Genomic DNA, 56976 nt, shown 5'->3' with positions numbered 1-56976 from the left:
AATATTTACCAGAGCTTAAGTCTCACCAAGAGCAGCGCCGCCGAGACTTGAAGCGCCAGACATCTGGCCTTGCCGTTGTCTGAAAAAGGGGTCGGGATCGGAGTCCGGTGTCCTTGCGATTCGCTTCCGGGTTCGCGGTGAAACATCACCGGATCCTGCCTTCGCGGACCGCGGGCAGACGATTGCGTGACGCTTTGTCGCAATTCAGACAGCAGTTGTCGCGAGCGACGAAGCTCAAGGCCGCTCATTCCATGGAAATATGCAAGGAGACGCGCTTCTTTGAGGCGCGTAAGAGAAGGCCTTTGTTTCACGGCACCGCAGTCCTGATAAAGGCGGGTGTAAGCAAAGGTTTGAGAGCAGACGCGATTAAGGATGAACGCCATGTCCGATGAAGACGATCTCGACCTCAGCACGCTTGATGACGACGAGCTCGTCAAGCAGATGCACGACGATCTCTACGATGGCCTGAAGGAAGAGATCGAAGAGGGCGTAAACATCCTCCTGGAGCGCGGCTGGACGCCTTACGACGTGCTGACTCAGGCCCTGGTCGAGGGCATGCGGATCGTCGGCATCGACTTCCGCGACGGTATCCTCTTCGTGCCGGAGGTCCTGTTGGCCGCCAACGCCATGAAAGGCGGCATGGCCATCCTGCGCCCCCTGCTGGCCGAGACCGGCGCGCCCAAACTGGGCAAGATGGTCATCGGCACGGTCAAGGGCGACATCCACGACATCGGCAAGAACCTGGTCTCCATGATGATGGAAGGCGCCGGGTTCGATGTGATCGATATCGGGATCAACAATCCGGTGGAGAACTATCTTGCCGCCATCGAAGAGCATGAGCCCGACATCCTCGGCATGTCCGCGCTTTTGACCACGACCATGCCTTACATGAAGGTCGTCATCGACACCCTCAAGGAAAAGGGCATGCGCGACGACTATATCGTGCTGGTCGGCGGCGCGCCGCTGAACGAGGCCTTTGGCGAAGCCATCGGCGCGGATGCCTATTGCCGCGATGCCGCTGTCGCGGTGGAAACGGCCAAAGAGTTCATGGCGCGCAAGCACAACCAGCTCTAACCAGGAATTCCGGGCGCCGGCTTGGCGCCCCGCTGCAGTCCCGGCCCACGACGAACTTGAGGGGATCCAGTGCAGAACGGAGCGAGAGAGGATACGGCACACCGCACCCTGCTGATCGCCTGTGGCGCTTTGGCCCGGGAAGTCGTGGACCTCATCCGCCTGAACCACTGGACCCATCTGGGCGTCACCTGTCTGCCGGCGATCTGGCACAACACGCCCCAGAAGATACCCGAGGGCGTGCGCCGGAAAATCCGCGAAAACCGGGAGCGCTACCAGAAGATCATGGTGCTCTACGGCGATTGCGGAACCGGTGGCGCGCTGGACCGGGTGCTGGAAGAAGAAGGCGCGGAGCGGATCGACGGCCCGCACTGCTATGCCTTTTACAGTGGCGTCGAAGGGTTCAACGCGCAGGCGGACGAAGACCCGACCTGCTTTTACCTGACTGACTACCTGGTCCGGCACTTCGACAGACTGATCATCCAGGGCATGGGGATCGACCGTCACCCGGAACTGCTGCCGATGTATTTCGGCAACTACACCAAGCTGGTCTACCTGGCGCAGACCGAGGACGAAGAACTTCAAGCCGAGGCAGCGGCCGCGGCGGAAAAGATTGAACTGGATTACGAATACCGCTTTACCGGCTACGGCGAATTGGAAAGTTTCATCCGGCAGGCGCACTAAAACTGAACAACGAGCGGACGCGGCAAGCGACCGCAGGACGAAAGAACAGAGCATGGCAAAGTTGACAGTGGTTTATTGGCGCGACATCCCCGCCCAGGTCATCGTGAAGGCCGGGCGCAAGAACGCCAAGCGGCAGCTCGACGAGCGTTTCGAGAAGGCCATCGACCGGGCCGCCATGCGTGCCAAGCTGCGCGACAGCGACTCCTATCTGGAGCACTGGCGCCGGGCCGCGCCCAGCGATGTCGGCGACGACCTGGAAATGGAGGCCGCGACCGCGGCTGAAGCTCTGGAAACCGCCTACCCGGAAGAACGCCTGAAAGAACTGGTCGCCAACGGTGGCCTGGAGTCCGACAGCACCCTCGAATCAACCTCAGCAGACGCCTAAACGGCGCGACGCCAGAGCCCACGGGCTCCTGAGCCAAGGATAGCGATATGAACGTTTTCAGCAGCGCAGCCCCAGCCGCCACCTTCTCCAGCCTGAGCGAGGCCGACCCCATGAAGCAGCAGATCATCGATTTCATGCGGGACTTCTCCATCGAGACCACGCCGGGCTCCGCGCTCAAGATTCCCGACTACCGCGAGCACCTGCGGCCGGGCGCCAAGGTTGCCGTGACCTTCCTGCCGGGGTCGGATTTCGCCGACACCATCGCCACGGCCAAACGCCTGAAGGAAGAGGGCTTTCAGCCCCTGCCCCACTTCGCCGCCCGCTCCATCGTCAGCGCCGCGGTCATGGAAGAGAACCTGAAGAAGCTGCAGGCCGAGGTCGGGATCGATGAGGTCGTTGCCCTGGGCGGTGCGGTGGATACACCTCTGGGTGAGTTCGAATCCTCCATGGATCTGCTCGAAACCGGCCTCTTCGATAAGTACGGCATCCGTGAAATCGGCGTCGCCGGCCATCCGGAAGGCAGCCCCGATATCTCCCCACAGGGCCTGAAGGACGCCATCACTTGGAAGAACGCCTTCGCCGAGCGCACCGGCGCGAAGCTCTACATCGCGACCCAGTTCTGTTTCGAGGCCGCCCCGATCATTGCCTGGGACCGCGCGATCCAGGCCGAGGGCAACAAGCTGCCGATCCACATCGGCGCACCGGGTCTGGCCACCATCAAGACGCTTATCAACCATGCCAAGGCCTGCGGTGTCGGTCCTTCCATGCGCTTCCTGACCCGCCAGGCCATGAACGTCGCCAAGCTGATGACCGTCAACGCGCCGGACAAACTGATCATGGATCTGGCCCAGTACCGGGCCGAGGACCCGAACTGCGGCATCGCCAAGGTTCATATGTATCCGCTGGGCGGTCTGAAGAAGTCCGCGGCCTGGAGCTACGCGGTGGTCGATGGCGACTTCACGATGGATCCCAAGGGCAAGGGCTTCAAGGTCACGCGGGACATCGGCTGAAACACGCGCCTGGGCCGGTAGGCCGCAGGCCTGCGCGACCGCCGCGAACAGCCTCGGCACCGCTAAGACGGGTCAGGGCGCGTACAGCTGTTCGCCGTAGCTTGCCAGCCTTTCGGCAGGCGTTCCGGAATGGCCCAGCACTGTGTCTTTCCAGGCCGCGATTTCGAAACTGACCAAGTCCATTTCCCAGACACAGCCAACGACTTCACTTTCGCCGTCCCCGAAGGAGGTCGGCTGATCCCACGGTGCCCGCATCTGTCCGATATTGGCCAGGACGCTGCCCCACTGCCAATAGAACACAGGCGATACCACAGCGACCTCGGCGAAGTGGATAATCTGAAACCCGACGCCGTGATTGCCGGCTTCATCCCCGATCTGGCCTGCCTTCGGTAAGCGGGCGAGCGCTTCAGCCAGAGCCGATGACGCGATCCCGTTATCGAAATCTCTGCCCTCGGACAGGATGGCATAGCGCTTTAACTGCCATCCCTTCTCGTTCGCCAATGGCAAGGCCCGCACATCACGGGATTGGAAGGCCTGGAGGTGTCTCATATGGATTTCCCTGTTGTAGAGACTGAAAGATATAGAAAAGCAAAGCAGACGCCACCCATCCAAACCGGTCTTTTTTAGCTGTAACGCTTCCCGGGACCGCAGCTGTACGCTTTTAAGATATCGGATGTCGCCAGTGTGACAGCCGGCGGGTTCAGGATCGCAGCTAATCGCAGGGGATCGACGTCAGCGGCTCCGCCAGCTTCCTGACGCTCGAAATCAGAATAAAAAGACAGCCGGCGCGCGGATGACACAGGGGCACCGCCGCCCTTTGCCAGGAGTACCAGGACCATGTCACGCACCGTTGTCAGCTCGCACTCGAAAGAACTGGTGATCGGCTTCGATCAGCCTTTCTGCATCATCGGCGAGCGCATCAACCCAACGGGTCGCAAGGCGCTGGCCGCCGAGATGGCCGCGGGCGACTACAGCCGGGTCGAATCCGACTGCCTGGCCCAGGTCGCCGCAGGCGCCCACATGCTGGACGTCAACGCGGGGATCCCCCTGGCCGACGAGCCCGCGATCCTGGCCGAGACCGTCAAGCTGGTGCAGTCCCTGACCGACCTGCCCCTCTCCATCGACTCCTCCATTGTCGAGGCCCTGGAAAACGGCCTGAGCGTCTATCAGGGCAAGGCCCTGGTGAACTCGGTGACCGGCGAAGACGAGCAGATGGAACGGGTGCTGCCGCTGGTCAAGAAGTACGGCGCGGCGGTGGTCGCGATCTCCAACGACGAGACCGGCATCTCCATGGATCCGGAGGTGCGTTTCGCCGTCGCCAAGAAGATCGTCGAGCGCGCCGCCGACTACGGCATCCCCAAGGAAGATGTAGTGGTCGATCCTCTGGTCATGCCGATCGGCGCCATGGGCACGGCGGGCCAGCAGGCCTTCGCCATCGTCCGCAAGCTGCGCGAGGAGCTGGGCGTCAACACCACCTGCGGCGCGTCGAACATCTCCTTTGGCCTGCCCAACCGCCACGCCATGAACGCCTTCTTCTTGGCCATGGCCGCTGGCGCCGGCATGACCTCCGCGATCATGAACCCGCTGCACGAAGAAGAGTTGACCGGGATCAAGGCTTCCGACGTTCTGCTGGGTCACGATAAGGACTGCCGCGCCTGGATCAAAAAGTACCGCGCGCCAGCGCCCGAAGGCGCCGAGGGCGAAGGTGCCGGCCGCCGCGAGCGGCGGCGCCGGAGAGGGTAACGCCGCGAACGGCGGCGCAGAAGAGGGTAAAACTTTGCTGCGGACACCAGTTCCGGCGAGGTTAAAGCTGAAAAAGGATCAGGCTCAAAAAGCGCAGTTCATGCCGTCAGCAGACAAGTCTGGTCACGAGCTGCGGAGTTAGGCTATCGGGGGGCGGGAATAGGTTTTGAGTCGAGACAGGCATGTCTGAAACACTGAAAGAAATCGGCGAACCGGCGACCAAAGAAGCAAAGCAGGCCCTGGTCGTCTTCACGCCCTCGGGACGGCGCGGCCGTTTCCCCGTCGGCACCCCGGTCCTGAAGGCCGCCCGCAGCCTGGGCGTGGACATCGATTCGGTCTGCGGCGGGCGCGGCATCTGCGGCCGCTGCCAGATCCAGCCGGAGATCGGCGACTTCGCCAAGCACGGTATCTCCAGCCGCGCCGAGAACGTTTCCCCGGGCAACGAGGTCGAGGCGCGCTACGCCAAGAAGCGCGGCATGAAGGCCGATCGGCGTTTGTCCTGCCAGAGCCTGGTCCAGGGCGACCTGGTGGTCGACGTCCCCGCCGACAGCCAGGTCCACAAGCAGGTGGTGCGCAAGCGCGCCGAGGTCCGCGATATCGAGCTCGACCCGGCCATGCGGCTGCACTACGTCGAGGTCGAAGAGCCCGACATGCACAATCCCACCGGCGATCTGGAGCGCCTGATCGCCGCCCTGAAATCCCAGTGGAGCCTGACCGATCTGGAGTGCGACCTGCGCACGCTCCAGGGTCTGCAGCAGGCCCTGCGCAAGGGCGAATGGAAGGTCACCGTCGCCGTGCACCGCGGTCAGGTCATCACCGCCATCTGGCCGGGCTTCCAGGGGAACGCCTACGGCATGGCCGTGGATGTGGGCTCCACCACCATCGCCGCGCACCTTTGTGATCTGCAGACCGGCGAGGTTCTGGCCTCGTCGGGCGTCATGAACCCGCAGATCCGCTTCGGCGAAGATCTCATGAGCCGGGTCTCCTATGTCATGATGAACCCGGGCGGCGACCGGGCCATGACCGCCGCCGTACGCGATGCCCTCAACACGCTGACCGAGGCCGTGGCGGAAGAAGCCGGGATCGACCGCACGCTGATCCTGAACGCTACCTTTGTCGGCAACCCCATCATGCACCACCTGCTTCTGGGCATGGACCCGACCGAGCTGGGTGGCGCGCCCTTCGCGCTGGCCGCCAACTCCGGCATGACCCTCTGGGCCACCGAGCTGGAGCTGAACATCAACCAGGACGGCCGGGTCTACGTGCTGCCCTGTATTGCCGGGCATGTGGGCGCCGATACAGCGGGCGTGATCCTCTCCGAGCAGCCGCATCTGGCCGAGGACATCACCCTGGTCGTGGACGTGGGTACCAACGCCGAGATCGTGCTGGGCAACAAGCAGCGCCTGCTCGCCTGCTCCTCCCCCACCGGTCCGGCCTTCGAGGGTGCGCAGATCTCCTGTGGCCAGCGCGCCGCCCCCGGCGCCATCGAGCGCGTGCGCATCGACCCGGAAACGCTCGAGCCAAGATTCAAGGTGATCGGCAGCGACCTCTGGTCCGACGAGCCGGGCTTCGCCGCCGAGACCAAGAAAACCGGCGTCACCGGCGTCTGCGGCTCCGGCATCATCGAGGTTCTGGCCGAGATGTTCTTGGCCGGGCTCCTGCTGACCGACGGCACCATCAACGGCGAGATGGCCGCCAAGACCCCGCGCATCCAGCCGGACGGCCGCACCTTCTCCTACCTGCTGCATGAGGGTGACGGAAAGGGGGACGGAGAACCGGAACTGCGCATCACCCAGAACGACGTCCGCGCCATCCAGCTCGGCAAGGCCGCGCTTTACGCCGGTATCCGCCTGCTGATGGACCGCCTGGGCGTGGAGCAGGTCGAGCGCATCATGCTGGCCGGCGCCTTCGGCAGCCACATCGACGTGAAGTACGCCATGATCCTGGGCATGATCCCCGACTGCCCCCTGGAGAAGGTCCACTCCGCGGGCAACGCGGCGGGCACCGGCGCGCGCATCGCCCTGCTGAACCAGAAAACCCGCGACGACATCGAAAGCGTGGTCAAAAAGGTCGAGAAGATCGAAACCGCCGTGGAAGCCAAGTTCCAGGAGCACTTTGTGCAAGCCATGGGCATTCCGCATACGACCGCGGTGTTCCCGCATTTGGCCGAAGCGGTGGAACTCCCCGCCCCGAGCGTGAAAGCAGCCCCGGAGGGGGACGAAGACGGCGGCGGGCGGCGAAGGCGGCGGCGACGGAGTTAGGTCCGGATTTGAGCCCGCTCCGCGGGTTTGCGACGATACTGCGTTCGTCAGCTTTACGATACGCGCAGCAGCGCAAAGCCTCTCAAAACAGGTGAAATTTTGAACCGGCGCTTTGATGCCGATTGTCCTGGCGCGCCGTTATTGACCGTCGTTGACATCGGTAGCATGGCTTGTCGTACTGAGCATATATAGTATAGTCCCCTATACTATATTGAGCATCGGGAGTGGAGCGTGTCCCATCTGAGCCTGGATAATACGAAGCTGATCTCCCGACTCCGGCGGATCAAGGGTCAGATGGAGGGTGTGGAACGCGCCTTAGAGTCCGAAGCGGATTGTGGCGAGGTCATGCGCCAGCTTGCTTCGATTCGTGGCGCTATGACGGGTCTCACGCGCGAAGTGATGGAGGTTCATATGCGTGAGCATGTCGTCGCAGGCCCAACTGAAGCCGACCGCAAGAGTGGCGCGGAAGAAATGATCCAGATCCTGAAATCATACATGAAATAAGCAGCTCAGTTGAGCTGAAGGGGATTGCTTTGAAGAAGCGGGATTTATCCGAAATTACGCACGATCATGACTTTCTTGGCGCAAACCAAGACCGCAACGAGCGCAAGGTCTGGTTGGTCATCGCCCTGACGGCCACAATGATGGTTGTCGAGATCGTCGCGGGTCATTGGTTCGGCTCGATGGCTCTCATCGCGGATGGCTGGCACATGTCGACCCATGCCGGCGCTATGTTGATAGCGGTTTTGGCCTATCGCTATGCAAGACGGAACCTGGCAAATCCAAATTTCAGCTTCGGCACGGGCAAGGTCGGCGACTTGGCGGGTTTTGCGAGCGCCGTGGTATTGGTTCTGGTCGCTTTACTTATCGGCTGGGAAAGCTTGCTGCGTTTGGTTGAGCCAGTTCCGATCAGCTTTGAACAGGCCATCATGGTGGCCGTCATCGGACTGGCCGTGAACCTGCTCAGTGCGTGGCTGCTTCGGGACGACCACCATCACCACCACGGTCATGCTCAGCAGCATCATGGGCACCATCATCATGGACCTGATCATCCCCATGGCCACGGACAGGACAACAATCTGCGCGCTGCATATCTGCACGTTCTGGCAGACGCTTTAACATCGGTCCTCGCGATTGTGGCCTTGTTGCTGGGGCGTGCGTACGGATGGTACTGGGCCGACCCCATCATGGGTGTGGTCGGCGCAATCGTCATATCGCGCTGGTCGTTCGGGCTGATCCGGGACACCGGAAGCGTTTTGCTGGATCGCGTTCCGCAAGACATGAACCTGGAGAGCAAAGTCCGCGAAACCATTGAGGACAACGGCGACACCATCACCGACCTTCATATTTGGCAGGTCGGTCCGGGTCATTACTCAGTCATCGTCTCAATCGCCTCGACGGCACCCGACAGCCCAAGCCACTACAAGGCGCAGCTTGAAGGGATTGATCATCTGGCTCATACCACGATAGAGGTTCACAAAGTCGACGCGGCAGCCTAGTCTGTCGCGACCAAACAGTACGCAGGGCCGATGAGACAGGCATACGAACACATTCGGAAGACAGGCATCGCCTTTCTATGCCTCTCACTGATCGTGTGGTCTGTAATGCCATCCTTTACGCATGCGCCTTCGGTTTTTGAGACGATCCAAGATCACATGACAATGGTCGAAGAGCACGGCCATTCGCACGGGTTTGAGGAAGACTTATACTGGGCCTTGCACGGTCACAGCCATGATGTTGTCGATCACGACCACAATCAGGTATTGCTTTTGACCGGCACAAGTTCTGTTCTGAAAGTCGACTTCAGAGAGGACTGGCAAGGCTTGATATCGACACTCAGCCCCTCCCGACAGTTTCTCATAGAACGACCTCCGCGCGCCTGATCGAACCGATGCGCCGCTTGCGCATATTCGATCAATCTACAAATTTGCGGAGTTACCCATGAAAGCTCTCACTGGGGTTGCCAGGCGCGACTTATCGCGTCTCCAGCTTCTCGTTTTATCCATGCTGTTGCTGACTGCGAGCTCAGCCATGGCGCATGACGTCACGCCCGGCGATGCCGGCTACATCCAGGAAATCTGGGGCGTGCACATCATCCCCTTCATGTACCTCGGCGCCAAGCATATGGTGACGGGTTACGATCACATCCTGTTCCTGCTGGGTGTCGTCTTTTTCCTCTACAAGATGAAGGACGTCGCGATCTATGTCAGCCTCTTTGCAGTCGGACACTCGATCACGATGCTCGCCGGTGTCTGGTTCGGCTGGGGGATTAGTTCCTACATCGTCGATGCGATCATCGGCTTCTCTGTCGTGTACAAGGCTCTCGACAACTTAGGCGCCTTTCAGCGCTGGTTTGGCTATCAACCTGATACCAAGGCGGCAACGCTGACCTTCGGCCTGATTCACGGCACGGGCCTTGCGACTAAGATCCTTGAATACGAGATCGCAAAAGACGGACTTCTGGCCAACCTTCTGTCCTTTAATGTCGGTGTCGAGATTGGCCAATTGCTGGCGCTTGCCGTCATTCTCATCGTAATGGGCTACTGGCGAAAATCGGAAAGGTTTTTCCGCCAAGCCTACAGCGTCAATGTCATCATGATGTCCCTCGGCTTTATCCTGATGGGACTACAGATTACCGGCTACGTCGTAGCGGCATAAGGAAATCGAACCATGTTCAATTCAGAAAAACCGAGCCTCGAAGAGCTGCCCAGTTCGGCCCAGCTTCTGCGTTCCACCGTCGCTGCAGCCATCGGAGCTGCGGTCATCCTTGTCGCTGTGGTTCTGCCTGCGGAATACGGCATCGACCCCACAGGCGCGGGCCGCGTGCTTGGTCTGACCGAGATGGGTGAGATCAAGCAGGAGCTTGAAGAAGAGGCCGAACAGGATCGGCAGCTTCATGGGAACGAGCAGTCGTCGAACTTGCTGGACGGCATCTTCGGTTTCGTTGTTGGCACCGCTCAAGCTCAGGAAACTTGGCGCGACTCAATAGTCTTCACACTTGAGCCGGGCGCCTTCACCGAGATCAAACTGAAGATGGCGGCGGGAGACCAAGCCCAATACGCCTGGGTTGCGGAAGGTGGTCGCATCAATTTCGACCTCCACGCCCACGGTGGCGGCCAGTCTCACACTTACGAAAAGGGTCGCGGTGCCACGGAAGGCACTGGCGAGATGCTTGCGCCTTTTCCGGGCGAACATGGCTGGTTCTGGCGTAACCGTGACAAGGCGCCAGTTACCATCTCGCTCCAGCTAAAAGGTGTCTACTCAGAGATACTAAGAAGCGAATAGGTTGCGGAGCCGCGTATCCGAGTGTCGGGTGCGCGGCTCTATAGCCACCATCGAATAGAGCAACCCCAACAGCCGCGCCAAAAACGCCGCGTATTCGGCGTGGCTCATTTGCCCCGAAAAACGCTGGCGGCGTTTGAAGGTCGCGGTGATGGCCGGACGCTCGTTGTCGTAGAGGCGCAGAGGGACGGCCAGGGCTTCGGACAGCCCGCCCAGGACCGTCAGGGCCGGGGCCGCGCGGCCGCATTCCGGCACAGAGAGCGTCTCGACGGAGCCGGCCTTTTGCAGGCATGCACTTGACACCCCGTCTTTAGAGTGAGACTCGAAAAAGCTGCCTCGCCCCGCCTTTAGCATTGGGCGGTAAGCATTGAGCGGCAGGCATTGGAAGGGGGCGATCCGCCGTGTACTCAGATCTGGACGATTTCAATCGGAAACCCGAGCCCTTTTCCCGTTATACGACCGATGTGCTCTGGACCGATCCCTGGATCGCACAGCAAATGCTGAAAGTGCATCTGGACGACAGCACTGACCTGGCCTCGCGCAAGAGCCGGACCATCGACAGTATCGTGGAATGGTTTGACCGAAAGATCGGCCTGCAGGGCAGGAAGGTCTGCGATCTGGGCTGTGGGCCGGGACTCTATGCCCGGCGCATGGCGGCAAGAGGCGCCAGCGTGATTGGCGTCGACTTCTCCGCCGTTTCGCTCGACTACGCAAGGTCCGAAGCCGCCGCCGACGATCTGGACATCGACTACCGAAACGCAGACTATCTGATCGACGACCTGCCAGACGCACAGGACGTCGTCAGCCTGATATGGTGCGATTTCTGCACACTCTCCCCCGAGAAACGGCGCAGACTTCTGGAGCGGGTCAAAGACATGCTGAAGCCCGGCGGGACATTCGTGTTCGATGTGTCGACGACGCGGCAGTTCGAGAGCCGGCGCGAGATCATGACCTACGGCCGCCGCCCCATGGGAGACTTTTGGTCGCCGGATGACCACTTCTGTTTCCAGACCACCTTTCTCTACGATCGAGATAAGATCGCGCTGGACCGTTATCTGATCGTTGCGCCGGAACGCCGCTTCGAGATTTTTAATTGGATGCAGTACTTCGATCCCGAGACGGTCGCGCGCGAAGTCCAGGATGCCGGGCTGGCCGTGGAAGACATCCTCGATGTCGTGACCGGAGCCCCTTGGACCACTGAAGCGGGAGAGATCGCCGTCGTCTCGCGTCTGTGAATTCAGGTCCGATCGTCACGTAACCGGGATCAGGTCCGGATTTGTGCGTCGATGTCTCCTGATTTGCAGCCCTTCGCTCTCCGTACCCCCTCACCTACCCCACAACAGTTTCAGCAGCCGCGCCAGGAATGCCGCGTCTTGGGCGTCTCGCCACTTTCGCGCCTTCGTACCGGCAAGACTGCCGGATCAGGAGCGGAAAATCCGCCTGACTCATCTGCCAGGGTTTTAGTCCCCGACTTAAGCAAGAATTGACATTTCATGAACACTGTATTTTGGGCGAGTTATTAAAACACCCCAGTGAAATTAGAGAGATTGCAAATAGATATGCCGATAGCTCTAACAACTTTTTTTCATACTAATTTTTCTGCTCGGGATAGTTATCGTATCGCATAACGTCGTGAAGGAAAAAAAACGCAGGACCCAGTTCATGCGGGTTGCCGAAGAACTCGGCCTGTCCTTCTCCAAAAAATCTGACAGAGCGCTCCGCAAGCGGCTCAAAGAATTCAGCCGCTTTGCGACACGAAGTGGAAAGCACCGTTACCACGCAAACATAATCAACGTCTTACGCGACAACAGGTTTGCCGGAGAGATGGTATTTTTTGAATGCTGGCAAAGGTGGGGGAATTCCGGGACGATGGATGGTGTTTTCTATTTCAGGTCGCCGGGGATGAACTGGCCCCAATTCTCTTTGCGTGAGATGCTCGCAGCCAAGCAACTTTTCCTTGGTGCGATGACAGGTAACTCCGGACTAAAAGTAGAGAAACATACCAAATTTTCAGAAAGGTATTATCTCACGAGCAACGATGAAAAAGCCGCGCTGGAATTGTTTGACGGCAAGCTCGTTACTTCCCTCGAAAGTCAGGAGGGATTTCATATCGAAGCGCACCGTGACGAGGTTATCATTTACACGGCAAATACTGAGTATCGAACCGTTAATTATCGCCCCTACAAACGCATCGAACCTGACGAATTAGAGCAGCTTAGATCAAAGGCAATTGATATCTTCGAACGTTTCAGATCATAAAAGACCCGGGCTATAGCTGTACGGCTCGAACTGAGTTCTGAAAAAGGCAGGAGCCCGCATCCGCGACTGGCTACCGCGCGCCAGCTCGGTGACTTGATCCTCATCCTTTGACAGCCCGGCACCTTGCCACCGGGTGCCGCCGTTTGCCGCCGACTTCAATTCCTGACGCAGCGAAGGACGGCTTTCTTATGGGCGGCGTGAGTTGCATACTCGCCCTTGGGGTGGCGCTTGCCACCTCATCCGCAGACAGGAGACAGCACGAGATATGAAGACCAGGGACGCCACTCTTGAAGACGTGAAGCAGATGAGCGCCTTTCTCAAGGAACTGACGGCCGCGGGAAAACGAAGCAGTCCGGATGACGAGGCATTCGTGCAGCGCTACTACATCGAGGATCCGGCAAAGATCCGCTGTACTGTCGCTGAGGAAGACGGCGTTGTTCTGGGTTTCCAGTCGCTCAAGCGCGCCGACACCGGTAATGAATGGGGGGTCGAACCGGGATGGGGCATCATCGGAACCCATATCAGGCCCTCGGCGGCCCGGCGCGGCGTGGGCCGGGCGCTCTTCGCCGTCAGTTCCGCCGCAGCGGAGAAAGCAGGGCTGGCCAAGATCGATGCGACGATCGCGGCCACGAACGCCGAAGGGCTGGCTTACTACGAGGCCATGGGCCTTCGAACCTACCGGACGCCGGAGGGAAGAATCTGCAAGTCATTCGACGTGGCCGGGCCGGGCAAATGAAGTCTCTGCCTCCCGCGTCTTCAAGGCTTGCGTCCCCTGTAAATCGTCCGGTCTCATCGGGACAGAGATAAAGAGCGCAGAGTCCATTTTCTCTGACGATCATCTGCCGGTTAAAACCCGATCAGGCGGGCACCTGGTTCAGCGCGATCCGGTTGCCTTCGCTGTCCTCGATCTCCGCGACGAAGCCCCCCGCTCCGATGTCCTTCTTCGGGTAGAGCACCTTCGCCCCCTCGGCTTCGGACAGCCGCAACACCGCGTCGATATCCTCCACGTCGAAATAGAGAATGCAGCCGCTATGGGACGGCGTGTAGACGTGGCCCTTCGCCAGCGCCCCGCTCGCCCCCGGACGATCCTCCGTCCTGGGAAAGAAAGCCATCTCGTATCCATCGACGGTCTGGCGGTCGAGCTGGAAGCCGAAAACACGCTGATAGAAGGCGACGGCGCGCTCCATGTCCGTGACCGGTATCTCGAAATGATAGACTGGGTTCGTCACGCGTCATGCTCCCGGCTGAAGAAGCTGCAGGCTAGCTTCATCGCCCGAGGCTGTCACGCGAAGGGGTTATCGCCAGGCCACACACCCGCCGGGTGAGGCATGCGCGGTTATGGGACGGCCCCGACCCTCGGCGCGTCGCATGACCGCTGTTGGCCCAAAGCTGCAATGGCATTCCATGAATCCAGAGTCAGCTTTCGAAACCTTCATTATGAGTTGACCCTTGGGACAGAGATGCGTATCTCCACAGGATACGGAGGCATTTTGCCTCGACATGGAGATTTTATGCGAGAGTCCCGGGCATAACGCCCTTTCCTGGCGAGTCGTAACAGGAACCTTAACAGTCGGAACACTTGAGCTGAACGCTGAGTGAACCTTTTTCTGTGCTCTCATAAAATCGAGAAAACCCCTTGAATATTTCAAAGCACGAGCAGCGTGTTTTGCATGAACTCGCTCTTGGTGGGTCGATCCATCATGAACGACTTCCGAACGGCAAAATACAAAATGTCATCTGCTACACGCGCGACGGTCATGTGCTGACTGATTGCACTCTTGGCGTTTTTCAACGCCTTCTGACACGACGCCTGATCCACTCCAGAAATGGACTCCCCTACCGGGCATCAAGGCTGGGGATCAAATCCGTTCGCGCCCAACTGAACCAAAGATAGGACATGCAATGAAACATGAAGATATTGACGCCATTGCCAAAGTCCACCGGCTGGCGTTTGGTCCAGACGAGGGCGATGAAATCGCTCAGCTTGCCAAGGACCTCTTTGATCTTCCCGGGACGATCTCGATCAGCGCGATGCGAGATGGGCAGGTTGCGGGCAACGTGATGTTCACGCCCTTCGCGTTCGCGGAGCACCCGGACATAAACTGCTATATGCTCTCACCCTGTGGGGTGCTGCCGGAGTATCAAGGTCAAGGCGTTGGCAAAGAGATCATGGAGGCAAGCACCGAGCATCTTAGATCCATCGGTGTCGACGCGGTGCTCGTATTGGGCGTTCCAACCTTCTATCCGCGCTATGGATATGTTCCGACGGACAAGCAAACGCCGTACCCTGACCTTCAGGCCCCAACTGATGCTTGGATGGTGCTTGAGCTGACACCAGGAACCCTTGCCAAGCTTAGCGGCCCCACAAAAGCAGCCCCACCCTTCATGCGCGAGGATTGGTGGGACATTCTGAACTACGGTCAAAAGTAGCTCCGAAAAGGAAAGGCATTCGGCGTCCCTGCCGAAGGTCTGCAAAATCCGCCCTGCGGTGGTCTTCATATCGCGAGCAGCAAATGGGCAGTGTCTTACATCTACGCCAGTTACTCTTCATAGCGCCTAAATTTGCAGGTTTGGCCCAGCTGGACCTCTATCAGGTCCAGCTGGGCTCCTGAGGGATGCGCGTCAGCGCATCCCAATCTGAAACTTAAGAGTTAATCTCAGCAAGGATCTCATCATAAGCCTCGCAGGTTTTGTCAAGGCTACCTTCCTGGCTCGAGAGGTTCGAGGCGGCACTGGAGAGTTTCTGCGACACAGTTTGCATCTTTTCCGGATTGCTTGTTGCTAACGCCTGCATCTTTTCCGAAATCTCAAGCGCCTTGGCCTGCGCCTCCTCGGGCGTACAGGCGGCATAGGAGACGGAGCTGATCAGCACTGCGCCGAGGAAGGTGCTGAGAAAAACATTCGCTTTCATAGGGTACTCTCTTTATTGGGATACTAAATCGCCCACTCACCTACCGATTGGTGACGGGAACCAAATAATACCACAGAAAAAAGTTAATGAATGATTACTTTTTTTGTTCTTTTAGTAACATTTTTAGATTTATCATTTTGATAGTACAGAATTTGAACTGATTATTACTTTACATATTTGCAAGTTTTGTATAATTCGAAAGAATACTCGCCCATTTATGTGCAATATATGGACTTCCGGCAGCACTCAGCGGATGTCTCTGGGCCGCGTGCGTCCGCACCTGAGATTTTATGAGCGGAGCCCGGGCTTAACGCCCGTTCCCGACGTTGTCAGCTTCCCGTCTCTCCGCATCTGTCGAGCGGGTAGTGTCGTTCGACGCCGGCCTCGTCCCCTGGCAAAGCGCATGACCGCCTTGAGGCTAGAGTACCTATGCCGTGTTTCTCGTGAATGACCGCAGTTGAACAAATGCGAAAACGAACTATCGAACGCGAGCGCTTTGATCCAAGACGACCCTGCGCTCCTCGCCTTTTACGTCGCGCAGGGCGTAGAGTGTAATTTTACTGCTCACACCTTTTCTCCGCAGGTCGATAACATATTGTAATATTTCTTCTTTGTGCCAACGCATAAGATCTCTCAGGCACCACCCGACACCGGTTTGAACCAGGTGTTCCGGGTCGTTTATCAAGCTATTGCAATTCGCAAGCGCCACATCTTTGTACAGTCTCGACTTGGCGACTTTGCGCGTGAATATGACGACACTTGCACGGCGAAGCCAAAGGTCTGCATCAGCATTCCAAGACTTTAGCAGATCGATTAACTCCGCCTCGTAGGCTTCCAGAATTTGTCTCAGGAACAATTTGGTAAAGCCGTCAATTTTGCTCCAGCCATGAAGACCCCTCATCAAGGACTCAAGGCAGTCAAATCGCTCTGGCGTAAAATATTCAGGCACCTGCTCCAAGAGCGCGAGCGCTACGCTCTTCTGCTCTCCATATCCTGAAGCGATGAGCCTTATGGCCAACTCGACCTTCTGCTCCGTCTGCAAAGAGACAAATTCTGATTTGAGGTCAGAGATCACGCGCCTCATTTCCGGAGCCCTTACGCCGTAGCCCAGATAACGCGGGTCAGGCTCGTTTGCGTCGGCAACATAGGGTGTAAATTCACCCAACGCGCTGAGTTCCAAGGCAATTGCCCGATGCAGCCGACCAATTTCAAGGTCGCGATGTCCCATGGGACAAGCCTATCCCGGACAGTCCCGGCTAACAAGCGGACGGCAAGGTTGTCCGCCATACCGGCTTCGATTTCTGTCGCGGCGAACGCCCGCTTTGAACCCGGCCTGCTCACTCATCAGGTCACGGCGAACGTCCAGCGTTGGAGAGACTCTTGAAGGAGCAGACTGGACCGACGGCCGACCCGCAGTTTAGTTTGCGCGGCAAGTCCTCAATCCTGCATTTCTATGCTTTGCCAATCGACAGCGGGCGGCTTGTTGCAGCGCCAGCCGCATTTAAAGGGATTAGTATGATTGATACTAACCGTCAGAGCGAACTCGTCCTGGTCGAGCCGGGCGATCGTCTCGTCATGCTCGCCAGAACACTTCAGGCAACAGACCCGACAGCTGAAACCCTGCTCAAGAAGCAGGCCGAGAGCATTGAGCGCGGCGCGGAAACCTGGATCGGCCATGCCCTCTATCGACACGGTTCAGTCTTTCAATCTGCTTCGGATGCGCCGGTATGGAGCCATTTTGAGCTGATGTATTTCCGCGGCTTCGTTCCAGCCGACACAATCCGTCAGCTCGCCGTCAATCCGCATGGAGACCGAGTTGAGCTGCTGCGTGCGGAGATACTCCTTTCCACGCCGTCGTCCTTTGTCTTACCGCGCGGCTGGGAAGGCTCGGCAGACCATCCCGAACGCACATCGTCGCTGGAGTTTCTTCAGGTCGAGCCGAAGCATCTGGATGAATACAGAAAAGCCATGCGTGTGTATTGCGGCCCTGCGGCCCAGACGCTCGTGCAGACCGGCCGGTTCGGTACGTTCAGAGCGATGGAGACGGCAGCGGTTCTCTACCACGACCCGAAGTTCGAAACCGATTGGAATCAGGTGCATTTATGCGAGCTGAACCCCGATGGTTTTGAAGGCTTCGGAAAAGAGTTTGAGGCAGTCCATCGGCAAAACATCTCGGAAGATGCCGAATTCTCCGATACCTTCGCGTCCCTCGGCCGCTTGCGTACAATTCCCCGCTGGACTTTCAATGATCCGGTCATAGAGGCCGACGCGGCACTCGCTCGGTAAAGCACAGCGGACCCTAAAGCGGTCATTGTCGATGAAGGAACCACGCTAACCCCGCCCTTTTAATGCTCCGGGAGAAGCCGATTGTGCTCGCCAGGCGTCAAACCTATTCTCCAAGGCCCGGACGGACCAAAAGCAAGTGGCGAGAAACCAGCATGTTAACCGGCCAATGCAATTGTGGCGCAGTCGTATTTGAGATCAGCAAGCCTGTTTCGGAGATCTACGTTTGTCACTGCTCGATCTGCCGCAGGTACACCGGCGGCAATGGCATTCCCGTCGTTGTCGTCGAGAATGAGGCCTTCACGTGGCTTAAGGGCCGCAGCAGCGTCAGAACCTGGAGAAAGCCGGGCGCTGATTGGGAGTCCAGTTTCTGCGGTGTCTGTGGCTCTTCCTTGCCTGGCAAAAATGACGAAGCACGCATGTTCGTTCCGGCAGGGCTCCTGCCCGGCGACCTCGAAACCTTGAAAGTCGCGCATCACATCTTTGTCGGCTCGAAGGCAAATTGGGATGAAATCGGAAATGCGGGAAATCAACACGACGGTCCGCTCGCCGGTTAGCTGAGCTTGGCATCTGCGTTCAGAGTAATCCTCGCCGTACAAGATCACGCCCTGCCGTATCACCAGGCGATTTCATCGAAACGAGGCGGGCCCCGACCCCCAAATCGGAACCCGCCCGCATTTCTCTTGCCGCTACGCCTGCTGCGACTTCCCGAGGATCGTCTTCATCGGCGACTTGAACAAAGCATCCAGCCGGAACGCCCTTCCGCCCTGATAGGCATAAAGAACCCATCCCGCCGCCAGGAAGGCGAACTCGCGTTTGATGGCGTTCAGGTTGTTCCACAGGGTCGCATCGAAGCTGAGCTTACCCACGCTGTACCAGGCGATCACCGCGAAGGCGGCGATGGCCGCGAGGCGGGTGGCGTGGCCGCTGGCGAGGACCAGGCCGATGGCGACCAGCAGGACCGGGATGTCGACGAAGCTCTTGATGTGGCCGTAGCCCGCGAAGAAGCCGCCGACTATAAAGACCGCCGCCACCGAGAGGCGCAGCAGCAGGCCGTAGTGGTTCCAGTTAACCTGCTCCGGCGCCATGCCCCGCTTCAGGAAGCGCTGATCGACCGAGTAGGATCCCGAGCCCAGGGCGAAGAGGATAAAGCACATCCCCGATAGGCCGATATCGCGGATCTGCACCAACAGAGCGGGTGAGAAGTGAGAGCTGACCTCGCTCTCCAGTCCGGAGACCGTGACCACCGGCAGGGCGATCACGAAGCTCCAGAGCAGGAAGGCATAGATGAAACTCAGGGCCCGCACGAAGACGCCCGCCAGCAGCGCGATGCCCGACAGCAACTCAAATGCCGAGAGCAACGTCAGGAAAGCAAGGGGCGTCAGGAAGGGATCCGGTCCGGAAAAGAGGTACTCGTCGAAGAAGGAATTGATGTAGCCGTTGGCGGCCATGTATTTGGTCACCAGGGCCTCGGACTGGGCGGCGTCGATGGCGCGCGACAGCTTCCACCAGCCGCCGACCAGGAAAACCGAGCCGAGGCCGAGCCGCAGCAGAAGGGCGATTTTGTTCGCGGACGCAGCTTTCACGTCCGTGGGGACTTCGCCCCAGAAATTGAAAGTCATGGGGTAACTCCAAGATTTGATTTTTTGTCTGTCGTCTTCGCCCGCACAGCAACGTCCACGGCGTAAAAGGCCATGTCTTTAAAGACCGCGTCTGTCGCTGCAGGGGCTTTGACGAAACCGGGGCGCCGAAACCAGGGCGCTTAACGGCGGCTGCTAAACGGGGCCGCCGTCGTCAGGCCGACAATCTTGGAGGGCTGTGCTCCGGCTCCTTTGCGATGCCGCTCAGGTCATCGCGCAGGATCGGATTCGGTGTCACCGCAAGCGTGCGGTTCGCGGGTACCGCGTTCTGAATGATCCCCGCACTGCAGAGATCGAGATTACACTCCACCTCTTCGCGTTCCGGGGGACAGGGGCAGTCCTGAGAAGCGGCCAGGGTAACCTGCAAATCATCGGCAGCCCGAAAGTCGTAGGCAGGCTTTTGGTCAGGGGCAGGCTCTTGGTCAGGGAAAGGCTCTTGGTCGTGCAAAGCCAGCTGGATGGATCTGGAAGCCGGCGCATCAAGCGCTTTACCTGGAGCCGGAACATCTGCCATGGAAAGGATGGCAAAAAACAGCGCCGTCATGGCAATCACCAGAGCGGCTAAAAAGGGTTGAAGATTCTTCACGGCAAGACTCATACACTGCTCATGTAGTCAGTCAAATCCTAACACAAACCCTTCATAAGTCACAATAATTTGACTCGACCACAGAAAGTCGCCGCACAACCGGGATGGATCGCGGCTCCGAAGGGATATCGGTGCTTCCAGCCTCAGGGAATGCGCCGGGATGCCCCAGGGACGCACCAGGAACGCGCCAGGGGCACGCCGGGATGCGACGAAATGTCCGCCGGCTCGCCACCTGCCCGGAACAGGCCGGTGGCAAGTCACGACAGCGGATTCGGGACCGGTACGCAGCCCTGCGAAACAGCTCTCGCGGCCTCGGCACTGAACGGCGGTCACTTGACTCAAATCATGGTCACCCCCCGGCACGCCCCTCAAAATCATCACCAGCAGTTACAGGAATAATCCGGCGAAGGGAGGCAAAGCCAATGCTGGAAATCAATCCAGGCACCGTCTGTTTCTTGATTCAAAAAGCCCACCAGTACGATGTGAAGCTGGCGCCTGAGGTTTCCGATTCTGACGGCACGCCCCCTCCGATCGATGAGGACGCGCTTGACGCACTGGAGGAGCATGAAGACGATCCCGTGGCGGATGATCCCGTCTATGAGGAGATGAAAAGCTTCATCGACGACATGAACGACGACGCGCAGGTCGACCTGGTCGCCCTGATGTGGCTCGGCCGCGACTCTGCCGGCCCCGACGACTGGCAGCAGATCCGCAGCGACGCAGCAGAGGCCCATAACGACCACAGCGCGGAGTACCTGCTGGGCACCCCCCTGCTGGCCGACTATCTCTCCGAGGGCTTGGCCGCCCTGGGCTACAGCTGCGAAGACTACGAAAACTGAGCCCAAGCGGGCGGGCCTCTCAGGGCCTGCCCGCACGCGGCTGCCCTCGAATCTATCCGTGAGTCTGCTCGCCCTCCAGAGATCAAACAATCACGGAGTTACCCCGAGAGGGACACCTCCGCGCCCCATCCGTGCCACAAACCGGCGCGAGAACGGCCCCTGTTCATAACGGCCACGCAGCGTCGCCTGCCGCGCCGCATATTTCTTCAGGGGTTCTTCTTATGGATAACGGACAAACTCAAACACCGCTGCTCGCGCGGCACGCGGCGCTCTTTAAAGTCATGCTGCTCGGCTTTCTGGTTCTGCTCATGCTTATCCCGCTCGAGTACGTCTATTCCGTGATCAAGGAGCGGGCTCACCTCAGCAAATCGGTCACGCGCGAGCTGGGTGAGAGTTGGGGGCGCTCGCAGACCATCGCCGGCCCGATCCTGCTGCTGCCCGTCGAAGAGCCCTATGTGGTGAAGGTGAAAAGCCCGGACTATACGGAGGAAAAACCGCTCTACCTGGATGAAACCCGATGGCACCGGCGCAATCTTTATATTCTGCCGGACGCCCAGCAGATCACGGCGGATCTCACCAGCCAGACCCGAAAGCGCGGGATTTACGAAGCCCTGCTCTATACCGCCGATGCGAAGGCCCGGGGCAGCTTCCGGATCCCCGCGGCCGAGACGCTTCCGCTCGAAGACGGCGCGCGCGTGCAGTGGCCGCAGGCCAAGCTGCTGGTGCAGCTCTCCGATCTGCGCGGCAGCGCCAATGCGCCGAAGCTTCTCTGGGGCAACGAAGAGCTGCTGTTCGACGTCCGCAGCAATAAACTGCACAGCGGCCTGCCGGGCAACCTGAACTGGATTCAGGCGCCCCTGCCCAAACTCACGCCCGGGTCTGCAGCGATCAATTATGCTTTCGACCTCAAGCTGAAGGGCAGCAGCGCGCTGGGCTTCGTGCCCCTGGGGCGGGACAGCGAATTTGCCCTGACCGGCGACTGGCCCCACCCCAGCTTCACCGGCGTTCAGTTGCCGGTCTCCAACGAGGTGCGCGACGACGGCTTTTCGGCACAGTGGCAGATCTCTCACCTGGCGCGCGGCCTGCCGCAGGTGCTGCGCGACGACAATGGGGGTGCACAGACGCTGGTGCAGCAGATCCACCTGAACGCGGTGAAGACCAAGCTGCTGAACCCGGTCGATTTCTACCGGATGAGCGAGCGCTCGGCCAAGTACGGCCTGCTCTTCATCATCGTGACCTTCGGCACGCTGTTTGTCTTCGAAGCCGTGGGAAAACGCCGCCTCCACGTGGTGCAATACCTGATGGTCGGCGCCGCGGTGACCCTCTTCTTCCTGCTGCAGGTTTCACTCGCCGAAGTGATCGGCTTTGCCAGTGCCTTCGGGCTGGCGGCGCTAGCCTGCGTCGCCCTGGTCACGCTCTATGCCGCCAAGATCACTGCCCGCTGGACTCGCGGCCTGATGCTGGGCGGCCTGTTGTCCGGCGTCTACGGCTATCTCTTCTTCACCCTGCAGGCGGAAGATCAGGCCATGCTGATGGGCAGCCTGCTGCTTCTGGTTCTGCTGGCCGCCGCCATGTACGCGACCCGGAACTTCGACTGGTATGCCCTGGGCGAACGCCTGATGCCGCCGGGCCAGATTCCGAGCCCTGATCCGGCGATGGCCGGTCCCAGTCAGGAGTCTGCGGTGTGGGGCAACACAACTTCGCAGGCGGACACGCCCGCATCGAAGGAGCCGGAGAAGTGACGACTCTTCAGGCCGGCACCCGCCCCGGGCTCTTCCCCAACCGCAGCATCCCGTAACCTGCGAGACAGAGCGTGATGCCGGAGACCAGGGTGCGGGTCTGGTTCCAGACCTGCCACCTTGGGGAATAGTCGTCCCAGATCCGGGCGGCCTCGGCGGGGTCCGCCGGGATCTGCACCAGGGCCAGAGCTTCGTTCATCGGGACGTTGACCAGCATGGTCAGCAGCATCCCGCCGACGAGGTAGATGACGCCCGCCGCGGCAAAGGGCCAGACCGCATCGCGTCTGCCCGCCTTGAAGGCAAGGACAGCGGTCAAGAACAACGCCAGGGGCGTGCCGAAGAAGGCGGGCGCGAAGACGGCGTTCCTGACCGATGCGTTCATGGCCTGCATGGCTGCAATGGCGACTTTCGGATCGGCAGTGTCCAGGCCCCACATGGTCGAGCAGACCCAGGCATAGAAGAATCCGAAGATAGCGCCGCTCAGGATCAGGCCCGAAAAGGCGGAAAGACGGAGAAGAGAATGCATGTCCTGCTCCCAATGATGACCCTTGTTGGAAAACGTCAGGTGAAATTTAAAAACCGTAATTATGTGTACGTTTGATCTTATCCGTAATTGTATGTACGGTATGAGTCAAGACGAATCAGGAGACCCTTATGCGAAGCTCCGCGCGCGTCCAACGGCAGGAAAAGATTGAAAAGGCGGCCTATGAACTGCTGGAAGCCAAGGGCTATGCGGGCACTTCGATGCTCAGCATCGCCACCCGGGCCAAGGCCTCCAACGAAACGCTCTATCGCTGGTACGGCGACAAGCAGGGACTTTTCAAAGCCATGGTTGTCCGCAATGCGCGGGACGTGAAGGAACTGCTGGAGAACGAACTGCAGGCGGAGCATCCGCCGCTCAAAACCCTGCGCAGGCTCGGGCCGCAACTGCTCGGGCTCGTGCTGGGCCAACGCGCCGTCGCCTTGAACCGCGCCGCCGCCGCTGATGCCAGCGGGGAACTCGGCGCCGCGCTGACCGAAGGCGGCCGGGACAGCGTCGTTCCCCTGATCGCACAGGTCTTTCAGCAGGCGCGCAAGGCCGGTGTGATTCAGGGCCTTTCCACCAAGGACGCGGTCGAACTCTACCTCAATCTGCTGATCGGCGATCTGCAGATCCGGCGCGTCATCGGCGCCCTGCCCGAGCCCACGACCCCGGAGATAAAGCGCCGCGCGGACCGGGCCCTCAAGACGTTTCAAAAAATCGCGTCTTGAAAGATCGCGGTAAAGCCGCTTAGCCGAAATTCGATCCTGACCGCCGCCCTTCGTCAGTTCTGAACGCCTGGTCAAGAATCCTGTACGGCCGGCTCTATCGCGAATCCTGCCGCTCCATAAGTCTGACGCACCCGATACCGCAACCGGAAACCTGGCTGCCGGAGACACGTCCACTGGAGGAAAAAAGGTGCAGAAGATACAAACCAAAACCCTGCTGATCACACTGTCGCTCCTGACCGCATTCGCCCTCGCCGCCTGCGAGGCGGTCAATACGGCAGGCGCAGAGTCGAACAAGAACGCAGAGTCGAACAAGGATGCGGCCGACCAGGTCACAGAAAAACCCGAGTTCAACGCAAAGGGCGAGCTTGTCCGGCCGGAGAATTACTTTGAATGGATTTTCGTCGGCAGTCCGCTCACCCCGAACGGTCTGAACGGCGGCGAGGCCGGTTTTCCCGAATTCCACAATGTCTACATCCAGCCCAGTGCTTACAGGATCTACAAGAAGACCGGCGTCTTCCCGGAAGGCACGATTCTCTACAAGGAGCTCCAGCTGGTGTTGCGTTCCGACTATGAGGACGGCTCGGCGGACGAGGCCTCCGGACGCGGATACTTTCCAGGTGCCTTCAACGGTGCCGATGTCGCGGTCAAGGACAGCATACGCTTTGCGGAGACCAACGGCTGGGGCTACTTCAACTTCGGCCACCATGCGCCGCCCCTCGCCAAGACCGCTGCGGCCCTGCCCGCCGAAGCCTGCGCCGCCTGCCACATTGCCAACGCCACGAAGGATATGGTCTTCACCAAGTTTTATACGCGGTTGCAGTAACGCGGCTTTAGAACGGGCCGGAGAGACTCTCGAGGAAAGCAGGTCTGCTTTCCTCTTTTTTTACGACTTCTGCGGAGCGCGCCGACAGCGGGCGGCAAGTCCCCGGCCGTGATGCCTTTGGACGCCAAGGCTTTTGACAGAGTTTCCTTTTGATTCCTAAGATGCGAACCGAATAGTTCAGCTAGGCACTCCGACAAACAGCGCCGAGTTGACGGCCAAAACAGCAAAACCGGAACACCAAAAAGGGACCGCGTTGAAACTCAAGAGCCACGGACGCTTCGACTACTCCGCACTTCCGCATCGCCCTCTTTACGACTGGCCGGACGGCCGCCGCCTCGCCGTCTACGTCGGCCTGAACCTGGAACACTTCTCCTTCGGCGAGGGCCTTGGCGCAGTTCTGGCACCCAGCGGTCAGCCGGACGTTCTGAACTACGCCTGGCGCGACTATGGCAACCGGGTCGGCGCCTGGCGTATGCTGGAACTCTTCGAGAATTTATCCATGCCCGTTTCACTGCTGGTGAATTCCAGCCTCTATGAACACTGCCCGGAACTGATCGCCGCCTATCGCAACCGGGGAGACGAAATCCTTGGCCACGGCCGCAGCAATGCGGAACGTCAGGGCGACCTGCCGGAGGCGCAAGAGCAAAAGCTGATCGCGGAGACGACCGCGAGCATTGCAGCGCATGAAGGCAGGCCGCCACGCGGCTGGCTCGGTCCCTGGATCTCGGAAAGCGACGTGACACCGGATCTCTTGAGCGAAGCCGGCTACGGCTACCTGCTCGATTGGTGTTCGGACGATCAGCCGGTCTGGATGCGGACGCGCAACGAACCGATCCTCGCTCTGCCCTACCCGCAGGAGATCAACGACATTCCCGCCATTGCCGTGCGGCGGGCCGGCGCGCGCGAATTCGCCGACATGATCATCGACAACTTCGATGAAATGAGGGAACAGGCAAAAGCGCAGCCCCTGGTTATGGGAATTGCGCTGCACGCCTATATCGTCGGCCAGCCTTTCCGGCTGCGCCACCTGCGCCGGGCCCTCGAACATATCGTGGCAAATCTCGGCGACGATGTGTGGCTGACGACCGCCGGCGCCATTGCCGGACATGTCGAAAAACTGCCCGCGGGGATCGTTCCCGGTTCGATTTCCGGCTCTGCCCCCGGTTCTGCCCCAAGTTCCGCTCCCGGGACGTCGCAACTCTGACCAAAGATTAGGCGGGCAGATAATTCTGCTTAAAAGTTAAACAGGCCCCGCCGCGCCCGTCCGAATAGTTTCCCCGGAAACACTTGCCGTCACCGCAAACATGCCATGGCATGCATATTGCAGAATTGTCCCCAAGTGACCGCAAAGACTGCGGCACAGCATAAACTTCATGACAGGGCGCAAGGGGACACTTCATGCAACGCAGATCATTTCTGAAACGCGGCGTCGTTGGCGCGGCAGCCGCCGGCGCGGCAAGCATCGCGGCACCGGCGGTCGTGCGGTCGGACGATAGTTTCAAGTGGAAACTCACCACCGCCTTCCCGCCCGGCGTCCCATTCTATTCGACCGGTCCCGGATCGCTTGCGGATCTGACGCAGTGGATCAAGACCATCTCGGGCGGGCGGCTGGATATCCAGCACTTCCACGCGGGCGAACTTGTGCCCGCCTTCGAAGGTTTCGACGCGGCTTCAAGCGGCACACTCGAAGTCAACGCCTGGGTGTCCTACTTCGGCGCCGGCAAAATTCCGGCGGCGCAATTCTTCGGCGCGGTCCCCTTCGGCATGAGCTTTCAGGGCCAGAACGCCTGGTTCTACCACGGCGGCGGCATCGAGCTCTGGCACGAGGTCTACGAACCCTATGATCTGGTCGCCTTTCCCTGCGGCAACACAGGCGTGCAGATGACCGGCTGGTTCAAGAAGGAGATCAACTCCCTCGAAGACCTCAAGGGGCTGCGGCTGCGGATCCCGGGCCTCGCGGGCAAAGGCTACGCGAAACTCGGGGTCGACGTGAAACTCCTGCCGGGCGGCGAGATCTTTCCGGCGCTCGAGCGCGGCGTGATCGACGCGGCCGAATGGGTCGGACCGGCACAGGACAAGCGCCTCGGCCTCAACAAGGCCGCCAAGTACTACTACACCACCGGCTGGCACGAGCCCACGACGGTGACTGAATTCGCCATCAACAAACAGGCCTGGCAGGCCTTGCCGCCCGATCTGAAACAGACGGTGGTGACCTCCTGCGCAGCCGCAAACATGGTCGCCCACACCTGGTCGGAGGCCAACAACGCGCAGGCCTTCGAGGAATTCATCAACGAAGGCACGGAAGCGCGTGTCCTGCCCGACGATGTCGTCGGCGGCCTCAAGACCGCGATGGACGGCGTCTACGAGGAACTCGCGAGTAACGATCCGACCTTCAAAAAGGTCATGGAATCCTACCTCTCCTTCAAGAAGACCCACGACAAATGGGCCCGCATGAGCGAAGGCGTCTGGCACGCCAAGCTGCGCAACCCCGCGTAAGGAAACCAGCCGCTGTTAACGAAACTGGCTTCCCGGCTGGAAGCGGTCACCGCGTTGCTTGGACAGGTGGCCGCTTTCGCAATTCTCGCACTGGTGCTGCTGGTGACGACGAACGTTCTGTTGCGCTATTTCTTTCGCACGGGATCGGTTTGGAGTCAGGAGTTGGAGTGGCATCTCATGGCGCCGATCGCGCTCTTCGCCATTCCCTACACCCTGATGAAGGGAGACGCGGTAAGGGTGGACGTTCTCTATGAGCGTTTCTCGGGCCGGACGCGCCTCCTGCTGGATATCTTCGCGGGGATCGTGGGAATGGCGGTGGCTTTCCTGCTGCTGAAATACTCGATCCCCTACGTGGAGAAATCCTGGATGAACGGTGAAGGCTCGCCCGACCCGGGCGGCCTTCCGGCGCGCTATCTGCTCAAGGCGATTCTGCCGATCGGATTCGCGGCGCTCTTTTGCCAGCAACTGGCCCAGGTCATTGCGAACTGCGCCCGCCTGTCAGGCGCTGTTTACCCTGCGGACACAGATAAGTCAGATCCTTGAGCCTGTCCTGCTTCCTCATTGAGACTGTTTCCTGAATATGGCTGAAAACGAATGGCTCGCGATCGGTATGATCGTCTCCTTTTTCCTGCTCACGACGATCGGCGTGCCGGTGGCCATCGGTATCGCCCTCTCGGGGTTCATCTTCGGTTTTCTGGGGTTCGGTGAATCCCTCTTCAACCTCCTGCCGCACCGCATTTACGGCGTTGTCTCCAACTACACCCTGATGGCAATCCCGCTCTTCGTCTTTATGGGGGTCATGCTGGAAAAATCGAAGATCGCGGAAGAGCTGATCGAGGTTGTCGGCTATCTCGCCGGCGGCCTGAAAGGCGGCATGGCGCTGGCCATCGTGGTGGTCGGCGTGGTTCTGGGTGCGTCAACGGGGATCGTCGGCGCAACGGTCGTGACCCTCGGGCTGCTGACCTTGCCGGTTCTGGTGCGCCGCGGCTACGACAAGTCCCTGGCCACCGGCTGCATCTGTGCCGCGGGCACGCTGGGCCAGATCATTCCTCCGAGCCTGGTGCTGATCCTGCTCGCGGATATCACGGGCCAGTCGGTGGGCACGCTCTTCGCCGCCGCCATGGTGCCGGGACTGGCGCTGGCGGCGCTCTACTGCCTTTACATCCTGGGATTTGCCTATGCCAGACCGGCGTCGGCCCCGCCCATCCCCCTGGAGGAGCGCTCAAGCGTCACGGGCGCCGCACTGGCGAAGAAAGCAGTCCTGGTCATCGGTCCGCCGCTGGCACTTGTCGCCACGGTTCTGGGAACCATCATCGGCGGGGTCGCCGCACCGACGGAGGCTGCGTCCATGGGCGCCTTCGGCAGCCTGCTGGTCGCGTTGCTGAACCGCCGCCTCACCTGGCCGCTGCTGGTGGCGGTCCTGCGCGGGACGACGCGGATCACCGCCATGATCTTTTTCATTCTCGTCGCAGCCCAGATCTTCGCCCTCGCCTTTCGCGGCCTGCAGGGCGAAAGCCTGGTTCATGCCATGTTCGAAGCACTGCCCGGCGGTGTGAATGCCGGCCTCCTATTCATGATGCTGCTGCTGTTCATTCTGGGATTCTTTCTCGAATGGATCGAGATCTCCTACATCGCGCTGCCGCTCTTCTTTCCCTACTTTGCAGCGGCGAATGTCGATCCGGTCTGGTTGGCGATCCTCGTCGCCATCAATCTGCAAACCTCATTCCTCACCCCGCCGTTTGGCTGGGCGCTGTTCTTTTTGAAAGGTGTCGCGCCGCCGGACGTGACCACACTGGACATCTACAAGGGTGTTATTCCCTTCATCCTGATCCAGGTCGTGATGTTGGCCATTCTCTTCGCCGTTCCGGAGTTGTCCCTCTGGCTTCCAGAGGTCATCGGCTGGTAACTCCAGCTTACCTCTCCAGTTGACAAACGCATCTCGTACTGCGGGTGTCTGCAATAACACAGCGTTGGCAACAATCCTGAGCCGCCACATCGAAAATATTGTCTCAATACAATCCAAAAAGAAGAGAGTCCTTCGGGGCAGTGTTTTCGGATCAGGAATTCTCATTTGTCAATCCGGTCAGTCGAGAGTCACATTAGGACTGACTATACTTACGAATGAGATATTCAATTCATGAATACGGCCGTCACGAAACCGGACAAAATCTCGAACCCCTTGCAGATGCTGACCCGCTACAAGGCCTGGGCCAACCGGCTGACCTACGAGAAAGTCGCTGAGCTGCCGCCGGAAGAACTCACGCGGGAACGCCAGACGAACTTTAAGACGATTCTCCACACGCTGAACCACGTCTATGTGGTCGACGATATCTTCCGCGCACATCTGGAAGGCCGGTCCCATGGCTACAAGGCGCGCAACACGGAAACCTCGCCGCCGCTGGAGACGCTCTGGAGCAACGTCCAGGCTATGGACCGGTGGTATATCGATCTGGCCGACCGCCTCTCGGATGCGGAACTTGCGGAAGTCATCACCTTCGAATTCGTCGGCGGCGGCGCAGGGGCGATGAGCCGGATGGAGATCCTCCATCACCTGGTCAACCACGCGACCTATCACCGCGGTTTCGTCAGCGACATGCTCTACCAGGTGCCCTTAAGACCCACAGCGAACGATCTGCCGGTCTTCCTGCGCGACGTCTGGAACAGCGCGTAGCCTGTCCTCTCAGGCAACCATCCTGGAATCGCTGCTTAACAGCGATCTCTCCAGCAGATCGCCGATCAAGGCTTTTGTCTGGTCGCTCTCATCGAACTTGATGTGAATGCCCCGCTCCGAACGATTGACCACGGAGACCGAAATCATCTCGCTCATGTCCCCTATTCTGAGGGACAGGCACTCGCACCCCGGCAGATCGTCGTCGCTCGTCAAAAGCGCTCCGCCGAGTGACATGTCCCGCGCCTGTGCGTTCATCGTGCCACCGTCGCAGTTGACCACCACCGGCCAGTTCACCTCATAGCGCGGGTCCTTGCGGCGGTTACCGACGGCGGATTCCCGCAGATCCGTGAGGACGGCGCCCATACGTTTGTCCAGGACATCCATGTTGCTAAGGGTTGCCTCGGCGGAGCTAAGCACACTGTCGGACCGCTCGTTTACCTGAGCCGCCTCACTGGCAACGTCAGTCATCTGTCCGGAGACGTCCCCCATATGACGTACCGAGGACTGAACCGATGCACTGATTTCCTGCGTGGCTTCACTCTGCTGCTCGACCGCGTTGGAGATCGTCTCGGAGATGGTATTGACCTCCTTGATGGTCTCGGTAATGACCCGGATCGCGTTAACGGCGCCCTCGGTTTCGCTTCGGATGGAGCCGATCTGGCTGCTGATTTCATCCGTGGCCCTGGCGGTTTGCGTGGCCAGGTTTTTCACCTCGTTCGCAACCACCGCAAAGCCCTTGCCGGCGTCCCCGGCGCGCGCGGCTTCGATGGTGGCGTTGAGCGCCAGCAGGTTGGTCTGCTCGGCGATATCCTGGATCAGGTTAACCACGTCACCGATCTTCTGGGCGGATTCAGCAAGCCCCCCGACGATGGCATCTGTCCGGTCCGCCTCCACAGCCGCCTTCTGAACAATCGTCGAGGACTGGCCGACCTGCCGCGTGATTTCGCTGATCGAAGCGCTAAGTTCTTCTGCTGCGGAGGCAACGGTCTGGATCGACTCGTTCGCCTGCGTCGCGCCGTCGGAGACACTGGAAGAACGGTCGGTCAAACGGCCGATGATCTCGCCCATTTCGGTTGAGGATTTTTTCATGCCATCCGCCTGAGACGAGGTTTCGACCATGACGGATTTAATCTCCTCGTCCAGGCGGTCGGAAAGCGCAAGGAGCTCCGTCTTCAGCTTTTCATCCTCGTTTTTCTTGGCTTCGGCCTCCTGCTCCTTCACAGCCAGAAGCTCGGCCTTTTTGGCGTTTTCCTTGAAGATCAGCACGGCGTCCGCCATGTCGCCAATTTCGTCGGCACGTCCGACAGAGGGGATCTCCATATCCGCGTTGCCCCTGGCCAACTGCATCATGGCCGAGGTCATGCCGTTAATCGGGCGGGTGATCCGGAAGATCACCACCCAGGCCGTGACGCCGCCGATTGCAATCATGATACTCAGGATGAGACCCGCGAGAACCACCGTCCGGGTCGCGTTGCTCTCGGAGAGGCTCGTGGCCGACTCGCTGGTCGCGCTGATCGCGCTTTGGATCGCGAGCAGACCATCGATTGCGTTGGTCGCCGTCTCGATCCATTCCGCGCTCGAAATGGGATAGTCCGCGGTCTCGGTCGCCTGCCGGTAGAGGCCTTGCCGGATCTCCTCGAAGGAGCCGAAGAAGTGCGCGCGTGCCTGCGCGACCGCGTCCTTGACCTCCGCCGGCACCAGGTCATTCTCGGCGCTCAACTGAACCTCGTCCCAGGCGTAGTCAACCCGGCCCCGGTAGGTTGCCAGCGTCTTGATCTGCGCCGCCGACATGGGCAAACGCGAACCGATAATCCCGCCCATAATCGCGCGTTCCCGGCCGGCGAATTCCGACATGATCCAGGTGTCGTGCCGCATCAGAAGCAGGAGCGCGAGCTTTGGGTCCCGCTCACCTAGAGCGTTTGTCGCCGCCACCATCGCCTTCTGGCTTCTGATGATCAAACGCGAGGCCGTGGGAAGCCAGTTCGACAAAAGCGCGGAGGGGCGGTCCGCCTTCTCCTGCGCCAGCGCCGCATCCGCTTCCGCCCGCAGGCTCTGCAAGGCCGCGAAATCCGCCTTCAGGTCGGATACAAACTTATCCTTGCCTTTAAAATCGTCCCATCCGGCAAGCTGGTCCATCGCTGCCACGAAGGCGGCATCCGCCGCCGCCCGGCGGGTCTGGATTTTTTTCAGCAGGGCGTCTCCCGCAGGCGTGACCGAGTGCAGGCCGCTGTTGGTCACGCCGCGTTCCACCGCCCAGTTTCCGGCGGCGATGGTCAGATTGTCTGAGAGTTCACGTCCTTCAAGACCCACAGCGTAATCCAGCCAGGACCGGGAGATCGCGGCGTCCAGCGCCAGGAGAGAATCGATCGCCGCCGTCGATGCGTCGATCCACTCGATCGTTGTGAGCTGATAGGCGGCGGAGTTGGTGCCGGCATGATAGACCGAGTCCCGCACGCCTTCGAAAGATCCGAAGTAGCCCTGCTGCGCTGCCTCGATCGCCGACGCCAGAGAAGCTTCAAGCGAGGGAACCCGGGCAATGTCCCGAACGGTGTCCCAGGCGGTTTCGACCCGCCCGCGATAGCCGCTCAGGGTACGCAGTTGCTCGGGCGACATGCTCTTGCCTCCCGCGATGACGCCGCCGACGATGGCGCGCTCCCGTCCGCCGTATTCAGACATCACCCAGGAAAAATGTTTCAAGGCCGCAAGCTGACTGACGGAATCGCTCGAGGTCTGTGTATTGGTCACCGCAATCCGCAGGGCCTGACTTTCGAGAATCAGACTGGTCATGCCCGGCAGCCAGCCTGCGGTTACGGCCGGATCCCGCGCCGTCAAGGGCTGGGCCAGAGCCGCATCGGCCTTCTGCCGCGCGGCGAGAACCTTCGCATAGGCTGCTTCGGTTTTTTGAAGAGCAGGCTCCACGTCACCAAAGCTGAAGTGCGTCCTGATCTGATCGAGAACCTCCCGGTAAGCGCCATCCGCCGCCTGCCGCCGCGCCTCTATGATCGTCTTAAGCTCCTGGGAAACCGGATTGGCATTGTGGAGCGCCGCGTTGGTGACACCGCGCTCCACCGCCCAATTGCCCGCGCTAATGACCAGCAGATCGGTCAAAGCATTGTTGAAGGTGTTGCGCTCCGCCACCCTCCGATCTTCCAGCGCCGAGAGCATGGAGGAGACGGCAAAGTAAGCGACAGTCGCAATAAGCACCGAGCAAATGACGAAAAGACTGTTCCGGATCGTGAAAAGACGCGCAGTTTTCATGAGAAGGCCCCGAAAGAAACGTTATACGCTTAGACTTTAAAAGACTTTCTCTCGAAAATAGTTAAATCCGACGCATTTAGTTCAAATGCTTGCATCTATACTATATTTGCCCAATTTTTTGGCAATTTTGCCTTTAAGTTCTACTCGCTGAATAGTCTGCTGCACGAACTCGACAACCCATTATAGATCTTTGCGGGCAATAAAAACCCCGGACACAACCATCGCATTAACGTTTTCGCACGGCTTCATCGCTTCGGAATTCGAACACAAGAAGCGGATGGCGGCAAAAAAACGGAGGGTGCATCACTCCCTCATCGGCAATCAATCTGATGAGAGAAAACAGGATGCAACTCGAAAACAAGGTCGTCGTTCTCACCGGCGCCAGCAGCGGTATCGGCTACGCGGCGGCGAAACTCTTTGCAATGCAGGGGGCCAAACTGGTCGTCAGTGCCCGGCGGCAAGTGGCGCTGGACCGGCTCGTGAGCGAGATCAGGACCAGGGGCGGCGACGCCGTCGCGCTGGCCGGTGATATCAGGGACGAAGCCACCGCGAAGGCCCTGGTCGATCGGGCACGGAACGAATTCGGCGGCCTGGATATCGCTTTCAACAACGCAGGCCAGCTTGGAGCGATGGGCGAGACGCCCGGCGTAGCCCTCGAGAGCTGGCGCGAGACCATTGAAACCAACCTCACAAGCGCCTTTCTGGGTGCGAAGTATCAGATTCCGGCCATGCAGGAACGCGGTGCAGGTTCACTCATCTTCACCTCCTCGTTCGTCGGCCACAGGGTCGGCATGCCAGGCATGGCCGCCTATGCGGCCAGCAAGGCGGGCCTGATCGGCCTGACGCAGGTTTTGGCGGCGGAGCATGGCCCGCAGGGCATTCGCGCCAACGCCTTGCTGCCCGGCGGCACCGATACGGAGATGGCGCAGGCTCATTCCAACACGCCCGAGGCCCGGGAGTTCGTGAACGGCCTCCATGCCTTAAAGCGCATCGCCCGGCCGGAAGAGATTGCACGGGCGGCGCTTTTCCTTGCCTCGGACGCCTCCAGCTTCGTCACCGGACAGGCGATCCTGGCCGACGGCGGGGTTTCCATCACCCGGACCTGACGGCAGCCGGGCGGGGCACCGGGCCGCTCAGGCCATGCCCCGCCCCCCGTCTTTGTCCCGTCTAGCCGTTGCAGATCACCACCTTCTGCCGGGCGCAGGCCGCCGTGCGGTGGGGATAGGCCGCGTGATAGTCCGCGTCTTCCCAAAGCGAGAGCAGAACCTCCTTGTCGGCGAAAGTCCCGATGGCGACCAGATCCCAGTCCTCCTCGGGACCGACAAAACCGGCTTCGAAAGGCGCCACGAGTAGAAAGCGGCCGCCGATCTTTTCCATGGTCGGGATGCTGACCGCCGCATAGCGGTCGAAGGCTGCCCTCCCGCTCTCCGGTGCGGCGGGCGCAATGGCTTCATCCTGGTAAAGCCCCTGATCGCGCAGCTTGAAGAAATTGATCAGCGTGACCGGGCTCCCCGACGGCCTGCCGGCCACCTTCCGCCACTGTTCCGCCGTCGGGCTGGCGCCGTCGGACCCGTCGCCGTACCAGGCGATCAGGCGCGCCACGCGGTCTTCGAGTTTACTGTTTGCGTTCACGATGAACTCCGTTAAATTTGACATATGTAAAATTAAAATCGGATTTTTGACAGGTGTCAAATTTAAAACGCGCGGAACGATCCCGCCTGGAAATTCTCGATGCGTCCTGGGATCTGATCGCCGAGCGGGGCGCGGCGGTGTCCATGGCGGAAATCGCTGCAGCCGTGGGCATGACCCGCCAGTCGATCTATGTGCACTTCAGTTCGCGCGGCGGTCTCTTGATGGCGTTGGTGCGCCGGGCGGATGAACGCTTCTTCATCTGGGAAGGTTTCGAGTCCGCCATGGAACAGAAAGATCCGGCGGCGCGCCTGGACGCCGTACTTAAGGTCTGGCTGGACTTCGTGCCGAAGATCCATCCGGTCGCCACGGACCTGATCCGCATGCGCGCCACTGACGAAGACGCCGCACGCGCCTGGGACGACCGCATGAGCGAACTGCTGAAGTTCTACCGGGGCCTGGTCGGCGGTCTTAAGAAGGAGGGTGCCCTGTCCCTGGACTGGAGCGTTCCGCGCGCGACGGACTATCTCTGGGCCTCTTCGTCGGTTCAGGCCTGGGATCTGCTGGTCAGGGAACGGGGCTGGAGCGAAGCCGCCGCAGCAAAAACCATTCGCAGCACGATCTGCAGAACCCTGATCAAATGATTGCTTCGGAAAGGGTCAGGCCGGTTGAGGCTTTGGCCTGAAGCGGCTGGCCAGGAGCCAGAAGGCGATCAGCATGTTCAACAGGTTCCAGCCGATACCGTTGAGGAACGCCGCCTCGTAGGATCCGGTCAGGTCATAGATCTCACCAGACATCCAGCCGCCCAGCGCCATGCCGGCGACCGTGGCCATGAGCACCAGGCTGATCCGCGAGCCGGCCTCGCGCGCCGGAAAGTACTCCCGCACGATAAGGGCGTAACTCGGCACGATCCCGCCCTGAGACAGGCCGAAGAGCGCGGCGATCATATAGAGCGACACCAGGCCGTCGAAGGGCAGATAGAAGAGCAGCGCAATGCACTGCAGAGTCGATCCCAGAATCAGAGTGCCGATCCCGCCGATCCGGTCGGCAATGAAACCTGAGATCAGGCGGCTGACCACGCCCAGCGCCAGCATGATCGAGAGCATCTCGGCGCCCCGGGCCGGCCCGTATCCCAGATCCACGCAGTAGGCCACCATATGCACCTGCGGCATGGACATGGCCACGCAGCAGGCCACGCCCGCCAGCACCAGCACCGCCTGAAGCTTGCCCGGCGACAACGGCATGGGCGGCGTGGAGCCAGAGGTTTTTGCGGCGGTGTCCATGGCCTCCAGATCGGGTTTTCTTTTCAGCAGGAATGCCAGCGGCACCATGGTAACCAGGCAGACCAGGCCGACGCCGATATGGGCTTGCCGCCAGCCCACGATTTCGATGGCCGCCTGCAGGATCGGCGGCCAGATGGCGCCCGAGAGGTAGTTGCCGCTGGCCACGATAGCCACCGCGATGCCGCGCCGCTTCAGGAACCAGTGCGAGACATCGGCAACCAGCGGCCCGAAGGTCGTCGAGCTGCCCAGCATGCCGATCAGCAGGGCCTGTGCCACGATGAACTGCCAGTAGGCGTTGGCCAGTGCGGTGGCGATGTACCCCAGGGCCAGCATCACGGCGCCGAGAAGGATGGGACGGACGACCCCAAAGCGGTCGGCCATGCGGCCCATCAGGATGCCGCCGAGCGCAAAACCGATCAGGGTCGCGGTGAAAGGCAGGGAGGCGCCGCCCCGGTCGACGCCGAACTCCGCCTGGATCGCGGGCAGGATGACCACGCTGGACCACAGGCCGACACCGCCGACGGTGCTCAGCGCCAGGGCGACGGCCAGGCGCTTCCAGGCGTAGCTGCTGTCGAGGTCATTCGAGGGATCGGCGGCGGACTCTGAGGTCATGGCGGGTCTCGGCGCGAAATTACGGAGGTTTCCTGACTATAGCGAATTGCGTTTTTCTTGAACCAAAACACTTCAAAATTTGCGTTCGAGATCGGCAATTTGCTGATCGAGGGGCAGCGAATCTTGTGTCCGTTCAAACGCAAATTGCTCTAACCGAGCCCGCGCGCCGCGACAATGGTCGCAGGAGCATGGCTGCCATGCGCCGAAGCGCGAAGGCTCCTGACACTTGCGCTGCACCCGGCCCCGGCAGCGCCCTTACCAGGCGAGCGGCACACGATCCCGGAAGAAGCCCCCGCTCGGTCCGTCTCCGGGCAGGCTCGCTAGCCAGAGCGCCGTATCCGCACCCTCTTCCGGTGAGCGGTTCGCGCCGTCCCCACCCATCCGCGTGCGCACCCAGCCCGGGCACATGGCGTTGATCTTGATGCTGTCAGGAAGCTCGCGGGACAGGGCGAGTGTCAACGCATTCAGGGCCGCCTTGGCGACGCCGTAGGCCCCCGGACCTTCCAGGCCCTGGGAGAAAGCCCCCCAGTCGGACGAAAGGTTGACGATCCGTCCGTAATCCCTGCCGATCATCCCGGGCGAGAGCAGCCGAATGAGATGATAAGGCGCATCCAGCATGACAGCCATGGAGACCCTGTAGTCTTCCGGGCTCTCCAGCATCGGACGGTCGAACAGCACCCCGGCATTATTCACCAGCACATCAACATCGCCGAGCTGCGCGGCCGCCGCTTCGATGGAAGAGAGATCGCTCAGATCCATGTGGATCGAGCCCACTCCCAGTTCTTCAGCCGCCCGCTCACCCGCCTCGACATCACGGGCCGCAATGACGACCTCATAGTCGAGCTTCGCGAGGCCCGCCGCAATGGCGAAGCCGATCCCCCGGTTCCCGCCCGTCACAAGCGCCCGTCTTGCCATGCTGGCCTCCTCTTACGGCTGTCTCCGATGCGCCCACTATCGGCCATGATGCGGTCACAGTTCGACCCTAAATATCCAAGGGATATAGGCTTCCCCCAATTTTCAAGAACCCGGCGCTCCATAACGAATGCAACTCATTCTTGGCCCCTTAAGCCGCAGTCGAGGTTTCTTCAGTACAGGCCTCGCAGTTCTGCTGATCGCCCTCCTGACGCTGATCTCGCAGGTTGGCGGCGTTGTCCTTTGGCTGGCCTACGGTCTCGGCGAGACCCTGGCCGGCCGCTACCGAAGAAGCCGGGGCCTCCTGACGATGGCGGCCTTTATCGCAGTCTACAGCGTCGCGAGCTTTTTGCTTCTACCGGCGCTGGCCCCTGCCTTTGGCCGTATTGCCCTGAACTGCTTTGCCGACAGCCGGCACGCCTACGCGGCAAATTCGCCCCTCTATTGCATTCTGAACCGTCACTACGTCACCCCCGGTACGAAAGAGGTTCTCGAGGCGCTTTCGGATCACATGGCGCGCAAACATCCGGGGACAGTCGTCAGCTATCTGGACGGTGGCTTTCCATTGCCCCTCGGCATTCCCCTGCTGCCGCACCTCAGTCACAACGACGGCCGCAAGCTCGATCTGGCCTTCTTCTACAAGGACAAGACGAGCGGCAAGGCAATGCCCAAGGGCGGGGCCTGGTTCGTCGGCTACTGGGCCTTCGCACCGGCTTGGGATCTGCTCAACACCAGCCCGGGATCGCAAAGAGATGGCGCCCTGCGCTGGCGCATGAACTGGCTGCAGTGGCTTTTCGCCGACGATGAACTGGACCGGACCCGCACGGCGGACATGGTTCGGTTTCTCACACAAGGGCCGGCCTCCGGTCAGGTCCAGCGGCTCTTCCTCGAACCCTATCTCAAACCCGTCCTGAAATTGCGAAGCCCCAAGATCGGCTTTGCGGGCTGGAATGCTGCGCGGCACGACGATCACCTGCATTTTCAGGTCTATTAGGGTCGTTTCACTACCCCCCCTTGCCATCTTCGAGTCAAAAGTTCATAGTTTGTTCTTTCTGATTTTCGGGCGCAAGAAGAGTGATGGTGATGCCCTTGAGGCGGCAGATGGAAGCTTTGCGAGGAAGCCGGTCGGACGCAGGCCGGAGCCTCGAGGATACAGCGCAATCTGACTTCGCTCTCGATCAGACACCGTACGAAGAACGCAAAAGCCTGCGTCCGCAACGCGAACTGCCGCAGCTCTATTATCTGACCCACTTCCAGGAAATGCTGGATTTCGTGCGGGAAAAGTACGCCCATGTGCTCGACCGGGATCACCACGACTTCCTGACGGATTTCGATGCCCTCGATCTGGAGGCCAAGTGTCTCTTCGTGCGCATGGTGAACCGCAAGGGCCGGGTCTTCGAGACAGCGAAGCTGCGTTACGCGGAGATCGGCGATCTGCCGGACGCCGTCTCCAAGCTGCGCACGGCGGGTTTCGCCAATGCGGTAAAACCACAGGATTTCGAGGAACTGCTCCAGGGGCTGTCCAAGGATGCTTTGCTGCAGCTGATGGCCCCGCATCTGGAGACGGCGGGCGCGAAGCGAAGCTGGCCCAAGGCGGCGGTGCTGGAGCATGCCCGCGCGACTTTGCGTTTCGAGCACTTCGCCAGGTCCGAGGCGGTGCGCTGCTTCGTCGTGCAGGGCCGGCCCGCGGCCCTGGAATTCCTGCTCTATCTCTATTTCGGGCGGATCGAACAGGGCGTGACGCGCTTCGCGCTGCGCGACCTCGGACTGGTGCGTACCCACCACTTTAAGGCCGACTACGAAGCCCGTTTCGAAACCCGCGAGGAAGCAACGGCCAGTTACTTCTACGCGCACCGCCTGGAGGATCTGAGAAGCGCAACAGACGAGACCTGCCTGCTCTGGGCGCGTGAGGTTCCCTCCTGGCCACAAGCGCCCTGCGACGCCGCCGAGGAACTGCGCGACAGTCTGCTTCACGCACTGGGCAGCCGCCTGGAGAAATCAGGTCAGGTGGACTCGGCCCTCGCGGTCTACAGCCTCGGCGGGTCGCCACTCTGCAACGAGCGCCTGGTCAGGCTGCGCTACGCTCGTGGTGAACGGGACCAGGTGCGCGCCATGCTGGAGGCCATGATGGCCCAACCGGCCAGCGATCTGGAGGCCCTGTTCGCCCAGGACTTCTATCAGCGCAAGTTCAAGGGCAAGCGGACCAGCGCCCTGACCGACCGCCTGCGCGCCGCCGAAGTCATCGGCGTGGATGAATCCCTGCGCAACGCACCGGAGCGCGGCGCGGCGGACTATTTCCGCCGTCAGGGCTACGAGGTATTCCAGAGCGAGAACAGCGTCTGGCGTGCCCTCTTCGGCATGCTCTTCTGGGAGGAAATCTACTGCGAGGCCGGGGCCAGTCTGCACAATGCCTTCGAACGCCTGCCCCAGTCGCTGAAATCCGGTGGTTTTTACGAGGCCTTCCGGGAGCGGATCGAAGCCAAGCTCGCACGGCTCCAAAATCCCGCATCGGCGTTACAGACGCTCTTGAGCAGCCTGAGCACAAACTACGGCACGCCGAACGGTATCTTCCGCTGGCGCCCCACGATCACCGACTGGCTCGGCCCCTTCCTGCAAAAGGCGCCGCCGGAAGCGCTGGCCAGCGTGCTGCGCGAAATGTGCAAAGACTACATGGGGCGCAAGGACGGCTTCCCAGACCTCATGCTCTGGAACGACAGCGACCTGCGCTTCATCGAGATCAAGAGCGCCGGCGATCAGATCCGCCGCAACCAGCTCATGCAGCTCGACCTGCTCGCGCGGGCCGGTTTTACGGTCGAGGTCAAGCGGGTCGAGTGGATCATCGACCCCGAACAGCTCTACGTGGTCGTGGATGTGGAGACCACCGGCGGCCGGGCGGCCCGCAACCGGGTGACCGAGATCGGCGCGGTGAAAGTCCAAAACGGCGAGGTGATCGGCAAGTGGCAGAGTCTGATCAATCCCCAGCAGGCCATCCCCGCAAACATCACCCGCCTGACCGGCATCACCAACGCCATGGTGGCGGGCGCGCCGGTCTTCGCCGAGATCGCCGACGATTTCCAGGACTTCATGGGCAACGCCATCTTCGTCGCCCACAACGTGCGCTTCGACTACGGCTTTATCTCCGAAGAGTTCCGACGCCTGGACCGGCGCTTCCGCCATCCGCAGCTTTGCACCTGCGCCAGCATGCGCACCCTCTACAAGGGCCACAAGTCCTACAGCCTGGGCAGTCTCTGCAGCACTTACGGGATCGAATTGAAATCCCACCACCGCGCGCTCTGCGACGCCGAAGCGGCGGCGGAACTGCTGCTCCTGATCAACGCCCGGCGGTTGGAAGCAGCGTCGCGCTGACTGCAACTACTTGCGCTCGTACCAGCTGCCGCTGTCGTCTTTCTTGAGGCGCGTGTAGTTCTCCAGCAGATAGCGGGCGACCTCGGGGCGAAGCTGAAAGAGTTTCTCGTCACTGCGGTCGACGAAAACGTAAGGAACCTGCTGCGCGTCGAAGCCCTCCAGGATCTCACGCGTCTGCGCCGGCAGGTAATATTCCCAGGCCGCACCGGCGGTGATATGGGACGACGTCCGGCCCGTGAAGGGATAAACCAGCGCGCTGCCGAAGGCGTAGATCGGCCCCGGCCGCGCGTCCGGCTCGGTCAGGAAGCGGCTGCCGACCCAGAGGCGCTCGTAGTTCTCGCTGGCCCTCCAGTGGTAGGCCTGAAGCCCCTGGCGCAGGACCTCCGCGCCGTAGAAAAGCTTCTGGGTCTTGGCGAGGAAAGGACCTGCAAGGGACGCCGCGAGCGGGGCAGCAAAAAGCAGCGTGCAGAGCATCGCCGGAACCTCTGTGTGCCTGAGCCAGCTCAAACGCCCTGTGACGCCAAAGTCGATCAAACCGCCAAGCCGCGCGGCGATCCAGTCGACACCGCAAAGCGCCAGAATGCCGGCGGGCACGAAGAGCAGCAGCATGTGGTACTCCCACCAGGAAAAGCGCTGGATCAGGAACAACACAGCGCCCACCACCAGCCAGGCCAGCATCATCGCCTGGAGGTCACCTGACCGCCTTCCCAACCAGACACCGGCGGCTATCGCGGTGAAAAGCAGCCAGGGTGCCATGCTGCTCAGGAAAAAGGCCGTCGCCGTCAGCAAGCGCGATTTCGGCGCGGGCGGCGAGGTCGAGAAGGCTTCGGAAGGATAGGCAAACGACGTCCAGAGCAACTCCTGAAGCGCTCCGGCCTGCCAGAACCAGAAGAGCGTGGCCGCGAGCGGCAGAGCGACACCGACCGCTCCAGGGATCCAGAAACGCGTCGCCAGCCCGACAAGAGTGAGTGCGCGCCCACGGAACAGGAAAAAGGATGCCAGGAGCCAAAAGGTGATCGGGATGACCGCGAGCAGCAGCTTGAAGAACACCGCCAGCGCCGCGAAGCAACCGCTGAGGAAAAACAGCAGGACGATGCCCCACGGCGAAGACCGCGTCTCCGCCAGCGTCACCGCATGCAGGCAGCACCAGGCGGTCAGATAGAGCGGAAAGGCCACGATCATTTCAAGCTGCGTGAGCTCATACTCAGTGACGCCCGCATAATAAACACCGATGGTCGCAAGCGGGGCCAGGGCGGAGAGCCAGGGCGCTTTTAAATGGGGCCGCAAGGTGATCATCAGCACGAGGGCAAAGACCATCATCCAGATCAGCTCGAGTAGATGAATGCCGTACTCGCTGAAGCCGAACAGCTGCCCGGCCACCAGATAGAAAAGGTAGAGGCCGGGCTGCTTGTTGTCCCAGTAATCGACATAGAGCGTCGCGCCCTGATCCAGCTCTTGCGCGCCATAGAAGAACGCCGCCTGATCGGAGCCGAAGGGATAGTAGAGATTGACCAGTGCGAGAGCGAGCACAGCCGCAAAACCGGCGCCGTACCAACCGGCCTCGAGCAGGAGGTTCAGTCCCCGCACAGGCGTTGGGCCGGACTCTCCCGAGGCTGTATCGCTCTCCATCATGCTGAATGCCGGCCCATCATGCTGAATGCCGGTGCCGTGAACCCGGCGAAGCCTCAAGGCGCTTCAGGCCCGCATGCCCGCTCATGAGGTCTGATGCTCGTCAAGGTCCGCGAGCGGCGGCAGTCCCCGCTCCTTGCGGGGCGTGCGGCCGAAGAAATCCCGGTAGCACTTGGAGAAGTGGGAGGCCGAGACGAAACCGCAGGCCAGCGCCACGTCGATGACCGACATATTGGTCTGCAGCAGCAACAGGCGGGATTTGTTCAGCCGCAGCTCCAGGTAATGCCGGGCCGGCGAGCGGTTCAGATACTTCCGGAACAGCCGCTCCAGCTGGCGGGTGGAAAGACCGGCCTCGCGCGCCAGTCCGGTCCGGCTGAGCGGCTCCTCCAGGTTCTCTTCCATCAGGGCGATGACTGCCAGCAGCTTGGGATGCCGCACGCCGAGGCGCGCCGGCAGGGACATGCGCTGGTGATCGTGATGATCGCGGATGCGCTCATGGGTGAAGACGTCCGCGACCTGCACCGCAAGCTCGTAGCCATGCTGGCGGGTGATGACGTTCAGCATCATATCCAGCGCCGCCGTGCCGCCCGAGCAGGTGAAACGGTTGCGGTCGATCTCGAAGAGTTCCGTGCTGACCTCGATTTCGGGAAATTCCTCCAGGAACCCGGCCAGATTCTCCCAATGGATGGTGCAGCGGTAATCGTTCAGCAGACCGGCCCGCGCCAGAACATGCGTACCTGTGCAGAGCGCCCCGATGTCGGCCCCGCGCCGGTCCATCCGCCGCAGCCAGGAATCCAGGGTTTTGCTGTAGAAATTATAGATCTCGATCCCGGCGCAGACCATCACGGTCGAGAAGCCGCTGGCCTCTTCCAGAGTCGCCGTCGGGCGGAACTCGATCCCGCAGGAGGCCGGGACCGGCTCATTGTCCACCGTGATCAACCGCCAGTCGTAGAGCGTCTTGCCGCTCAGGCGGTTCGCCATGCGCATGGGCTCGACCGCGGAGGTGAGCGCGATCATCGAGAAGCTCGGTGTCAGGACGATGGCGGTCGTCAGAGGAAGTTCGCGAGGTGCATTGCCGAGCATAAGGCACTCAAAAATAAACAAAATCAGAAATCGGCTTGTCCAGAAGCCTTGCCAATGGACTTGATCGCGCCCGGGGCTCCAGCTCCTGATACCGCCGCGCGCACAACCGCGGCAGGGGGCTCTCGCGCGCCGATTTCACCTCATTGGCGTCCATTCGAAGCTCAAAGTCAATAATGCGGATTTGAGTTTTCGAACCCCGGCAACTCTGGCACAAATCATCCGCGGCACAAACGATCTATTGTCGCGAACAGAAAACTATCTGGCGGGAACCACAAAGAGTGCTTTCGCCGCTTCGAGTGCTCTGTGCAAGGGACTGTGAAAGGGTCCGGGTAACGGCCTGGGCAAAGGACTGGAAGGTCTCGCGGGCAGACGCATATAAGCGGAAGCAGAGAAAAAACGGAGTGCGGGAACGGCAGCGGGTCGGCGGCCGGTTTTCGTGCGTTGGATAAAGCCGGGCAAGCCCGCCCGCGCATAGGGGACACGAGCAGTCATGAAGTCGCGCTATTCGATCTTCAGCTTGATGCGCAACGCCTTGAGCTATCACGAGAAATGGCCGGAGGCCTGGCGCAGCCCGGAGCCGAAGTCTTCCTACGACGTGGTGATCGTCGGCGGCGGCGGACATGGCCTCGCGACGGCCTATTATCTGGCCAAGATCCACGGCATCCGCAATGTGGCGGTGATCGAGCGCGGCTGGCTGGGCGGCGGAAATACGGGCCGCAACACCACGATCGTGCGCTCCAACTACCTCTGGGACGAGAGCGCGGGCCTTTACGAGCACGCCATGAAGCTCTGGGAAGGCCTGAGCCAGGAGCTGAACTACAACGTGATGTTCAGCCAGCGCGGCGTCATGAACCTGGCCCATAATCAGCAGGATCTGCGCGATATCGCCCGCCGGGTCAACGCCAACCGCCTGAACGGCATCGACTCCGAATTCCTGACCCCGCACCAGATCAAGGACCTGGTGCCGATCATCGACCTGCGGGGCAATGGCCGCTACCCGGTCCTGGGCGCCTCCAACCAGCGGCGCGGCGGCACCGCCCGCCACGACGCCGTGGCCTGGGGCTATGCCCGGCGCGCCGACGAACACGGGGTCCACATTATCCAGGAATGCCCGGTCACCGGTTTCGAGATCGAGAACGGCCGGGTCACCGGCGTGCAGACCGCCAAGGGGCTGATCAAGGCCAAGAAGGTCGGCGTCGTGGTCGCGGGCCATGCCTCGGTGGTTGCCGAGATGGCGGGCCTCCGCCTGCCGGTCGTCTCCCACCCGCTGCAGGCCCTGGTGTCCGAACCGGTCAAACCGGTGATCGACACGGTGGTGATGTCCAACGCGATCCACGCCTACATCAGCCAGTCCGACAAGGGCGAACTGGTGATCGGCGCAGGCGTCGACAAGTACGTCGGCTATGGCCAGCGCGGCAGCCTGCCGGTCACCGAAGAGACCCTGGCCGCCATCTGCGAGCTCTTCCCGAGCCTGAAGCGCATGCGCATGATGCGCCAGTGGGGCGGCATCGTGGACACCTGCCCGGACGCCAGCCCGATCATTTCCAAGACCCCGGTCGAGGGCTTCTTCATCAACTGCGGCTGGGGCACCGGCGGCTTCAAGGCCACGCCGGGCTCCGGCTGGGTCTTCGCCGACACCATCGCCAACGACCGCCCGCACCCGCTCAACGAAGCCTTCTCGCTGGAGCGCTTCAACAGCGGCTATCTGGTCGACGAGCACGGCGCCGCCGCTGTTGCTCACTAGGGAACTGAGACCATGCTTGAAATCAATTGCCCCTACTGCGGTCCGCGCTTCGAGACCGAGTTCTCCTACGGCGGCGAAGCGCATATCGAGCGGCCGAAGGACAGCGAAAACCTCTCCGACGAGGAGTGGGGTGACTACGTCTTCATGAACAGCAACACCAAGGGTGTGTTCCTGGAGCGCTGGGTGCACACCAGCGGCTGCCGGCGCTGGTTCAACGTCGCGCGCGACACGGTCACCTATGAGGTTCTCGCGGTTTACGAGACAGGCAGCAAGCCGCCCAAACTCGATCTGCGCAAAGACGTCTAGTTGGAAGAGTAAAGACATGCCCGCACGTTTTCGCCTGACCGAAGGGGGACGGATCGACCGCTCCAAGCCGATCTCCTTCACTTTCAACGGCAAGGTCTACCAGGGCTTCGAAGGCGACACCCTCGCCTCCGCCCTGCTGGCCAACGGCGTCCATCTGGTCGGACGCAGCTTCAAGTACCACCGCCCGCGCGGCATCATGTCCGCCGGTGCCGAGGAAGCCAATGCGCTGATCCAGGTCGGCGAAGGGGCGCGCACGGATCCCAACCTGCGCGCCACCCAGATCGAGCTGGTCGACGGCCTGAAAGCCTCTTCGCAGAACTGCTGGCCCAGCGTCGAGTTCGACGTCAGCATCGTGAACAACCTTGCCTCGCGCCTGATCCCCTCGGGTTTCTACTACAAGACCTTCATGTGGCCGGCCTCGCTCTGGATGACCTACGAAAAGATCATCCGGAACGCCGCGGGCCTGGGCAAGGCCCCCGAAGGTCCCGATCCGGACAAGTACGATAAGACCTTCGCGCACTGCGACGTGCTGGTGACCGGCGCCGGTCCGACCGGACTGGCCGCCGCCCTCTCCGCGGGCCGCAGCGGCGCACGCGTGATTCTCTCTGAACAGGACGCAACGCTCGGCGGCAGTCTGCTGAGCGAACCGGATCAGCAGATCGACGGCCAGCCCGCGCTGGAGTGGGTCGCTGCCGCGCGCGCCGAACTGGAAGGCCTGGACAACGTCCGGATCCTGACCCGCACGCAAACCTACGGCTACTTCGATCACAACTTCATCGGCCTGATGGAGAACCTGACCGATCACCTTAAAGACAAGCCCGCCAACCTGCCGCGCCATCGTCTCTGGAAGTTGCGGGCAAAACAGGTGGTCATCGCCACCGGCGCGATCGAGCGGCCCCTGGTCTTCTCCGACAACGACCGGCCCGGCATCATGCTGGCCAGCGCCTGCCGGACCTACGTGAACCGCTACGGGGTCAAGCCCGGCAGCAAGGCCGTGGTCTTCACCAACAACGACGGCGCCTATGCGGCGGCGCTCGACATGCATAAGGCCGGGATCCACATCGCCGCCGTCGTCGACCTGCGCGCCTACGCGGAAGGGCCCCTGACCGAAAAGGCCCGCGACGCCGGCCTTCGGATTCTGGACGGCCACGCCATCACCGCCACTGCCGGCGACAAGCGGGTCAAGGCGGTCCAGGTGACGCGCCTGAGCGACGACGGCGAGAGCGCCAAGGCGGTCGGCGAGCATATCGAGTGCGATCTGGTCGCGGTCTCCGGCGGCTGGAACCCGACCGTGCATCTGCACAGCCAGTCCCGCGGCAAGATCCTCTTCGACGAGGCCCACGCCTGTTTCGTCCCAGGCGACAGCGCCCAGGCCTCCAGCACGGCGGGCGCCTGCAACGGCAGCTTCGGACTGGGCGCCTGCCTGAGCGAAGGGTATGACGCCGGACTGGCCGCCGCGAAAGCCGCCGGCATCAAGAGCCGGAAGAAAGGCAGCGCGCCGCAAGCCGAGGACCGGGACTTCCTGCCTGCCCGCTGGCTCTGGCTGGTCCCTGGCGACAAGCCCCTGGGCCACGGCGGCAAGCACTTCGTCGATGTGCAGAACGACGTCACGGCGGCGGACCTGCATCTCGCCCTGCGCGAGGGCTACCGCTCCATCGAGCACGTCAAGCGCTACACCACAACCGGCATGGGCACGGACCAGGGCAAGACCAGTAACGTCAACGCCATCGCCATCGTCTCCCAGTACTTCGGCTGTCCGATCCCGGACGTCGGCGTGACCACCTTCCGTCCGCCTTACACCCCCGTGACCTTCGGCGTTTTCGCCGGGCGCGATACCGGCGACCTGTTGGATCCCGCCCGCAAAACCCCGATGCATGCCCTGCACGAGCAGGCGGGCGCGGCCTTCGAGGACGTGGGCCAGTGGAAGCGCCCCTGGTACTTCCCCCACGAGGGCGAAGACATGCACGCGGCGGTCAACCGCGAGGTCAGGGCCTGCCGCGATTCCCTCGGCGTGATGGACGCCTCGACCCTGGGTAAGATCGACATTCAGGGCAAGGACGCGGCGGAGTTCCTGAACCGGGTCTACACCAACGCCTGGCTCAAGCTGAAGGTCGGGTCCTGCCGTTACGGCCTGATGCTGGGCGAGAACGGCATGGTCATGGACGACGGGGTCACCAGCCGCCTGGGCGAGAACCACTTCCTCATGACCACGACGTCGGGCAACGCCGCGCCGGTCCTGGCGCATCTGGAGGAATACCTGCAGACAGAATGGCCGGAGCTGGAGGTCTATCTGACTTCGGTTACGGAGCAATTCGCCACGGTTTCCATCGCCGGTCCCAATGCCCGCAAGCTGCTGGCCGAGCTGACCGACGATATCGACCTCTCCGCCGATGCCTTCCCCTTCATGACCTGGCGCAACGGCACGGTCGCGGGCATTCCCGCAAGGGTCTTCCGGATCTCCTTCACCGGCGATCTTTCCTACGAGATCAACGTGCCCGCCAGCTATGGCGCGGCCCTCTGGCAGGCGGTGATGACCACCGGTGAGAAGTACGCGATTACCCCCTACGGCACGGAAGCCATGCATGTGCTGCGCGCCGAGAAGGGTTTCATCATCGTGGGTCAGGATACCGACGGTTCGGTCACGCCCATCGACCTGGGCATGGACTGGATCGTCTCCAAGACCAAGGACTTCGTCGGCCGCCGATCGCTTTATCGCTCGGACATGGACAAGCCGGACCGCAAGCAACTGGTCGGCCTGCTGACCGATTCACCCGATACGGTGCTGCCCGAGGGCGCACAGCTGGTCGAGAAGATCGAGAGCGGGCCGACCATGGCCATGGTCGGTCACGTGACCTCCAGCTATCACAGCCCCAATTGCGAACGCTCCATCGCCATGGCCCTGATCAAGGGCGGCCGCGCACGCATGGGCCAGAAACTTTACTCGCCCCAGGCGGACGGCAAGGTGATCACCTGCAGCGTCAGCGACGTTGTGTTCTACGATAAGGAAGGAGAGCGGACCCGTGGTTGAGGCCTATCTCAGACAAAGCCCGCTCTCGCAGCTCGCCCTGCCCAGCCGTGCCGCGGAAGAAACCGGCGATGCGGGCGTTCTTATGGCCGAGCGTCCCTTCCGGCGCATCGTCAACCTGCGCGGCGATCCCAAGTCGGAGGCCTTCCAGAACGCGGCCAAATCCGTCCTGGGCGCGGAGCTGCCCCTAACACCTAATAGTACAACTTCGCCCAACACTGCAGCGGCGAGTAAAGACGCTTCGCTGCTGTGGCTCGGTCCCGACGAATGGTGGGCGATCAGCGAAGACGAGACCCCGCCCCTCGCCGACAAGCTGCGCGACGCCCTGACCGGCCAGCACGCCGCCGTCACCGATGTGGGCGAAGGCTATAGCTGCATCGCCGTCTCCGGCCCCAACGCCATCGACACCCTGGCCAAGGGCTGCACCCTGGACTTCCACGACAGCGTCTTCGCGCCGGGTAGCTGCGCCCAGAGCGACATGGCCAAGGCCGCCGTGGTCTTCCGCCGGCTGGAAGACGAAACGCCGAGTTTCGAAATCTACGTCCGCAGCAGCTTCGCCGAGTACCTCTGGCGCTGGATCGAGGACGCGGCGGGGGAATATGGGGTGGCCGTTAGTGCGTGAAGCCGCTTCAAATTTGGATTTAGTGAAGGATCTGACTCTGCGCGTACAAATTGTGTTCCGCACAATAAAGCAAGAGTTATCAATGCTCCGTAAGCTCCAGAAGAAGTCGATTAACTTTCCCTATATTCGAATTTCAACGCGAAGTAAAATATTTTTACTTTTAAGTAAAAATAAAAGTCGACAGGATTTTTAGTACTGCAATAATTATTTACAATATTCACATATTACTAATTTAAAACACACAAATTTGGTCGAGAAATTTTACACTCTTATCGAACAAGCGACACGCAAAAACACCAACCCATTGATTTTACTATAAACTTAAAATCGGCGCGATTCTTGCTTTTATTTCGGACGAACAGGCTGTCCGGCTTCGCGCGCTGTTAGCTATGGTCGGCATCCTGACTCCCTAGAACAATACCAACCGAGGCTTCTGCGCCTTGGGCAGAGGACTTAAGACTGTGAAATAGACCATGGCTAACTTCAGAGTACTTACCGCGATGGCAGCTATGATTCTCATGCTGCTGGGCCTCGGCAACGCGAATGCCGGTGCGATCATCGCTGACTACACCACGATTCCTGACGGTCAGGCGCCGTCGTTTTCACTCGCCGGAACGACGGTTACCGGTTCCGCGGACGTCTTTTCAGGATCCTACATCGGAGAACGTGGCCTTGGCATCGTGGGCGATCAGGACAACAATTCTCTGGACGTCCGCGAGAGCATGACGATCGACTACGGGCAATTGGTGACGAACGTGACCTTGACGGTCCGCGACATCCCGCAGGTCGGCAATGCGCTTTACCAGGTCGAAGCCTTCGCTAGCGGCGGCAGCCTCGGCGCGCGTTCGCTTCCCTTTCACACCCTCGAGATCGAAACCAACGACCTGACGGCCCTCTTTGATGGCCTTTCCTTCTCGAAGATTACGATCAGGTGCATCGGTGGAATCGTCTGTCTTCCGGCTGCGGTTGGCGATCTCGGCATCCAAATCCAGGCCACAAGTTACGACATTGCTCCCCCGGTCGTGGCGGTTGCGGAACCCGGCACGCTGGCGCTGCTGGGTCTGGGCCTGGTCGGCCTCGGCTGGACACGCCGCCGCAAGGCTGGCTAAACACTCTCCCTTCGAGGGCGAGACGTTACGAAGGGCGGTTCTCAAGGGGCCGCCCTTTCTTTATTTTGCAGGCTCAGAGCGTCATCGCCCAATGGGGATCACCTGCCCCGGTTTCGTGGTCCAGTGTGGCGGCCTCGCGTTCCTCAATGGCCTTGGTCTTAGCCTGGCCTGCGTTGCGTACTCTGCCGGGCAATCACCTCAAAACCGACATCGTGCATCATTTCGGCTGGTCCTTCACCGGAAAGCGCAGCGAGCAGCATATGCGTGGCTTGCTTGCCAATCTCGCTGCGAAAGGTGCGGACACTTGTCAGGGATGGATAAGCCGCGGCCATCATCTCCAGATCGTTAAAGCCGCAAATACCCATATCTTCAGGAACTTTGATGCCACGGCGCTGACACTCGAACAAAGCCCCTAACGCAAGGTCGTCGTTGTTGCAGAGGATAGCATCGGTCTCCGGGACCTTCGAGAGCAGGTCAGCCATCAAATGTCCACCCAACGTGACACTTGAACGCGCTGGCGTCATCACAACAGCCTCTTCGTTCCATCGGCCCCTCTCCGTCGCAACCTGCCGAAAGCCCTCGACGCGCCTTTGCGCTCGAGGGTCCATGCGTGCCGCCAGCATCCCCGGTTTTTTGTATCCCTGATCCAGGAGGTGGCGCGTGGCCGCCACAGCGCTGTCACGGTGAGAAAAGCCGACAATCATGTCGATCGGATCGGGCGCGGTCTCCATAATCTGTACAACCCGGCAAGGGGCTTTCTCGAGCAGTGCCTTTGAGGTTGGCGTTTGATCGATGCCCGAAACGATAAGCCCCACGGGCTTTTGGCCCAGGAAGGTTCGCAGCAGCCGCTCCTCCTCGATCGGTGAGTAATGGGAATTGCCGAACTGGATTTGGTAGGGCGTGTTTTCCGCCACGGAGTAGATTCCGTTCATGACATCCGAAAACACGCTGTTGGTAACCGACGGCACGATGACCCCTATAATGTCCGAGCGCTTCGCGGCCAGCGTGCGCGCAGCGGGATCCGGAACGTAACCCAGTTTTTCGATGGCAGCATTAATCCGATTGCGTGTTTCCTCGGAAACCCGGCCAGGCTCGCGCAGGGCACGCGACACAGTCATAGCGCTAACATCAGCTTCCGCAGCAACATCGGCCAGCGTTGGTCTATAATTATCTATTTTTTTCAATAAATTAGCTTTCCACTCTTTATGCACACAACATATCCTGGAAATTGATACTTGACAAAATGTTTGCGCAAACATCAAGTATGTCAGCGCGATAGACCGAGTATTGTCGCTGCATAATTGGAAGTTTCTCAATGACGACCTCACGCGTGAACCCGCCGATTGTTGTGATGGGTGTCTGCGGCTCCGGAAAAACGACTCTGGCCAAGGCGCTCTCCGCGCATTTCGGGGCAGTCTTCGTCGAGGCTGACGACCACCACACCCCCCAGGCAAAAGCGAAAATGTCGTCGAATGTCCCCCTGACCGACGATGACCGCCTGCCCTGGCTGGACGGAATCGCAAGGGAAATGAACAGGCTTTCATCCCCTGCCATTGCAGCTTGTTCAGCCTTGAAACGATCTTACCGGGACCATCTCCGCGCGCGGGTTGAAGGTTTGACCTTTCTGCACCTGGCCGGTTCGCGCGAACTGCTTGCGCAGCGCCTTGCCGCGCGCAAAGGGCACTTCGTCGGCGCGGGTCTGCTCGACAGCCAACTGGAAATTCTGCAACCACTGTCAAACGATGAGCCTGGCCTCGCACTCGATTTTTCAGACCCGTTAGACGCACTTACAAGCCGGGCTCTGAGATTTGTGGCAGCCTCAAACGCTGCCTCCAATGAAGCAATCGCTCTGAACGCTCACCGCGATCTTCACCGAAAACATATGTAAGGGAGAAAAAACGCATGTTGAAAAACTTCACAAAAGCGGCAGCGGCCTCGGTCGTTTTTGCTGCCCTGTCGACCTCCGCATTTGCGGCGGATATGACACTGAAGTTCCAGTCTTCGGATCCGTCAGGCAATCCTAACTTCATTCTGCAGCAGGGCTGGGCCGAGCTGGTTAAAGAGAAAACAAACGGCAAGGTTGCCATCGAACTGCTGCCGGTCAAATCCATTGTCGCCCATACCGAGACCCAGGATGCGATTGCCGGCGGCATCCTTGATGGCCACATCACCGACACCTCCTACTTCTCAGGCAAAGACCCGGCGTTCGGCCTGATCGCCAATCCTGTCGGCGCCTGGTCCGCCCCGCAAGAGATGTTCGATTTCATGAACAAGGGTGGCGGCAAGGAGCTCATGAACGAGCTCATGAACCCCTACGGTCTCCAGTTCATCGGCGCAACGACCCCCGGCCTGGAAGCCTTCGTTTCCAAAAAGCCTCTCAATGGCGTCGACGATCTGAAGGGCCTTAAGATGCGCGCACCCGAGGGTCTGGTTCAGCAGGTCTTCGCCGCGGCTGGCGCCTCCCCTGTTAACCTGCCGGGTTCCGAGGTTTTCACCTCTCTCGACAAGGGCGTGATCGAAGCTGCGGACTACTCGGTCTTCTCCACCAATGCATCCCAGGGCCTGCATGACGTGGCTTCAAACCCTGTATATCCGGGCTTCCACTCAATGCCGCTCGTTGAGGTTTCAATGAACAAGGCAAAATGGGACTCACTGGACGCCGAGACACAGACCGCGATCACGGAAGCCGTAAACGAGTTCGCGCTTTCTCAAGTGGCCGCTCTGGCCGCAAAGGATAAGGAAGCTGTTGAAGCTGCAAAGGCCGGCGGCAAGGTAACCGTGACCGATTGGCCGGCGGAAGAGCGCGCCAAGTTCAGAAAGATCGCGGCATCGCAGTGGGTCAAGGTTGCCGAGCGTTCAAAGAATGCTCAGCGCGTTTACGATGTATTGACCAGCTACCTGGAAGAAAATGGCCTGATCAAATAAGACGCAGTCTTCGCAAAGATTTGCCGGGCTGCCCGCGCACCAAAGCGCCTTGGGCAGCCCGCTTTTTTTGTAGTTGGGAAACAGAATGACGGAAAAAGAAAATCCGGGCGGAGCGCGCCATCATGATGACCCGGGCTCCATTGCGGAAGCCGGCTTCCTGGGACGCATCATCGACAAAACAGGAATCGTTTTCGCCATCGGCATCGTTCTCTCGATGGCGATCCTCATCAATGAAGTCATCCTCCGCTATCTCTTCAATGCCCCGACAATCTGGGCGCATGAGACGACCATCTTCATCTGCGGCATGGCCTTCATTTACGGCGGGCTCTACTGCGCGGCACGGGATCAGCACATCAGAGTCGTTCTGATATACGACTTTGTGCCGCCGCGCGTGCGACGGATTCTAAACATTGCGATTTCAATTATAAGCGCAGCCGCCTGCGGCATGTTCGCGTGGGCGTCCTGGATCATGGTCCAGCGCGCCGCATTTATGCCCGACGGCACGTTCCGGCTGGAGCGGTCCGGCAGCGCGTGGGATCCGGTTTATCCCGGCCTGGTAAAGGTTTCGCTGTTCATCATCATGAGCATCATGTGCGTCCAGTTCCTCATTCTGGCCTACAACTATGCCCGGAAGAAGCCAGGTGAGGCGCAAAGCTGATGGAAATCTTCGGCTCTTTCCAAGCGCTCGGTATCGAATATGGCACCCTTGTCATGTTCATCGTACTTATGCTGCTTCTGCTCACGGGCATGCCGCTCGCATATGTCACCTTGATGGTGGCGTTGATTTTTGCACTGGGCTGGTTCGGCCCCACTGTCGTCCCGCTCATCACCAGCAACATCTTCTCGTTTGTATCCTCCTTCGTGTTTGTTTCGGTGCCGATGTTCGTGCTGATGGCAGCCATCCTGGATCGCTCCGGTATCGCGCGGGACCTGTTTGACGCCATGAAGATTGTCGGCGGCCGCCTGCGGGGCGGTGTCGCCATTCAGACCATTGCGGTGGCCGTGATCCTGGCGGCGATGTCTGGAATTATCGGCGGAGAAGTCGTGCTGCTCGGCCTTGTCGCCCTGCCGCAGATGCTGCGTCTGGGCTACGACAAACATCTCGCGATCGGGGTTGTTTGCGCCGGCGGCGCTCTGGGCACAATGGTTCCGCCGTCCATCGTTCTGATTATTTACGGCCTGACCGCAAATGTCTCTATCGGAGACCTATTTACCGCCGCCTTTCTGCCGGGACTGATGCTTGCGGGCTTTTATGTCACCTACATCCTTATCCGCGCATACATGAACCCACAACTCGCGCCCATCCCATCGGAAGACGACGATCTCACCACGGCGCAGAAATTGAAGCTGTTGAAAGGTCTTATCCTCCCGATGATGGTTGTTGTCGGTGTCTTGGGTTCGATCTATGGCGGCATTGCCAGTGTCACGGAAGCATCTGCCGTCGGCGTCTTCGGAGTCATTCTCTCGACACTCGTTCGCGGTGAATTTTCCTTTGGAATGTTAAAGGGTGCCGCCCTTCAAGCGCTGAGAACCGTCGGTATGATCGTGTGGATCGGTATCGGTGCGAGCGCTCTTGTCGGCGTTTTCAATCTGATGGGCGGGATCAACTTCGTATCGGGCCTGATCACCGGCATCTCCGAGAACCCGACGATTGTCCTGCTCTTCATGATGCTCATTCTCTTCATTTTGGGCATGTTCCTGGATTGGGTCGGCATCGCATTGCTGACGATGCCGATCTTTGTACCGGTGATCATCACGCTTGGCTATGATCCCGTGTGGTTTGGCGTTCTCTTTGCCATGAACATGCAGGTGAGCTTCCTGTCGCCGCCGTTTGGGCCGGCTGCCTTCTATCTGAAAAGTGTCGCGCCACCGGATATCTCGCTTGCGACGATCTTCCGCTCACTGCTGCCATTTATCTGCTTGCAGATCCTTGCCGTCGCGATGTTGATTGCGTTTCCTGGCATCACCGGGCGTTAGATCCTCGATCCCGGAAATTAATGGATGAGGCTCGCAGTCACCTCATCCATTTTGCCTCGCAAAGCTCAAGGTGCGGATTTTCCGGATCGTTTAAACAAACCCCTCTTTGGTTGGGCCACATCCGCGTTTAAACATCTTTTTTAACCAGGCGTTGTCATTTCCGAACCACAGCTTGACCTGTATCAATGTCCACGCCCCGAATTTCTCCTTTTATTTACAAGCGCCTCGAGTCGGCAATCTGCTGGAGGTTGGTCTTTCTAGAATCATGATGCCCTGTCATCGCACGCACAACTCTTGGTAATCCATGGCTGTGCAAGGCAGGGCATGAAGATCGTTTCGTGGCGCATGCACCTGAACGTCCATTGCGCGGTCCCGACACAGGGGTCCGAATAAAACGGAGAAGACATGACCAATCGACTTTGCGATGCGGTGACCCGGGCCGTGACAACAGCAGTGCCCCGGATCGCCGCAGCATCGTTTCTGCTTGCGGCAAGCGCTGTGCCTCAGACCGCCCTTGCCGCCGACGATACTTTCAATCCCTTCGGTTTCGATCTCGAAGGATCTTTGGGCGAAGGCAAACACAGCCGCTACGTCGCCCCGCTGACCAACCCGATCTTTAACGAGACCCCCTACATCACGACCGAAGCGCGCGCCTTTTACTTTTACCACCGGCTGCCCGATGAATTCGTCACAGGTGGCGGCGATGTCAACCTGGTCGCCCTGCAGCTGCGGCTCGCGATTACCGACCGCCTGGGTTTGATCGCCACCAAGGACGGCTATGCCGACTTCCAGTTCGACGAAGTCCTCGAGGACGAATCCGGTTTCGCAAACCTCACGCTGGGCTTCAAGTACGCCATTATCTCCAAGCCGGAAGACGAAACTCTTCTGACCGCGGGCCTGCGTTATGAGATCCCGATCAACGATCTGGAGACCGGCGGCATCGAACTACAGGGCGACGGCGACGGCTTCCTCAACCCCTTCCTGACCGGCGCCACGACCTTCGGCGACTTCGGGCTTCAGGCCAGTATCGGCGCGAACATGGCGCTCGATACGGAAGAGGACACCTCCATCCTCCACTATTCGGTCCATGGTGACTACGAACTCTTCCCCGATTTCTTCCCGATCGTGGAAATGAACGGCTTCACCCCGATCACCCGCGGCGAACGCCTGACCGGCGCGCTCGGCAAGCTCGACGGCGTCGATGTGCTGAACTTCGGCAGCGACGACCGCGGCACCACGGTCACCGTCGGCGGCGGCTTCCGCTACCGCTTCGATGACAACATCCAGCTCGGCCTCGGCGCGGAAACGCCGATCACCGACAAGGACGACAGCATCTTCGATTACCGCGTCTACTTCGACCTCGTGCTGTCGATGTAAGACCCGCTCTCTATGTAAGAGAGGAACGAAGGGCGAGACAAAAAAAGTCTCGCCCTTCTCTAGGGTCGGGACTCAATTGATCCACCAAGTGATGGAAGCGGCGAGGCATATGGCCGCGAGGAAGGTGTCGGCACGCTTGTCGTAGCGGGTCGCTATCCTCCTGAAATCCTTGAGCCTGCAGAACA

At 60.4% G+C, this 56976-nt stretch carries 55 protein-coding genes and 1 pseudogene; 40 read left to right on the top strand and 16 right to left on the bottom strand.

Translation table 11 applies throughout. The features are described 5' to 3' along the window. The first annotated feature begins 381 nt into the window (after positions 1–381). The 4 genes from FKG95_RS19325 to FKG95_RS19310 all read left to right on the top strand — a co-directional run bounded on the left by FKG95_RS19325 (position 382) and on the right by FKG95_RS19310 (position 3150). Positions 382–1074, top strand: coding sequence for a corrinoid protein (locus FKG95_RS19325; protein ID WP_142898062.1), 693 nt, complete (start codon positions 382–384; stop codon positions 1072–1074). A gap of 69 nt (positions 1075–1143) precedes the next feature. After that, entirely contained in the window at positions 1144–1755 is a 612-nt protein-coding gene (locus FKG95_RS19320) for a DUF1638 domain-containing protein (RefSeq protein WP_142898061.1), read from the top strand. A gap of 52 nt (positions 1756–1807) precedes the next feature. Beyond that, positions 1808–2140, top strand: a complete 333-nt coding sequence (locus tag FKG95_RS19315; protein ID WP_142898060.1) for a virulence factor — start codon at positions 1808–1810, stop codon at positions 2138–2140. A gap of 47 nt (positions 2141–2187) precedes the next feature. Next, entirely contained in the window at positions 2188–3150 is a 963-nt protein-coding gene (locus FKG95_RS19310) for a methylenetetrahydrofolate reductase (protein WP_142898059.1), read from the top strand. A gap of 72 nt (positions 3151–3222) precedes the next feature. Here the strand turns inward: FKG95_RS19310 and FKG95_RS19305 are convergent, their stop codons facing one another. Beyond that, positions 3223–3699: a hypothetical protein gene (locus FKG95_RS19305; RefSeq protein WP_142898058.1), complete on the bottom strand. Its 477-nt coding sequence runs from the start codon at positions 3697–3699 to the stop codon at positions 3223–3225. A gap of 288 nt (positions 3700–3987) precedes the next feature. Here FKG95_RS19305 and FKG95_RS19300 point away from each other — a divergent pair, with 288 nt between their 5' ends. From FKG95_RS19300 to FKG95_RS19275, 6 genes are all read left to right on the top strand, one after another. Continuing rightward, a complete protein-coding gene (locus tag FKG95_RS19300; protein WP_142898057.1) occupies positions 3988–4893 on the top strand; it encodes a methyltetrahydrofolate cobalamin methyltransferase in 906 nt (301 codons plus the stop codon). Positions 4894–5075: 182 nt separating this feature from the next. Further along, entirely contained in the window at positions 5076–7154 is a 2079-nt protein-coding gene (locus tag FKG95_RS19295; RefSeq protein WP_142898056.1) for an ASKHA domain-containing protein, read from the top strand. 231 nt (positions 7155–7385) lie between these two features. Continuing rightward, on the top strand, positions 7386–7658 hold the full coding sequence (locus tag FKG95_RS19290) for a metal/formaldehyde-sensitive transcriptional repressor (RefSeq protein ID WP_142898055.1): 273 nt from the start codon (positions 7386–7388) through the stop codon (positions 7656–7658). Positions 7659–7687: 29 nt separating this feature from the next. Further along, positions 7688–8653, top strand: a complete 966-nt coding sequence (gene dmeF / locus FKG95_RS19285) for a CDF family Co(II)/Ni(II) efflux transporter DmeF (RefSeq protein ID WP_142898054.1) — start codon at positions 7688–7690, stop codon at positions 8651–8653. Between the two features lie 442 nt (positions 8654–9095). Further along, complete coding sequence (locus FKG95_RS19280; protein ID WP_142898053.1) at positions 9096–9812, top strand: HupE/UreJ family protein; 717 nt, start codon at positions 9096–9098, stop codon at positions 9810–9812. Positions 9813–9824: 12 nt separating this feature from the next. Further along, entirely contained in the window at positions 9825–10439 is a 615-nt protein-coding gene (locus tag FKG95_RS19275; RefSeq protein WP_142898052.1) for a transmembrane anchor protein, read from the top strand. Here the strand turns inward: FKG95_RS19275 and FKG95_RS19270 are convergent. After that, positions 10425–10739 (bottom strand): hypothetical protein, encoded by a 315-nt coding sequence (locus FKG95_RS19270; protein ID WP_142898051.1) that lies wholly within the window; start codon positions 10737–10739, stop codon positions 10425–10427. The two genes, FKG95_RS19275 and FKG95_RS19270, sit on opposite strands and share 15 nt — an antisense overlap. A 98-nt stretch (positions 10740–10837) precedes the next feature. Here FKG95_RS19270 and FKG95_RS19265 point away from each other — a divergent pair, with 98 nt between their 5' ends. The 3 genes from FKG95_RS19265 (at position 10838) to FKG95_RS19255 (ending at position 13431) form a co-directional block, all read left to right on the top strand. Beyond that, positions 10838–11671, top strand: coding sequence for a class I SAM-dependent methyltransferase (locus tag FKG95_RS19265; RefSeq protein WP_142898050.1), 834 nt, complete (start codon positions 10838–10840; stop codon positions 11669–11671). Between the two features lie 427 nt (positions 11672–12098). After that, on the top strand, positions 12099–12695 hold the full coding sequence (locus FKG95_RS19260; RefSeq protein ID WP_179954176.1) for a hypothetical protein: 597 nt from the start codon (positions 12099–12101) through the stop codon (positions 12693–12695). A 265-nt stretch (positions 12696–12960) separates the two neighbouring features. Beyond that, positions 12961–13431: a GNAT family N-acetyltransferase gene (locus FKG95_RS19255; RefSeq protein ID WP_142898048.1), complete on the top strand. Its 471-nt coding sequence runs from the start codon at positions 12961–12963 to the stop codon at positions 13429–13431. Positions 13432–13552: 121 nt separating this feature from the next. On the opposite strand, the gene FKG95_RS19250 is transcribed toward FKG95_RS19255, so the two are convergent. Then, the gene (locus FKG95_RS19250) at positions 13553–13924 is read right to left on the bottom strand and encodes a VOC family protein (protein ID WP_142898047.1); all 372 of its coding nucleotides are present in this window, start codon (positions 13922–13924) and stop codon (positions 13553–13555) included. Between the two features lie 407 nt (positions 13925–14331). Here FKG95_RS19250 and FKG95_RS19245 point away from each other — a divergent pair, with 407 nt between their 5' ends. Beyond that, positions 14332–14589: a YjhX family toxin gene (locus tag FKG95_RS19245; protein ID WP_142898046.1), complete on the top strand. Its 258-nt coding sequence runs from the start codon at positions 14332–14334 to the stop codon at positions 14587–14589. Positions 14590–14597: 8 nt separating this feature from the next. After that, a complete protein-coding gene (locus tag FKG95_RS19240; protein ID WP_142898045.1) occupies positions 14598–15125 on the top strand; it encodes a GNAT family N-acetyltransferase in 528 nt (175 codons plus the stop codon). Between the two features lie 214 nt (positions 15126–15339). Here FKG95_RS19240 and FKG95_RS19235 read toward each other — a convergent pair whose 3' ends face one another. Then, positions 15340–15606 (bottom strand): hypothetical protein, encoded by a 267-nt coding sequence (locus FKG95_RS19235; protein ID WP_142898044.1) that lies wholly within the window; start codon positions 15604–15606, stop codon positions 15340–15342. 478 nt (positions 15607–16084) lie between these two features. Continuing rightward, the gene (locus tag FKG95_RS19230) at positions 16085–16834 is read right to left on the bottom strand and encodes a DNA alkylation repair protein (RefSeq protein ID WP_142898043.1); all 750 of its coding nucleotides are present in this window, start codon (positions 16832–16834) and stop codon (positions 16085–16087) included. Between the two features lie 152 nt (positions 16835–16986). On the opposite strand from FKG95_RS19230, the gene FKG95_RS19225 reads away from it, so the two are divergent. Continuing rightward, positions 16987–17892: a hypothetical protein gene (locus FKG95_RS19225; protein WP_142898042.1), complete on the top strand. Its 906-nt coding sequence runs from the start codon at positions 16987–16989 to the stop codon at positions 17890–17892. 152 nt (positions 17893–18044) lie between these two features. Beyond that, the gene (locus FKG95_RS19220; protein WP_142898041.1) at positions 18045–18446 is read left to right on the top strand and encodes a GFA family protein; all 402 of its coding nucleotides are present in this window, start codon (positions 18045–18047) and stop codon (positions 18444–18446) included. 132 nt (positions 18447–18578) lie between these two features. Here the strand turns inward: FKG95_RS19220 and FKG95_RS19215 are convergent, their stop codons facing one another. Both FKG95_RS19215 and FKG95_RS19210 read right to left on the bottom strand, forming a co-directional pair. After that, the gene (locus FKG95_RS19215; protein ID WP_142898040.1) at positions 18579–19511 is read right to left on the bottom strand and encodes a DoxX family protein; all 933 of its coding nucleotides are present in this window, start codon (positions 19509–19511) and stop codon (positions 18579–18581) included. Positions 19512–19683: 172 nt separating this feature from the next. Next, on the bottom strand, positions 19684–20115 hold the full coding sequence (locus FKG95_RS19210; RefSeq protein WP_142898039.1) for a hypothetical protein: 432 nt from the start codon (positions 20113–20115) through the stop codon (positions 19684–19686). A gap of 422 nt (positions 20116–20537) precedes the next feature. Between FKG95_RS19210 and FKG95_RS19205 the strand changes: the two genes are divergently transcribed. Together FKG95_RS19205 and creD are read left to right on the top strand one after the other, a co-directional pair. Continuing rightward, positions 20538–20954, top strand: coding sequence for a DUF3775 domain-containing protein (locus FKG95_RS19205; RefSeq protein ID WP_142898038.1), 417 nt, complete (start codon positions 20538–20540; stop codon positions 20952–20954). Between the two features lie 221 nt (positions 20955–21175). Then, positions 21176–22696, top strand: coding sequence for a cell envelope integrity protein CreD (creD, locus tag FKG95_RS19200; RefSeq protein WP_142898037.1), 1521 nt, complete (start codon positions 21176–21178; stop codon positions 22694–22696). A 7-nt stretch (positions 22697–22703) separates the two neighbouring features. Here creD and FKG95_RS19195 read toward each other — a convergent pair whose 3' ends face one another. Then, positions 22704–23219 carry an anthrone oxygenase family protein gene (locus FKG95_RS19195; protein ID WP_142898036.1) on the bottom strand — a complete coding sequence of 172 codons (516 nt, stop codon included), beginning with the start codon at positions 23217–23219 and terminating at the stop codon, positions 22704–22706. A gap of 128 nt (positions 23220–23347) precedes the next feature. Between FKG95_RS19195 and FKG95_RS19190 the strand changes: the two genes are divergently transcribed. From FKG95_RS19190 to FKG95_RS19160, 7 genes are all read left to right on the top strand, one after another. Continuing rightward, positions 23348–23944 (top strand): TetR/AcrR family transcriptional regulator, encoded by a 597-nt coding sequence (locus FKG95_RS19190; RefSeq protein WP_142898035.1) that lies wholly within the window; start codon positions 23348–23350, stop codon positions 23942–23944. A 187-nt stretch (positions 23945–24131) separates the two neighbouring features. Next, on the top strand, positions 24132–24767 hold the full coding sequence (locus FKG95_RS19185) for a cytochrome P460 family protein (RefSeq protein ID WP_218940266.1): 636 nt from the start codon (positions 24132–24134) through the stop codon (positions 24765–24767). A gap of 253 nt (positions 24768–25020) precedes the next feature. Beyond that, entirely contained in the window at positions 25021–25971 is a 951-nt protein-coding gene (locus FKG95_RS19180; protein WP_142898034.1) for a polysaccharide deacetylase family protein, read from the top strand. Positions 25972–26165: 194 nt separating this feature from the next. Beyond that, complete coding sequence (locus FKG95_RS19175; RefSeq protein ID WP_142898033.1) at positions 26166–27263, top strand: TRAP transporter substrate-binding protein; 1098 nt, start codon at positions 26166–26168, stop codon at positions 27261–27263. Positions 27264–27329: 66 nt separating this feature from the next. Next, on the top strand, positions 27330–27806 hold the full coding sequence (locus tag FKG95_RS19170; RefSeq protein WP_246116828.1) for a TRAP transporter small permease subunit: 477 nt from the start codon (positions 27330–27332) through the stop codon (positions 27804–27806). 37 nt (positions 27807–27843) lie between these two features. Continuing rightward, entirely contained in the window at positions 27844–29169 is a 1326-nt protein-coding gene (locus FKG95_RS19165) for a TRAP transporter large permease (RefSeq protein ID WP_142898031.1), read from the top strand. Between the two features lie 231 nt (positions 29170–29400). Further along, positions 29401–29934 carry a DinB family protein gene (locus FKG95_RS19160; protein ID WP_142898030.1) on the top strand — a complete coding sequence of 178 codons (534 nt, stop codon included), beginning with the start codon at positions 29401–29403 and terminating at the stop codon, positions 29932–29934. A 9-nt stretch (positions 29935–29943) separates the two neighbouring features. Here FKG95_RS19160 and FKG95_RS19155 read toward each other — a convergent pair whose 3' ends face one another. Next, positions 29944–33192, bottom strand: a complete 3249-nt coding sequence (locus FKG95_RS19155) for a methyl-accepting chemotaxis protein (protein ID WP_142898029.1) — start codon at positions 33190–33192, stop codon at positions 29944–29946. 344 nt (positions 33193–33536) lie between these two features. On the opposite strand from FKG95_RS19155, the gene FKG95_RS19150 reads away from it, so the two are divergent. Then, the gene (locus FKG95_RS19150; protein ID WP_142898028.1) at positions 33537–34298 is read left to right on the top strand and encodes an SDR family oxidoreductase; all 762 of its coding nucleotides are present in this window, start codon (positions 33537–33539) and stop codon (positions 34296–34298) included. A 61-nt stretch (positions 34299–34359) separates the two neighbouring features. Here the strand turns inward: FKG95_RS19150 and FKG95_RS19145 are convergent, their stop codons facing one another. Further along, the gene (locus FKG95_RS19145; RefSeq protein ID WP_179954175.1) at positions 34360–34824 is read right to left on the bottom strand and encodes a DUF1330 domain-containing protein; all 465 of its coding nucleotides are present in this window, start codon (positions 34822–34824) and stop codon (positions 34360–34362) included. Between the two features lie 53 nt (positions 34825–34877). Here FKG95_RS19145 and FKG95_RS19140 point away from each other — a divergent pair, with 53 nt between their 5' ends. Then, complete coding sequence (locus FKG95_RS19140) at positions 34878–35465, top strand: TetR/AcrR family transcriptional regulator (RefSeq protein WP_142898026.1); 588 nt, start codon at positions 34878–34880, stop codon at positions 35463–35465. Between the two features lie 15 nt (positions 35466–35480). Here the strand turns inward: FKG95_RS19140 and FKG95_RS19135 are convergent, their stop codons facing one another. Both FKG95_RS19135 and FKG95_RS19130 read right to left on the bottom strand, forming a co-directional pair. Further along, the gene (locus FKG95_RS19135) at positions 35481–36716 is read right to left on the bottom strand and encodes an MFS transporter (RefSeq protein WP_142898025.1); all 1236 of its coding nucleotides are present in this window, start codon (positions 36714–36716) and stop codon (positions 35481–35483) included. Between the two features lie 255 nt (positions 36717–36971). Beyond that, entirely contained in the window at positions 36972–37631 is a 660-nt protein-coding gene (locus tag FKG95_RS19130) for an SDR family NAD(P)-dependent oxidoreductase (protein ID WP_142898024.1), read from the bottom strand. A gap of 127 nt (positions 37632–37758) precedes the next feature. On the opposite strand from FKG95_RS19130, the gene FKG95_RS19125 reads away from it, so the two are divergent. Continuing rightward, on the top strand, positions 37759–38622 hold the full coding sequence (locus tag FKG95_RS19125; RefSeq protein WP_142898023.1) for a hypothetical protein: 864 nt from the start codon (positions 37759–37761) through the stop codon (positions 38620–38622). A gap of 107 nt (positions 38623–38729) precedes the next feature. Then, complete coding sequence (locus FKG95_RS19120; RefSeq protein WP_179954174.1) at positions 38730–40994, top strand: exonuclease domain-containing protein; 2265 nt, start codon at positions 38730–38732, stop codon at positions 40992–40994. A gap of 6 nt (positions 40995–41000) precedes the next feature. Here the strand turns inward: FKG95_RS19120 and FKG95_RS19115 are convergent, their stop codons facing one another. Continuing rightward, the gene (locus tag FKG95_RS19115) at positions 41001–42626 is read right to left on the bottom strand and encodes a glycosyltransferase family 39 protein (protein WP_142898021.1); all 1626 of its coding nucleotides are present in this window, start codon (positions 42624–42626) and stop codon (positions 41001–41003) included. 81 nt (positions 42627–42707) lie between these two features. Then, positions 42708–43706 (bottom strand): GlxA family transcriptional regulator, encoded by a 999-nt coding sequence (locus tag FKG95_RS19110; RefSeq protein ID WP_142898020.1) that lies wholly within the window; start codon positions 43704–43706, stop codon positions 42708–42710. A 490-nt stretch (positions 43707–44196) separates the two neighbouring features. Between FKG95_RS19110 and FKG95_RS19105 the strand changes: the two genes are divergently transcribed. From FKG95_RS19105 to FKG95_RS30000, 5 genes are all read left to right on the top strand, one after another. Next, positions 44197–45450, top strand: a complete 1254-nt coding sequence (locus tag FKG95_RS19105) for a sarcosine oxidase subunit beta family protein (RefSeq protein WP_142898019.1) — start codon at positions 44197–44199, stop codon at positions 45448–45450. A 12-nt stretch (positions 45451–45462) separates the two neighbouring features. After that, entirely contained in the window at positions 45463–45756 is a 294-nt protein-coding gene (locus FKG95_RS19100; protein ID WP_142898018.1) for a sarcosine oxidase subunit delta, read from the top strand. Positions 45757–45772: 16 nt separating this feature from the next. Continuing rightward, positions 45773–48784: a sarcosine oxidase subunit alpha gene (locus tag FKG95_RS19095; RefSeq protein WP_142898017.1), complete on the top strand. Its 3012-nt coding sequence runs from the start codon at positions 45773–45775 to the stop codon at positions 48782–48784. Continuing rightward, on the top strand, positions 48777–49403 hold the full coding sequence (locus FKG95_RS19090) for a sarcosine oxidase subunit gamma (RefSeq protein WP_142898016.1): 627 nt from the start codon (positions 48777–48779) through the stop codon (positions 49401–49403). Before FKG95_RS19095 ends, FKG95_RS19090 begins: the two co-directional genes overlap by 8 nt. A 473-nt stretch (positions 49404–49876) precedes the next feature. Further along, positions 49877–50512 (top strand): PEP-CTERM sorting domain-containing protein, encoded by a 636-nt coding sequence (locus FKG95_RS30000; RefSeq protein WP_218940265.1) that lies wholly within the window; start codon positions 49877–49879, stop codon positions 50510–50512. 158 nt (positions 50513–50670) lie between these two features. Here the strand turns inward: FKG95_RS30000 and gntR are convergent, their stop codons facing one another. Further along, the gene (gntR, locus tag FKG95_RS19080; RefSeq protein WP_142898015.1) at positions 50671–51771 is read right to left on the bottom strand and encodes an HTH-type transcriptional regulator GntR; all 1101 of its coding nucleotides are present in this window, start codon (positions 51769–51771) and stop codon (positions 50671–50673) included. Between the two features lie 56 nt (positions 51772–51827). On the opposite strand from gntR, the gene FKG95_RS19075 reads away from it, so the two are divergent. The 5 genes from FKG95_RS19075 (at position 51828) to FKG95_RS19055 (ending at position 56791) form a co-directional block, all read left to right on the top strand. After that, positions 51828–52400, top strand: coding sequence for a gluconokinase (locus FKG95_RS19075; RefSeq protein ID WP_142898014.1), 573 nt, complete (start codon positions 51828–51830; stop codon positions 52398–52400). Positions 52401–52414: 14 nt separating this feature from the next. Further along, on the top strand, positions 52415–53437 hold the full coding sequence (locus FKG95_RS19070; protein ID WP_142898013.1) for a TRAP transporter substrate-binding protein: 1023 nt from the start codon (positions 52415–52417) through the stop codon (positions 53435–53437). Between the two features lie 85 nt (positions 53438–53522). After that, positions 53523–54095: a TRAP transporter small permease subunit gene (locus tag FKG95_RS19065; protein ID WP_142898012.1), complete on the top strand. Its 573-nt coding sequence runs from the start codon at positions 53523–53525 to the stop codon at positions 54093–54095. Further along, entirely contained in the window at positions 54095–55414 is a 1320-nt protein-coding gene (locus FKG95_RS19060; protein ID WP_142898011.1) for a TRAP transporter large permease, read from the top strand. The genes FKG95_RS19065 and FKG95_RS19060 overlap by 1 nt, the downstream gene beginning before the upstream one ends. A gap of 405 nt (positions 55415–55819) precedes the next feature. Beyond that, positions 55820–56791, top strand: coding sequence for a transporter (locus FKG95_RS19055; protein WP_142898010.1), 972 nt, complete (start codon positions 55820–55822; stop codon positions 56789–56791). A gap of 72 nt (positions 56792–56863) precedes the next feature. On the opposite strand, the pseudogene FKG95_RS19050 reads toward FKG95_RS19055, so the two are convergent. Then, positions 56864–56976, bottom strand: a pseudogene (locus FKG95_RS19050) (IS5/IS1182 family transposase); the annotation flags it as partial.

Source organism: Denitrobaculum tricleocarpae (assembly GCF_007004665.1).
Lineage (GTDB): Bacteria > Pseudomonadota > Alphaproteobacteria > Kiloniellales > Kiloniellaceae > Denitrobaculum > Denitrobaculum tricleocarpae.
The sequence above is the reverse complement of the archived record's forward strand: the minus strand, read 5'-3'. Positions and strand labels throughout refer to the sequence as shown.

Bases quoted from the DNA above. Each gene is read 5' to 3' on its own strand.
- FKG95_RS19325 (WP_142898062.1), top strand. From the start codon at position 382: ATGTCCGATGAAGACGATCTCGACCTCAGCACGCTTGATGACGACGAG.
- FKG95_RS19315 (WP_142898060.1), top strand. From the start codon at position 1,808: ATGGCAAAGTTGACAGTGGTTTATTGGCGCGACATCCCCGCCCAGGTC.
- FKG95_RS19310 (WP_142898059.1), top strand. From the start codon at position 2,188: ATGAACGTTTTCAGCAGCGCAGCCCCAGCCGCCACCTTCTCCAGCCTG.
- FKG95_RS19305 (WP_142898058.1), bottom strand. From the start codon at position 3,699: ATGAGACACCTCCAGGCCTTCCAATCCCGTGATGTGCGGGCCTTGCCA.
- FKG95_RS19300 (WP_142898057.1), top strand. From the start codon at position 3,988: ATGTCACGCACCGTTGTCAGCTCGCACTCGAAAGAACTGGTGATCGGC.
- FKG95_RS19295 (WP_142898056.1), top strand. From the start codon at position 5,076: ATGTCTGAAACACTGAAAGAAATCGGCGAACCGGCGACCAAAGAAGCA.
- FKG95_RS19280 (WP_142898053.1), top strand. From the start codon at position 9,096: ATGAAAGCTCTCACTGGGGTTGCCAGGCGCGACTTATCGCGTCTCCAG.
- FKG95_RS19275 (WP_142898052.1), top strand. From the start codon at position 9,825: ATGTTCAATTCAGAAAAACCGAGCCTCGAAGAGCTGCCCAGTTCGGCC.
- FKG95_RS19260 (WP_179954176.1), top strand. From the start codon at position 12,099: ATGCGGGTTGCCGAAGAACTCGGCCTGTCCTTCTCCAAAAAATCTGAC.
- FKG95_RS19255 (WP_142898048.1), top strand. From the start codon at position 12,961: ATGAAGACCAGGGACGCCACTCTTGAAGACGTGAAGCAGATGAGCGCC.
- FKG95_RS19240 (WP_142898045.1), top strand. From the start codon at position 14,598: ATGAAACATGAAGATATTGACGCCATTGCCAAAGTCCACCGGCTGGCG.
- FKG95_RS19235 (WP_142898044.1), bottom strand. From the start codon at position 15,606: ATGAAAGCGAATGTTTTTCTCAGCACCTTCCTCGGCGCAGTGCTGATC.
- FKG95_RS19230 (WP_142898043.1), bottom strand. From the start codon at position 16,834: ATGGGACATCGCGACCTTGAAATTGGTCGGCTGCATCGGGCAATTGCC.
- FKG95_RS19220 (WP_142898041.1), top strand. From the start codon at position 18,045: ATGTTAACCGGCCAATGCAATTGTGGCGCAGTCGTATTTGAGATCAGC.
- FKG95_RS19215 (WP_142898040.1), bottom strand. From the start codon at position 19,511: ATGACTTTCAATTTCTGGGGCGAAGTCCCCACGGACGTGAAAGCTGCG.
- FKG95_RS19205 (WP_142898038.1), top strand. From the start codon at position 20,538: ATGCTGGAAATCAATCCAGGCACCGTCTGTTTCTTGATTCAAAAAGCC.
- creD (WP_142898037.1), top strand. From the start codon at position 21,176: ATGGATAACGGACAAACTCAAACACCGCTGCTCGCGCGGCACGCGGCG.
- FKG95_RS19195 (WP_142898036.1), bottom strand. From the start codon at position 23,219: ATGCATTCTCTTCTCCGTCTTTCCGCCTTTTCGGGCCTGATCCTGAGC.
- FKG95_RS19190 (WP_142898035.1), top strand. From the start codon at position 23,348: ATGCGAAGCTCCGCGCGCGTCCAACGGCAGGAAAAGATTGAAAAGGCG.
- FKG95_RS19175 (WP_142898033.1), top strand. From the start codon at position 26,166: ATGCAACGCAGATCATTTCTGAAACGCGGCGTCGTTGGCGCGGCAGCC.
- FKG95_RS19165 (WP_142898031.1), top strand. From the start codon at position 27,844: ATGGCTGAAAACGAATGGCTCGCGATCGGTATGATCGTCTCCTTTTTC.
- FKG95_RS19160 (WP_142898030.1), top strand. From the start codon at position 29,401: ATGAATACGGCCGTCACGAAACCGGACAAAATCTCGAACCCCTTGCAG.
- FKG95_RS19155 (WP_142898029.1), bottom strand. From the start codon at position 33,192: ATGAAAACTGCGCGTCTTTTCACGATCCGGAACAGTCTTTTCGTCATT.
- FKG95_RS19150 (WP_142898028.1), top strand. From the start codon at position 33,537: ATGCAACTCGAAAACAAGGTCGTCGTTCTCACCGGCGCCAGCAGCGGT.
- FKG95_RS19135 (WP_142898025.1), bottom strand. From the start codon at position 36,716: ATGACCTCAGAGTCCGCCGCCGATCCCTCGAATGACCTCGACAGCAGC.
- FKG95_RS19130 (WP_142898024.1), bottom strand. From the start codon at position 37,631: ATGGCAAGACGGGCGCTTGTGACGGGCGGGAACCGGGGGATCGGCTTC.
- FKG95_RS19125 (WP_142898023.1), top strand. From the start codon at position 37,759: ATGCAACTCATTCTTGGCCCCTTAAGCCGCAGTCGAGGTTTCTTCAGT.
- FKG95_RS19120 (WP_179954174.1), top strand. From the start codon at position 38,730: ATGGAAGCTTTGCGAGGAAGCCGGTCGGACGCAGGCCGGAGCCTCGAG.
- FKG95_RS19115 (WP_142898021.1), bottom strand. From the start codon at position 42,626: ATGATGGAGAGCGATACAGCCTCGGGAGAGTCCGGCCCAACGCCTGTG.
- FKG95_RS19110 (WP_142898020.1), bottom strand. From the start codon at position 43,706: ATGCTCGGCAATGCACCTCGCGAACTTCCTCTGACGACCGCCATCGTC.
- FKG95_RS19105 (WP_142898019.1), top strand. From the start codon at position 44,197: ATGAAGTCGCGCTATTCGATCTTCAGCTTGATGCGCAACGCCTTGAGC.
- FKG95_RS19100 (WP_142898018.1), top strand. From the start codon at position 45,463: ATGCTTGAAATCAATTGCCCCTACTGCGGTCCGCGCTTCGAGACCGAG.
- FKG95_RS19095 (WP_142898017.1), top strand. From the start codon at position 45,773: ATGCCCGCACGTTTTCGCCTGACCGAAGGGGGACGGATCGACCGCTCC.
- FKG95_RS30000 (WP_218940265.1), top strand. From the start codon at position 49,877: ATGGCTAACTTCAGAGTACTTACCGCGATGGCAGCTATGATTCTCATG.
- gntR (WP_142898015.1), bottom strand. From the start codon at position 51,771: ATGTTTGCGCAAACATTTTGTCAAGTATCAATTTCCAGGATATGTTGT.
- FKG95_RS19075 (WP_142898014.1), top strand. From the start codon at position 51,828: ATGACGACCTCACGCGTGAACCCGCCGATTGTTGTGATGGGTGTCTGC.
- FKG95_RS19070 (WP_142898013.1), top strand. From the start codon at position 52,415: ATGTTGAAAAACTTCACAAAAGCGGCAGCGGCCTCGGTCGTTTTTGCT.
- FKG95_RS19065 (WP_142898012.1), top strand. From the start codon at position 53,523: ATGACGGAAAAAGAAAATCCGGGCGGAGCGCGCCATCATGATGACCCG.
- FKG95_RS19060 (WP_142898011.1), top strand. From the start codon at position 54,095: ATGGAAATCTTCGGCTCTTTCCAAGCGCTCGGTATCGAATATGGCACC.
- FKG95_RS19055 (WP_142898010.1), top strand. From the start codon at position 55,820: ATGACCAATCGACTTTGCGATGCGGTGACCCGGGCCGTGACAACAGCA.